Origin of the sequence: Streptomyces sp. NWU339 (assembly GCF_003143855.1) — a bacterium.
Taxonomy (GTDB): domain Bacteria; phylum Actinomycetota; class Actinomycetes; order Streptomycetales; family Streptomycetaceae; genus Streptomyces.
This window is the reverse complement of the sequence record NZ_QFRK01000010.1, coordinates 167,812-224,298: the sequence shown is the minus strand read 5'-3', so window position 1 is coordinate 224,298 and position 56,487 is coordinate 167,812. Positions and strand designations below refer to the sequence as shown.

Annotated in this window: 49 protein-coding genes, 1 tRNA gene and 2 pseudogenes (2 of these 52 cut by a window edge); 25 read left to right on the top strand and 27 right to left on the bottom strand. The window is 72.3% G+C overall.

All coding sequences use genetic code 11. The annotated features are described in order from the left end of the window. Positions 1-758 carry the start of a transposase gene (locus tag DIZ27_RS48440; protein WP_181383536.1) on the bottom strand. It extends 1,096 nt beyond the left edge of the window, so only the first 758 of its 1,854 coding nucleotides appear in the window; the start codon lies at positions 756-758; its stop codon lies beyond the left edge, outside the window. Positions 759-813: 55 nt separating this feature from the next. Continuing rightward, positions 814-1,575: pseudogene (locus tag DIZ27_RS15340) on the bottom strand (IS256 family transposase); the annotation flags it as partial. A gap of 224 nt (positions 1,576-1,799) precedes the next feature. Between DIZ27_RS15340 and DIZ27_RS15335 the strand changes: the two are divergent. Beyond that, positions 1,800-2,519 carry a leucine-rich repeat domain-containing protein gene (locus tag DIZ27_RS15335; protein ID WP_109379012.1) on the top strand — a complete coding sequence of 240 codons (720 nt, stop codon included), beginning with the start codon at positions 1,800-1,802 and terminating at the stop codon, positions 2,517-2,519. A gap of 80 nt (positions 2,520-2,599) precedes the next feature. Here the strand turns inward: DIZ27_RS15335 and DIZ27_RS15330 are convergent, their stop codons facing one another. The 6 genes from DIZ27_RS15330 to DIZ27_RS15305 form a co-directional block, all read right to left on the bottom strand. Next, entirely contained in the window at positions 2,600-3,031 is a 432-nt protein-coding gene (locus tag DIZ27_RS15330; RefSeq protein WP_109378951.1) for a DUF4259 domain-containing protein, read from the bottom strand. A 324-nt stretch (positions 3,032-3,355) separates the two neighbouring features. Next, positions 3,356-3,429: transfer RNA gene (locus tag DIZ27_RS15325), tRNA-Ala, on the bottom strand. 460 nt (positions 3,430-3,889) lie between these two features. Further along, entirely contained in the window at positions 3,890-4,267 is a 378-nt protein-coding gene (locus DIZ27_RS15320; protein WP_109379011.1) for a hypothetical protein, read from the bottom strand. 69 nt (positions 4,268-4,336) lie between these two features. Beyond that, entirely contained in the window at positions 4,337-5,485 is a 1,149-nt protein-coding gene (locus DIZ27_RS15315) for a M48 family metallopeptidase (protein WP_258308380.1), read from the bottom strand. A 260-nt stretch (positions 5,486-5,745) separates the two neighbouring features. Next, a complete protein-coding gene (locus DIZ27_RS15310; RefSeq protein ID WP_109378949.1) occupies positions 5,746-6,009 on the bottom strand; it encodes a DUF397 domain-containing protein in 264 nt (87 codons plus the stop codon). Next, entirely contained in the window at positions 6,006-6,791 is a 786-nt protein-coding gene (locus tag DIZ27_RS15305) for a helix-turn-helix transcriptional regulator (RefSeq protein WP_258308379.1), read from the bottom strand. Before DIZ27_RS15305 ends, DIZ27_RS15310 begins: the two co-directional genes overlap by 4 nt. Positions 6,792-6,927: 136 nt before the next feature. Between DIZ27_RS15305 and DIZ27_RS15300 the strand changes: the two genes are divergently transcribed. Continuing rightward, entirely contained in the window at positions 6,928-7,470 is a 543-nt protein-coding gene (locus tag DIZ27_RS15300; protein WP_181383535.1) for an ATP-binding protein, read from the top strand. Here DIZ27_RS15300 and mmuM read toward each other — a convergent pair. Further along, on the bottom strand, positions 7,370-8,287 hold the full coding sequence (gene mmuM / locus DIZ27_RS15295) for a homocysteine S-methyltransferase (RefSeq protein ID WP_109378946.1): 918 nt from the start codon (positions 8,285-8,287) through the stop codon (positions 7,370-7,372). The two genes, DIZ27_RS15300 and mmuM, sit on opposite strands and share 101 nt — an antisense overlap. A gap of 116 nt (positions 8,288-8,403) precedes the next feature. Between mmuM and DIZ27_RS15290 the strand changes: the two genes are divergently transcribed. The 3 genes from DIZ27_RS15290 to DIZ27_RS15280 all read left to right on the top strand — a co-directional run bounded on the left by DIZ27_RS15290 (position 8,404) and on the right by DIZ27_RS15280 (position 10,644). Continuing rightward, positions 8,404-9,237, top strand: a complete 834-nt coding sequence (locus DIZ27_RS15290) for a class II glutamine amidotransferase (RefSeq protein WP_109378945.1) — start codon at positions 8,404-8,406, stop codon at positions 9,235-9,237. A gap of 109 nt (positions 9,238-9,346) precedes the next feature. Continuing rightward, positions 9,347-10,147: an isocitrate lyase/phosphoenolpyruvate mutase family protein gene (locus tag DIZ27_RS15285; RefSeq protein WP_109378944.1), complete on the top strand. Its 801-nt coding sequence runs from the start codon at positions 9,347-9,349 to the stop codon at positions 10,145-10,147. A 71-nt stretch (positions 10,148-10,218) separates the two neighbouring features. Beyond that, complete coding sequence (locus DIZ27_RS15280; protein WP_109378943.1) at positions 10,219-10,644, top strand: NUDIX hydrolase; 426 nt, start codon at positions 10,219-10,221, stop codon at positions 10,642-10,644. Here the strand turns inward: DIZ27_RS15280 and DIZ27_RS15275 are convergent. From DIZ27_RS15275 to DIZ27_RS15265, 3 genes are all read right to left on the bottom strand, one after another. Further along, entirely contained in the window at positions 10,631-11,380 is a 750-nt protein-coding gene (locus tag DIZ27_RS15275; RefSeq protein ID WP_109378942.1) for a hypothetical protein, read from the bottom strand. The two genes, DIZ27_RS15280 and DIZ27_RS15275, sit on opposite strands and share 14 nt — an antisense overlap. Before the next feature lie 30 nt (positions 11,381-11,410). Then, on the bottom strand, positions 11,411-12,838 hold the full coding sequence (locus DIZ27_RS15270) for a hypothetical protein (protein WP_258308378.1): 1,428 nt from the start codon (positions 12,836-12,838) through the stop codon (positions 11,411-11,413). A gap of 194 nt (positions 12,839-13,032) precedes the next feature. Then, on the bottom strand, positions 13,033-14,289 hold the full coding sequence (locus tag DIZ27_RS15265; RefSeq protein WP_109378941.1) for a D-arabinono-1,4-lactone oxidase: 1,257 nt from the start codon (positions 14,287-14,289) through the stop codon (positions 13,033-13,035). Between the two features lie 186 nt (positions 14,290-14,475). Here DIZ27_RS15265 and DIZ27_RS15260 point away from each other — a divergent pair, with 186 nt between their 5' ends. From DIZ27_RS15260 to DIZ27_RS15240, 5 genes are all read left to right on the top strand, one after another. Next, positions 14,476-15,801 (top strand): radical SAM protein, encoded by a 1,326-nt coding sequence (locus DIZ27_RS15260; protein ID WP_109378940.1) that lies wholly within the window; start codon positions 14,476-14,478, stop codon positions 15,799-15,801. 249 nt (positions 15,802-16,050) lie between these two features. Then, positions 16,051-17,574 (top strand): cellulose-binding domain-containing protein, encoded by a 1,524-nt coding sequence (locus DIZ27_RS15255; RefSeq protein WP_109378939.1) that lies wholly within the window; start codon positions 16,051-16,053, stop codon positions 17,572-17,574. Positions 17,575-17,945: 371 nt separating this feature from the next. Continuing rightward, positions 17,946-19,016 (top strand): ribosome small subunit-dependent GTPase A, encoded by a 1,071-nt coding sequence (gene rsgA / locus DIZ27_RS15250; RefSeq protein ID WP_109378938.1) that lies wholly within the window; start codon positions 17,946-17,948, stop codon positions 19,014-19,016. A gap of 88 nt (positions 19,017-19,104) precedes the next feature. Continuing rightward, entirely contained in the window at positions 19,105-20,508 is a 1,404-nt protein-coding gene (locus DIZ27_RS15245; protein WP_109378937.1) for a bifunctional transcriptional activator/DNA repair enzyme AdaA, read from the top strand. After that, positions 20,505-21,068 carry a methylated-DNA--[protein]-cysteine S-methyltransferase gene (locus DIZ27_RS15240; protein WP_109378936.1) on the top strand — a complete coding sequence of 188 codons (564 nt, stop codon included), beginning with the start codon at positions 20,505-20,507 and terminating at the stop codon, positions 21,066-21,068. Before DIZ27_RS15245 ends, DIZ27_RS15240 begins: the two co-directional genes overlap by 4 nt. 26 nt (positions 21,069-21,094) lie before the next feature. Here the strand turns inward: DIZ27_RS15240 and DIZ27_RS15235 are convergent, their stop codons facing one another. Further along, positions 21,095-21,577: a DUF456 domain-containing protein gene (locus tag DIZ27_RS15235; protein ID WP_109378935.1), complete on the bottom strand. Its 483-nt coding sequence runs from the start codon at positions 21,575-21,577 to the stop codon at positions 21,095-21,097. A 178-nt stretch (positions 21,578-21,755) separates the two neighbouring features. Here DIZ27_RS15235 and DIZ27_RS15230 point away from each other — a divergent pair, with 178 nt between their 5' ends. Then, positions 21,756-22,967: a protein phosphatase 2C domain-containing protein gene (locus DIZ27_RS15230; protein WP_109378934.1), complete on the top strand. Its 1,212-nt coding sequence runs from the start codon at positions 21,756-21,758 to the stop codon at positions 22,965-22,967. A gap of 93 nt (positions 22,968-23,060) precedes the next feature. Further along, positions 23,061-24,803 (top strand): pyruvate dehydrogenase, encoded by a 1,743-nt coding sequence (locus DIZ27_RS15225; protein WP_109378933.1) that lies wholly within the window; start codon positions 23,061-23,063, stop codon positions 24,801-24,803. 7 nt (positions 24,804-24,810) lie between these two features. Here the strand turns inward: DIZ27_RS15225 and DIZ27_RS15220 are convergent, their stop codons facing one another. Beyond that, a complete protein-coding gene (locus DIZ27_RS15220; RefSeq protein WP_109379008.1) occupies positions 24,811-26,163 on the bottom strand; it encodes a helix-turn-helix transcriptional regulator in 1,353 nt (450 codons plus the stop codon). A 290-nt stretch (positions 26,164-26,453) separates the two neighbouring features. Between DIZ27_RS15220 and DIZ27_RS15215 the strand changes: the two genes are divergently transcribed. Beyond that, positions 26,454-27,074: a hypothetical protein gene (locus tag DIZ27_RS15215; RefSeq protein WP_109379009.1), complete on the top strand. Its 621-nt coding sequence runs from the start codon at positions 26,454-26,456 to the stop codon at positions 27,072-27,074. 242 nt (positions 27,075-27,316) lie between these two features. After that, entirely contained in the window at positions 27,317-27,766 is a 450-nt protein-coding gene (locus tag DIZ27_RS15210; protein WP_258308377.1) for an ATP-binding protein, read from the top strand. Between the two features lie 14 nt (positions 27,767-27,780). Here DIZ27_RS15210 and DIZ27_RS15205 read toward each other — a convergent pair whose 3' ends face one another. Both DIZ27_RS15205 and DIZ27_RS15200 read right to left on the bottom strand, forming a co-directional pair. Further along, a complete protein-coding gene (locus tag DIZ27_RS15205) occupies positions 27,781-28,824 on the bottom strand; it encodes a DUF2637 domain-containing protein (RefSeq protein WP_109378931.1) in 1,044 nt (347 codons plus the stop codon). Positions 28,825-29,072: 248 nt separating this feature from the next. Beyond that, on the bottom strand, positions 29,073-29,927 hold the full coding sequence (locus DIZ27_RS15200) for a (2Fe-2S)-binding protein (protein WP_109378930.1): 855 nt from the start codon (positions 29,925-29,927) through the stop codon (positions 29,073-29,075). Between the two features lie 189 nt (positions 29,928-30,116). Here DIZ27_RS15200 and DIZ27_RS15195 point away from each other — a divergent pair, with 189 nt between their 5' ends. Continuing rightward, entirely contained in the window at positions 30,117-30,980 is an 864-nt protein-coding gene (locus DIZ27_RS15195; RefSeq protein ID WP_109378929.1) for a GntR family transcriptional regulator, read from the top strand. 16 nt (positions 30,981-30,996) lie between these two features. Here the strand turns inward: DIZ27_RS15195 and DIZ27_RS15190 are convergent, their stop codons facing one another. After that, on the bottom strand, positions 30,997-31,764 hold the full coding sequence (locus DIZ27_RS15190; protein ID WP_109379007.1) for a hypothetical protein: 768 nt from the start codon (positions 31,762-31,764) through the stop codon (positions 30,997-30,999). 239 nt (positions 31,765-32,003) lie between these two features. Then, the gene (locus DIZ27_RS15185; RefSeq protein WP_109378928.1) at positions 32,004-33,719 is read right to left on the bottom strand and encodes a PucR family transcriptional regulator ligand-binding domain-containing protein; all 1,716 of its coding nucleotides are present in this window, start codon (positions 33,717-33,719) and stop codon (positions 32,004-32,006) included. A 497-nt stretch (positions 33,720-34,216) separates the two neighbouring features. Here DIZ27_RS15185 and DIZ27_RS15180 point away from each other — a divergent pair, with 497 nt between their 5' ends. The 4 genes from DIZ27_RS15180 (at position 34,217) to DIZ27_RS15165 (ending at position 39,383) form a co-directional block, all read left to right on the top strand. Then, a complete protein-coding gene (locus DIZ27_RS15180; protein ID WP_109378927.1) occupies positions 34,217-35,107 on the top strand; it encodes a xanthine dehydrogenase family protein subunit M in 891 nt (296 codons plus the stop codon). Beyond that, positions 35,107-35,712, top strand: a complete 606-nt coding sequence (locus DIZ27_RS15175; RefSeq protein ID WP_109378926.1) for a (2Fe-2S)-binding protein — start codon at positions 35,107-35,109, stop codon at positions 35,710-35,712. The genes DIZ27_RS15180 and DIZ27_RS15175 overlap by 1 nt, the downstream gene beginning before the upstream one ends. Beyond that, positions 35,709-38,132, top strand: a complete 2,424-nt coding sequence (gene pucD / locus DIZ27_RS15170) for a xanthine dehydrogenase subunit D (RefSeq protein ID WP_258308376.1) — start codon at positions 35,709-35,711, stop codon at positions 38,130-38,132. The genes DIZ27_RS15175 and pucD overlap by 4 nt, the downstream gene beginning before the upstream one ends. Before the next feature lie 72 nt (positions 38,133-38,204). After that, positions 38,205-39,383, top strand: coding sequence for an XdhC family protein (locus DIZ27_RS15165; protein WP_109378925.1), 1,179 nt, complete (start codon positions 38,205-38,207; stop codon positions 39,381-39,383). Between the two features lie 42 nt (positions 39,384-39,425). On the opposite strand, the gene DIZ27_RS15160 is transcribed toward DIZ27_RS15165, so the two are convergent. The 4 genes from DIZ27_RS15160 to DIZ27_RS15145 all read right to left on the bottom strand — a co-directional run bounded on the left by DIZ27_RS15160 (position 39,426) and on the right by DIZ27_RS15145 (position 44,344). Next, the gene (locus DIZ27_RS15160) at positions 39,426-39,866 is read right to left on the bottom strand and encodes an Immediate-early protein 2 (protein WP_109378924.1); all 441 of its coding nucleotides are present in this window, start codon (positions 39,864-39,866) and stop codon (positions 39,426-39,428) included. A gap of 81 nt (positions 39,867-39,947) precedes the next feature. After that, a complete protein-coding gene (locus DIZ27_RS15155; protein ID WP_146228948.1) occupies positions 39,948-40,250 on the bottom strand; it encodes a hypothetical protein in 303 nt (100 codons plus the stop codon). A gap of 219 nt (positions 40,251-40,469) precedes the next feature. Continuing rightward, the gene (locus DIZ27_RS15150; protein ID WP_109378922.1) at positions 40,470-41,261 is read right to left on the bottom strand and encodes a trypsin-like serine protease; all 792 of its coding nucleotides are present in this window, start codon (positions 41,259-41,261) and stop codon (positions 40,470-40,472) included. Between the two features lie 206 nt (positions 41,262-41,467). After that, entirely contained in the window at positions 41,468-44,344 is a 2,877-nt protein-coding gene (locus DIZ27_RS15145) for an AAA family ATPase (protein ID WP_109378921.1), read from the bottom strand. Positions 44,345-44,702: 358 nt separating this feature from the next. Here DIZ27_RS15145 and DIZ27_RS15140 point away from each other — a divergent pair, with 358 nt between their 5' ends. From DIZ27_RS15140 to DIZ27_RS15125, 4 genes are all read left to right on the top strand, one after another. Then, a complete protein-coding gene (locus tag DIZ27_RS15140; protein ID WP_109378920.1) occupies positions 44,703-46,373 on the top strand; it encodes an AMP-binding protein in 1,671 nt (556 codons plus the stop codon). 606 nt (positions 46,374-46,979) lie between these two features. Then, positions 46,980-47,345: a hypothetical protein gene (locus tag DIZ27_RS47080; RefSeq protein WP_258308375.1), complete on the top strand. Its 366-nt coding sequence runs from the start codon at positions 46,980-46,982 to the stop codon at positions 47,343-47,345. A 76-nt stretch (positions 47,346-47,421) separates the two neighbouring features. Next, positions 47,422-48,117 (top strand): type 1 glutamine amidotransferase domain-containing protein, encoded by a 696-nt coding sequence (locus DIZ27_RS15130; RefSeq protein ID WP_181383533.1) that lies wholly within the window; start codon positions 47,422-47,424, stop codon positions 48,115-48,117. A 123-nt stretch (positions 48,118-48,240) separates the two neighbouring features. Further along, a complete protein-coding gene (locus DIZ27_RS15125) occupies positions 48,241-48,546 on the top strand; it encodes a muconolactone Delta-isomerase family protein (RefSeq protein WP_109378918.1) in 306 nt (101 codons plus the stop codon). Positions 48,547-48,904: 358 nt separating this feature from the next. On the opposite strand, the gene DIZ27_RS15115 is transcribed toward DIZ27_RS15125, so the two are convergent. After that, a complete protein-coding gene (locus DIZ27_RS15115; RefSeq protein ID WP_109378917.1) occupies positions 48,905-49,471 on the bottom strand; it encodes a GNAT family N-acetyltransferase in 567 nt (188 codons plus the stop codon). 84 nt (positions 49,472-49,555) lie between these two features. Next, positions 49,556-50,256: pseudogene (locus DIZ27_RS15110) on the bottom strand (hypothetical protein). A gap of 264 nt (positions 50,257-50,520) precedes the next feature. Between DIZ27_RS15110 and gcl the strand changes: the two are divergent. Further along, positions 50,521-52,305 carry a glyoxylate carboligase gene (gene gcl, locus DIZ27_RS15105; RefSeq protein WP_109378916.1) on the top strand — a complete coding sequence of 595 codons (1,785 nt, stop codon included), beginning with the start codon at positions 50,521-50,523 and terminating at the stop codon, positions 52,303-52,305. A 246-nt stretch (positions 52,306-52,551) separates the two neighbouring features. On the opposite strand, the gene DIZ27_RS15100 is transcribed toward gcl, so the two are convergent. The 3 genes from DIZ27_RS15100 to DIZ27_RS15090 all read right to left on the bottom strand — a co-directional run bounded on the left by DIZ27_RS15100 (position 52,552) and on the right by DIZ27_RS15090 (position 54,898). Continuing rightward, positions 52,552-52,788 (bottom strand): hypothetical protein, encoded by a 237-nt coding sequence (locus DIZ27_RS15100; RefSeq protein WP_109378915.1) that lies wholly within the window; start codon positions 52,786-52,788, stop codon positions 52,552-52,554. Positions 52,789-53,098: 310 nt separating this feature from the next. Further along, the gene (locus tag DIZ27_RS15095; RefSeq protein ID WP_109378914.1) at positions 53,099-53,992 is read right to left on the bottom strand and encodes a 2-hydroxy-3-oxopropionate reductase; all 894 of its coding nucleotides are present in this window, start codon (positions 53,990-53,992) and stop codon (positions 53,099-53,101) included. A gap of 48 nt (positions 53,993-54,040) precedes the next feature. Further along, a complete protein-coding gene (locus DIZ27_RS15090; RefSeq protein ID WP_109378913.1) occupies positions 54,041-54,898 on the bottom strand; it encodes a TIM barrel protein in 858 nt (285 codons plus the stop codon). Positions 54,899-55,366: 468 nt separating this feature from the next. On the opposite strand from DIZ27_RS15090, the gene ctaD reads away from it, so the two are divergent. After that, positions 55,367-56,487, top strand: partial view of a cytochrome c oxidase subunit I gene (ctaD, locus tag DIZ27_RS15085; protein WP_258308386.1) — the 5' portion only. 571 nt of this gene lie beyond the right edge of the window; the window shows 1,121 of its 1,692 coding nt (coding positions 1-1,121); its start codon is at positions 55,367-55,369; its stop codon lies beyond the right edge, outside the window.

Sequence of the window (56,487 nt, the reverse complement as noted above, 5' to 3'; positions counted from 1 at the left end):
CTCCTGCGGACCCGATCAGCTGCCCGCCCCGCCAGCCGCCCGCCACGCAACAACTCCGCGGTGCGCGCACCCACCTGCTCGGACGCCGTGGCCCGGGCTGCCTCCTCCGCCTCGATCTCCGCGATCCCGCGTCGCAGCCGGGCCAGCCGGTCGGCCCGCCGTGCCAGCCCGGCCGGCAGTTCATCGCCCCGCTCCCGCCCAAACCGTGTGCTCTCCTCGGCATCGGTCCGTTCGGCCTGCTCCAGCAGCTCCCGGGCCTGCTTCGCGAACCACTCACGCCCATGGGTGGCCTGCAGCGAAGCATTGGCCGCGATTTTCGTGCCATCCAACGCCACCTCACCCAGCCGTCCCAGCCCCGCCCGTGCGCACAGCCGCAGCACCTCGGCGAACAGCTCCTCCACCACCCCCAGCCGCTCGGCCCTGAACCGGGCGATGGTGGTGTGGTCCGGCCCGCGCAGCCCGCAGATCACCTTGAAGGCGACGTCGGTGGTGCACAACCGCTCGATCTTCCGCGACGAGCGCACCCCGCCGGCATACGCGTAGATCAGCAGAGCCAGCAGCATCTCCGGGTCGTACGCCTGCCGACCCACCCCGCCCAGCCGGTACGACGAGCGCAACTTCTCCCGGCAGCCGTCCGACAGCGCCGCCACCGCGTCCAGGACGAACCAGGCAAGATGCTCTTCCGGCAGCCACTCCCGCATGTCCGGAGGAAGCAGGAACTGCTGATCGCGCTCCACCACGCGGAAACCCTTGGCCACCCGCCGAGTCTCCCAAATCCCACAAGCCCCAGCAGGCGAAAACGCAACAGGCCCCATTGGCCGTTTTGTGAACCCAGCACCTTTGCTCGCGGGTGGCGGGGAACACCTCCGCCAGGGCCCGCCACAGGCCCATGGCCCCGTCGCCCACGACGAGCTCCGGATCGCGCATGCCGCGCCGCCGGCAGTCCCGCGGCAGGTCCGCCCAGGACTCGGTCGACTCCCGCAGCCCCTCGGCCAGGGCGATCAGCTCCTTGCTGCCGTCCGGGCGCACGCCCATCAGGACCAGGACGCGGGAGTGGGCCTGCCCGAGCCGGACCCTGGGGTGGACGCCGTCGGCCCACACGTACACGTAGTCGACCTCGGCGAGGTCGCGATCCATGAACGCGGCGTGGTCGGCCTGCCACTGCGCCGTCAGCCGGATGACCGTCGCCGGAGAGAGCCCGGCGGAGGAGCCGAGGAACTGCTCCAGGGCGGGCACGAAGTCGCCGGACGACAGTCCGTGCAGGTAGAGCAGCGGCAGCACCTCGCTGATCTTCGGCGACTTGCGGCACCACGGCGGCAGAATCTTCGAGGAGAACCGCTTGCGCTCGCCGGACTGCTCGTCGACGCGCTTGTCGTTCACCCGCGGCGCCTTCACCTCGACCGCGCCGGCCGCGGTGGTGACCTGCCGGGGCTGGTGGTAGCCGTTGCGGACCACGAGCCGACGGCCGGTCTCGTCCCGCTGATCGGCCAACTCGGCGATATACGCGTTGACTTCGGCCTCCAGGGCGGCGGCGAGCATCCTCCTCGCTCCCTCGCGGACGATCTCGTCGATCAGGAAGCCGTTGCGTCGTCGTTGACTACGCTGAGCACGGGCGTGCCTTCCCGGCCGGTGCTGCGAACGCCGGCCTACTCGATGACCATCAGTCGATCACTCGGGAAGGTACGCCCTTCGCGTGCTTCCCGAGTTCGATCCACAGATCTTGAGCATGCCTCTTGCTGCACGGCTTCAATCTCTACGCGAGAATCCCGATCCGGGCCGTCAACGGAAAGGACGAGGCCGTGCAGCCCACCCTCAACCTCTGGCGCCGGCAGCTCGGGGAGGTGCCCGAGTCGGTCTGGCAGCGCACCGAGCTTCGCGTGCTGATCCTGGCAGACAACGGCCTCACGGCCCTCTCGTCGAAGATCGGACAACTGGTCCGTCTGACCACTTTGGACCTCGGCCACAACAAGCTCACGTCGCTTCCCGACGCTCTGGGCGACCTGGTCGAACTCAGCGACTGCCTCTACCTGCACGACAACAATTTGTCCCGACTGCCCGATGCATTGGGCAACTTGACGAAGCTGCGCTACCTCAACGTGGGCGAGAACCTTCTCACCGTCCTGCCCGAAACCGTCGGTCGGATGACGGGACTGATCGAGCTACGAGCCCAGTACAACCGGCTGACCGGATTGCCCGACAGCATCGGCCACCTCCACAAGTTGCGCGAGCTCTGGCTGCGGGGGAACGGACTCAGAACCCTGCCCTCCACGGTGACTGATCTGCATGAACTACGGCACCTGGACCTGCGGGAGAACGACCTCACCGAACTGCCCGAGTCCCTGGCCGGTCTTTCCCGGCTTCGGCAACTCGACCTCCGCAGCAACCACCTCGTCCAGATTCCGGACTGGGTGGTGCGGATGCCCGCCCTGGAGAAGCTGGATCTTCGGTGGAACACCTGCACGCTCCCCCGCCCCGTGCTGACGGGGCTGGAGGAACGCGGGTGCGTCGTCCTGCTGTGAATCGCCGGCAAAGCACTCCAACGCGAAGCTGCCGTCATTTCTCGGGTTCTGGCTCGACTTCTGCGCAGAGTGACGCTCCGTCATGGCTGGACATCGAAGAGAGCGAAAGGAGTTGGCGGCGGGGCGAGTACTGCGCGAAGGCGGGTGAGCATCGTCCGCCATTGCTTCCAGTCTTTCGGATCGACCCAGTTCGAGGCCGGCCCCGCCTCGTCGTCGGCGATGCGGGCGAGGGCTTCGTCAGCGAGCGTCCGAAGGTCGGTGGGAAGCGCGGGCATGGGTGTTTCCGGGCCGTAGGGCGTGTCGACGGGGTCGCCTCCGGGGCATTGCGCCGCGATCAGTGCGGCGGCGGCCACCGCTTCTTCCGCTTCCGCGAGGTGGCCTGTGGCGTCGATCGTCCGGATGAGGACGCCTCGGATCAGGGCTTCGCGTGCATCGGGTTCGGCGTCGTCGAGAGCGTTGGCGAAGTCCGCGGCTGTGTCGTTGTCGAAGGGGCCGGTGTCCCAGGTGCCCATGCTGATCTCCTTGCGTTGCTTCGGCGGGATCCTCGCATCAGGCACCGACAACACGACTATGGGGCGAGCAGGACTCGTTTGCGCAGGCTTCGCCCTTCTGCGAAAGCGAGTTCTGCCGGCGTGATGGCGGGCTCGGTGGGGTCCACTCAGAACTCCGGTCGTGAGTCACGCATGCGGTTGCCGTCTGCACCGCCTCTTACTTCCACTGGTTCGGCCAGTCGGCTTCGGGTGCCCCGGCGGCGCCTGTCGAAGCGACTGGACGAGCGGTTCACGTCCTGATCACCAGAACCAGAACGGCCGGTGGCCGTGACTGCCGGGGTGGGACGGGGCCGACCGGATTCGAACCGGCGTCCTCCCACATGCGGTGAAGGCGCGACGACCCCTGCGCTACGAGCCCCATCCCGCCAGGGATCGTACGAGCTCCCTGCACTCCGCCGCTCTTGAATCGTCGAGACGACGACGGATCACGATGGTGCCCCGCCAGGTGGCGCAGGGGGATCTCCGCGGTCCCTGCGCTGCGGGGCCGGAGACGGGTGCTGTGCCGAAAACCGTGAGCAGTCAGCGGGCATGTGTCACGTAAGCGCTCAAACGAGCGGCATCAGGACAGCAGTGGCCGAAGTGCTCACGACTTCGGGACGGTGGGTCCTCCCCGGGGCGCGGGCGCGCGTCCCGGCATCGCCCGCGTCGAGCCCGCCGGGCAGCACGACCGGTCCCGACCCGCGACGCCGCCTTCAGATCCCTTGCACCATCCGCAGGGACACCATCCGGCCCGGCCATGCGAACCGACAACCTCGCCGTCGCCTACCAGGCCGCACGCTACCTCGCCGCCACCCTCATCCGGGCCCGGCGACAGCCTGCTCAGCGATCGACCACCCAGCGTGCGTCCGCAGGCCAGGATCCCGTGCCGACGATGTGCTCCACAAGCCTGAACGCCTCACCGATGGGCACGGTGTCTTCGTCCGGGTACTCGTCGTGCTGCCCGTTTGAGAGGACGAACCCGTCGCTCGATCCCTCGGCTCCTGGATCCACGGCATGCTCGCCGGGATGGCCCTCTTCTTCGAGCAGCATCACCATCGCCCGCTCGGTGTTCGTCACGACGGCCGACGAGCGTCCTGACGAACTGGTCAGCCACGTCTCCGACTGCCCACTGCCGACCCTCGCCCGAAGCGTCTCCACCACCGCCTCGGACGACACAGCGACGGCGCTGCCGTCATGGATCCCCCAGGACTCGCGCATGAGCACGACGATCTCATGGACGGATCCAAGAGACGATGCCTAATCGTCGAAGCCGTCCCGGATGATCTTTCAGGCCACCGTGCTGCGTGCGTCGGCGAGTTCTGCGGCGATCCGGTGTTCCCGGTCGTCGTCCGCCACCACGGCCGCAGGCACGGGCACACCGGTGAGCAGGCACTCCCGGCGCAGATGGGTCGGCGGATGCGTCGAGTCGACGCTGTGCCCCCTCAGGACGCCGACACGCCGCTGACGCTCGTACTCGTACTCCGGAAGCGAATTGATGCGCGCGGCGAGGTGCTCCCACAGCTCGTCCCCGCGAGCCTCGGCCTGCCTGGTGCCGCGCCGCGAGGCCCGGGCCTTGTTGGTCTCGATCCGCAGGGTGTTGGCGGTCGACTCCGCGACCAGGAGCCGGTCCATGAGCCCCACGGCGGCCTCGGTGGAGCCGGCGCGGGCGGCCACGGAGTCGGCGAGGTACTCGGCACGCTGAGTGGCGCGCAGCGTCAGCTGGTCGAGCAGCATCAGCATGCCCTGGAGCAGTGAGTACGGCACGAGGTAGAGCAGGTTGACGAACATTTCGCCTGGAGACGGGTTCGCGATCGGGGTGAAGTAGTAGCGCCACGTGGTCAGCGAACGGTACGCGGTCGCGACGATCAGCCCGTGGCGAGTGTCCCCGTTGCTGTAGTGGCTCAGCTCATGGCCCAGCAGTGCGATCCGCTCCTGCGGGGTGAGGACCTCCCACAGGGGCAGGCCCAGCATCAGCAGGCGACGACCGCGCACGCCGTAGGTCGTCACGGCGGCATTGACCTCGGCGTCCACCGCGATCACGTCCACACCACGGGTGTCGGCCACGCGGGCGACCTCGTCGATCAGCGCGTACAGCTCGGGTGCCTCCGCACGGTGCAGCAGCGGCGCGTCGTCGGGCAGCCCGGGCAGCCGCGGCCGGAGCGACCACGCAAGCGCCAGGAGGAACAGGCCCAGCACCACCCCGGCACCGCCCCATCCGCTCACGACACACCAGATCCCGCCCGCCAGCAGGGCGAAGGTGATGCCGTGAACGCCGAGCGCGATCGCACAGGCGAAGAGCGCGGGGGCATCCCGCCTCGGACTCAGCGTCCTGCCGGCGGTCACCTCGGCGAGCAGCTTCTCGCCGTGCCGACGGGCCAGGGTGCGCCGTGCCCTCTCCAGCCGCCCCTGCTTCTCCTCGGGCTTTGCCGGATCCACGTTCCAGTCACATGCGGCGCACCAAGTGATGAACCGGCTGTCCCCACGGATCTCGGCCCCGCACTGAGGGCACGGCCGAGTCACTTCTTCTGTGGTGCTGCGCATGAGTGCGCTGTTCCTTCCCCCACAGCCTTCCAGCTTCCCAAGGCTGCCTGTTCATGACATGTCAAAGCTGATCACATGGGCGTGCCCGCGTAAAGCCTCGGGCCCCGGCCGACATTCGACGTCGCCGGGGCCCGCCACGAACTCAACGAGGCCGCTTACGGGCGCGGTCCAGCCGCGGTCAGCTCTCCCCCGGACAGGAACGCGGCCCAGGTCTTCGGGGTGACGGTGAGATGGGAGGCGTCGGGGGTCTTGGAGTCGCGGATGTGGATGGCGGTGGGGTGGGCGGCCACTTCAAGGCACTGCCCGCCTTCGCTGCCGCTGTGGCTCGACTTGCGCCAGGTGTAGGCGACTTCGATGCAGTTGCCGCCCTCGTCGCCGCTGTAGGTCGACTTGAACCACTGGAGTGCGGTGCTGCTCATTTCTCTCCCAGGAGACGGTCCAGCAGATCCCTTGTGTCCTCGGGCGTGAGGGCCTGTGACCGCAGCATCGCACATTTCTGCGTCAGGATCGCCACCTCGTCGGGGTCGGCGATCAGTTGGCTGCCGCGCTGGTTCTCCGTGTAGGCGAGCCGCTGGTGTTCGGGCGTCTCCAGAAGTACGAACGGGCCGTTGAGTCCTGCGTGGCTCGTTCGTTCCAGCGGCAAGACCTGGAGCATGAGGCCCGGTAGTTCGGAGCACTCCCGCAGATGGCAAAGCTGCTCGGTCCAGACTTCCCGACCGCCGATTGGCGCCAGAACTACCGGCTCCCATACTACGAAACAGGTGATGGGTGCGTCCTTGCCGTGCAAGATCCTGTGGCGCTCAAGGCGCGCTGCTACCAGCCGGGCGATCGTGTCTTCGCCGTGGAACGGCACGCGGCTGCGGAAGACCGCCCGTGCGTATGCCTCCGTCTGAAGCAGACCCGGCACCACCTGGTTCTCGTAGGAGGAGATGGCGATGGCCTCCCGCTCCCGGTCCAGGAACTCCTCCGCCCACAGCGGCACCAGATCCACCTCCGGCATATGGGCCAGCGCAGCCGTCAACGCGCCCTTGGTGTCCAGGAGGTCGTCCAGTTGGTCGGCGAGGTCCGGTTTCAGGGGGCGTCTGCCCTGTTCGATGGAGGCGATCTGCTGCTCGCTCACGACGAACTGTTCGCCCAGGGAGCGCTGTGTGTGGCCCGCCGCCTCCCGGAAGGTGGCGAGCAGGGCGCCCACCATCTTCATCGCGGACGCGTTCCTGCGTGACCGGGACCGTGGTCTTGCCGTGGTGCTCATAGGGTCGAACTCCCCACCCGCGCGTGTACGTTCACCGTCGCGCATGCGTACATACGGGACGTACGGGCGCGCGGACTGTTTCATGATGGGTACGGAGCGTGACTCTCGTCCTGTGAATCAGGAAACTTCACCCCTGTCCCAAGCCCAAGCTCCACGTGAGCGGTTCTTCCGGCGGGAGCGCCGGTCCGTGCCGGACGCGCGGACGTTCGCGCGGCGGGTGCTCGCAGAGTGGGGTGCGTGCGGGCGTGAGGACGATGTGCTGCTGTGCGTCAGCGAACTCGCCACCAACGCGCTGGTGCACGGTGTGCCGCCGGGCCGTGGGTTTCTGCTGCGGATGCTGCCGTACGGCGACGGTGGCGTACGGGTCGAGGTGCACGACAGCGGGGGCGGTGTGCCGGCCGTACCGGAGGAGGCGGATGCGCCGGAGCCCGGGGAGGGCGGCCGCGGGCTGCTGCTGGTGGGGGAGCTGGCGGACAAGTGGGGCGTGGGGGAGCGGGACCCGGGGAAGGTCGTGTGGTGCGAGTTCGCTACGGCTCCCGCACCGCACGGGCGATCGCCGCGATCGTCTCCGGCCCCACCCGGCAGCACCCGCCGATCAGCCGTGCCCCGGACTCCCGCCAGTCCGTGACCCGACCGGCCGTGAAGGTCGGCCGGCCGGTCCATGCCCGCGCCCCGGCGTCCCAGGTCTCGCCGCTGTTGGGGTAGACGACGACGGGTTTGCCGGTGACGCGGGCGGCGAGGGCGACGGCGTGGTCGGCGTCCTCGGGGGTGCAGCAGTTGACGCCGACGGCGATCACCTCGTCCGCCCGCGCGGCGAGCGCGAAGGCGTCCGACAGGGGCTGACCCGCGCGGGTGCGGTCACCGGACGCCGAGTACGACAGCCAGGCCGGGACGCCGAGCCCCCGCAGTGCCCGGAGCAGGGCCTTCGCCTCGTCGGTGTCGGGGATCGTCTCCAGGGCGAGCACGTCGGGGCCGGCGGCGGCCAGGGCCTCCATGCGGGGGCGGTGGAAGCGTTCCAGCTCGGACACGGTGAGCCCGTACCGGCCCCGGTACTCGGACCCGTCGGCGAGCATCGCGCCGTACGGGCCTACGGAGGCCGCCACCCGGAGGGTGCGGGGCGTCCGGGCCCGGCGGGCCGCCTCGCGGGCGCACCCGACGCTCAGAGCGAGCAGGCCGGCCGCCTCCTCCCGTCCGATCCCGCGCCGGGCGAAGCCCTCGAAGGTGGCCTGGTAGCTGGCGGTGATCGCCACGTCCGCGCCGGCCTCGAAGTAGGCGAGGTGCGCCTCGGTGACCGTCTCGGGGTCCTCGGCGAGCAGGCGCGCCGACCACAGTTCGTCGCTCAGGTCGTGCCCGGCCGCCGCGAGCTGGTTGGACATGCCGCCGTCGAGGACGACCGTGCCGCCCGCGAGGGCGTCGGTGAGGGCGGGGACGGGGGCGGTGCTCACTTCCCCGACGGTAGTCGAGGCGGCCCCCGGCCTGCCTCGCGGCCTCACAGCGCGCCCCTGCGGCAGGGCTGGGATCCTGAGGGGAGACGACCCCGCGGTCGGGAAGGCGGTGGACGATGTGCCGTTGGCTGGCTTACTCAGGTACCCCCATCCTGCTCGACAGCCTCCTTTACAAGCCGAAGCCCTCGCTGATCGATCAGAGCCTGCACGCCAAGCTGGGCGTCGAGACGACCAACGGTGACGGGTTCGGCGTCGGCTGGTACGGGCCCCGCACCGACACTCCGGCGGTCGTCCGGGAGATCGGCCCGGCCTGGAGCAACCGCAATCTGCGGGAGATCGCCCGCCACGTCCGCTCGCCCCTGTTCTTCGCCCACATCCGGGCCTCGACCGGATCAGCGGTGCAGGAGACCAACTGCCACCCGTTCCGTCACGGCCGCTGGATGTGGATGCACAACGGTGCGATCACGGGTTTCCACCGCATGCGGCGCGACCTCGCCCTGACCGTCGATCCGGAGCTCTTCCTCTCCGTCGAGGGGTCGACGGATTCCGAGTTGATGTTCTACCTGGCACTCACCTTCGGTCTGGAGCAGGATCCGCCCGGCGCGGTCGCGCGGATGGTGGGCCTGGTGGAGCGGGTCGGGCGCGAGCACGGGGTGGAGTACCCGCTGCAGATGACGGTGGCGGTGACCGACGGGCGACGGCTGTGGGCATTCCGCTACTCGACGCAGAGGGCGTCCCGTTCGCTCTTCTACAGCACGCGCGTGGAGACGCTGCGCTCTCTCCACCCGGACGTGGAGTTCCTGCGTGAGGCGTCCGACGAGACCCGCCTCATCGTGTCGGAGCCCCTGGGGGGCCTGCCCGGGATGTGGAACGAGGTCCCCGAGGGCAGGTACGGCGTCGTCCAGCCCGAGGGGGACGAGATGGCTCGCTTCATCCCTCAGCCGGTGTAGGAGCGAGTCCCCGGTGAGGGGGGCGGGTGGCTTCGTCCCGCCGGGCCTGGGCAGCGGGGGCGCGGACGCTTCGGCCGGCACCGAAGCGTCCCGCCCCTAGCGTTGCCCCATGGCCCAGCGGACCTTCGCCGATCTCCACCACGCCGACGAGCCCCTCCTGCTGCCCAACGCCTGGGACCACGCCTCCGCCACCGCTCTCGCCGCCCAGGGGTTCCGGGCGGTCGGCACCACCAGCCTGGCCGTCGCGGCGGCGGCCGGGCTGCCCGACGGTGCGGCGGCGACCCGGGAACAGACCCTGCGACTCGCCCTCACCCTCGGCTCCGAGCCGTTCCACCTGTCCGTGGACGCGGAGGGCGGATTCAGCGACGACCCGGACGAGGTGGCCGGGTTCGCCCGCGAACTGCACGCCGTGGGTGCCGTCGGCATCAACCTGGAGGACGGGCTCGGGCCCGTCGACCGGCACGCCGCGAAGATCGCCGCCGTCCGGGCCGCGGCCCCCGGCCTCTTCGTCAACGCCCGCACCGACACCCACTGGCTCGGCGACGGCGAGGGTGACGGCACGATCCGGCGCCTCGATGCCTACCGACAGGCCGGAGCGCACGGTGTGTTCGTCCCCGGACTCACCGACGCCCGGGAGATCGCCTCCCTGGTACGCCACTTGGGAGACGTTCCCCTCAACATCCTCTACTCGCCCACCGGTCCCTCCGTCCCCCACCTCGCCGACCTCGGCGTACGCCGGATCAGTCTCGGCTCGCTGCTGTACCGGAGGGCGCTGGGTGCGGCGGTGGAGGCGGCGACCGACATCCGGGCGGGCCGCGCACCCGGCGGCCCGACACCCACGTACGAGGAGATCCGGGCACCGAGCCGGGAGGCCGACGGTGCGGCCGACGCCACGGCTTCCTTCGGGTGACCCTGGTACGGTGTCGGCTTTCGCGGGTATCAGAACCCTTGGACTCATCTCCGGCGAAGGACCGAGGAACCATGGACATGGACATCCCCGGCGACAAACGGCTGGCGGCAGCGGTCGTGAGGGACGACGAGGGGCGTGTGCTCCTGGTGCGTCGCAGCGAGACCGAGAGATTCCTTCCCCGGGTGTGGGGCGTACCGTGCGGCAAGCTCGATCCCGGCGAGAGCGCCCGGGACGGCGCGCTGCGCGAGCTGAAGGAGGAGACCGGCCTGCTCGGTGAGATCGTGCGCAAGGTCGGCGAGTCGTCCTTCCTCAGCGAGTACGCGGGGCACGAGGTCAAGAATTGGCAGGAGAACTTCCTGGTCCGTCCGCTGTCCCGGGAGGTCACGCTGCCCAGTCCGGATCAGGACCACGCCTGGCTCCACCCGTCCGAGCTGACCGGTGTCGACATCGACGCCTACAACCTGGACGTCGTACGGCAGGCGCTCACGGACTCCTGAGCAGCTCCGCCAGCGCGCCCAGCGCGTCCAGGTAGGCCGGCACGTTCAGCGGCACCTTCGGCATCGCCGCCGGATGCGGGTCCGCCGCCGTGAACACGTCGGTGTGCCGCCGTCGTCGCCCGCCCGTCTCCAGGAACAGCGTCACCGTCGGCGCGTCCGTGTCGCACCAGGCGCGGTGCAGGGTGTGCGCCGGCAGGGCGTATGTGCTGCCCGCCGCGTACCGGCCCAGATGTGTCAGGCGCAGCCGCGCCGGACCCGCCGGTGCCAGCAGCCAGTCGGCCGACCCCTCGGCCAGCGACTCCTCGAACCGGGTCGTCCTGATCCCGGCGCCGTCCCGCGCCCCGGGCCCCGTCTCGGGCATCTCCTCGTACAGCTCCGTGCACAGGCGCCCTCGTACGACATGGGAGGCCAGCGCCGAGCGGTGGTTGTGGATGTCCTCCCGGCCGGTGCCGTCCGCGCCCGCGTGCCACACGTGTGCGCGCAGCATGTGCAGCGGGCCCGCGTCGACCAGCAGCAGTTTGTCGAAACCGAGGACGTGCCGGTACGACAGCCTGGCGCAGGCCTCCGGATCACCCGCTCCGGAGGCGAGTTCGGTGACCAGCTCCAACAGGACTTCCGGAGCCCCGAGTTCGGCGACGACCGCATGAGCCGCGGCCACCTGGTCCTGTTCGGGCAACGTGCCGTCCAGGGGCCTCGCCAGCAGTCGCCGTGCCGCCGGAACCCGCTGACCGCCCATGCGCTCCGTCCTCCGTCCTCCGGCTCCCGCTCACCGCGCGGGCGCCGTCTCGTCGGGCCGATAGGTCCACACCGCGTGGGCGCGCAGCGCCGTCACACCCTGGTACGTCATCCACATCGGGCGCCGCAGTTCCGTGCTGTCGCCCCGTTCCCAGGACCAGATGCCGTCCTGCTGCCCTGCCCGCACCGACGCCGCCGCGCCGTCCAGCAGCTCCCGCCAGGTGTCCTCCAGGCCGTCCTGCCGGGCCACCTCCAGCGCGCCCGGGGACAGCAGGGCGCGCACGATCCAGGACGCGGTGAAGTGCCGTACGTTCAGCACCTCGTGGTGTGCGGGGTCGTCGGGGCGCGGGCGCCGTACCTCCTCGCGCCGGTACTCCAGGTCCAGGCAGGCGTGGTGCGGCGCGTCGGGGCAGGACAGCAGCCAGCGCACCCCGTCCTCACGGGCGGCCCGCACCGCCGCGCTCTCGCCCAGGACACGGGCCGCGCGGTCGAGGGCGAGCACCGCCTGCGCGGTGTGCACCGGGGACGGCGGCCCGTACGGAGGGTCGATCCGGTAGCCCCAGCAGCGCAGATGGTCCCGGCCCGGATCGCTGATCGACCCGTCGACGAGTGCCTCCCGCAGCACCGGCAGGGCGTCGCAGTCGGGCGCGGCGCGCAGCAGCCCGCGCAGCACCGTCGTCATCACGTGCGTCGACTCGCGGCCGGCCCGGTCGGCCTCACGGGTGAAGGCCGCCGTGCAGAGGTCCACCTCCCGCGCGAGCTGCCCGCCCCGGGTCGAGCCCGCGCGGGCCAGGGCGCCCAGCACCAGCGCGGTGACTTCGGGACGGGCCCGCGCGCCCTGCGACCGGGCCGACCAGCCGCCGTCGGGCAGCCGCAGCCGCCACAGCGTGTCGGCCAGTTCGCCCGGCGTGAGGCGCCCGTCGGGCATGCCCAGGTCGAGCATGATCTGCAGCCCGTACGCCGTACCGACCGAGGTGGGGCGGGACGGGGTGCTCTCGCCCAGGGAGTGCGACCAGCCGACGAGCCGCCCGCGCTCCGGATCGTCGACGGCGGACACCTCGTCGACGAGGGTGTCGTGGGTGGCCGCGAACAGGCGCGGGAGCGGGCCGGGCACCGGGCCGGCGGTGGGCGCGGGAGGCGGCGGGGGCCGCTGGTCCGGAGCCGTGGCGCGGGCCCGTACCAGGGCCGCGGCGAGCCAGGCGGCGAGCGCGGTGCCGAGTCCGCTCACCGACGCGACCAGGTACTTCGCGGCCTCCCCGGCGACGGAGTCGGGCAGCACCTCGAAGAGGAACTGGAACACGGCGTATCCGGCGGCCGCGCAGCCGAACCCGCCCAGCCAGCCCACGAAACGGGTCGGCCGGGAGGCCGCGTCGTCCCCTCCGGCGGGGGCGCGGTCGTCCGGACGGGTGGGGGGCAAGGGGCCGCGGCCGAGCTGCTGTGGGGACAAGGCGCGCTTCATCCCCTCCCGTTGGGCGGCACATGACGTCCGCGATCACGCCATCTTAGAAAAAAGGCTCCGACTCAACGTCCGTACCGCTGTTTTCGCCGTCTCACACCCGGCACCGCCGTCCGATGCGTGACCGTGGCACATACGACCCCATTCCGGCCTCATCTCCGCTTCTCCCGGGGCCAGTTCGCCAGGAAGGGGAGCAGTCAACCGCCCAGGACGCTCCGGACGAACGTGTTGGTGAACTTCCCCGCGGGATCCAGGGACCGGGCCAGGGTCCGGAAGTCGTCCAGGCGCGGGTAGCGGGCGCGCAGGTCGGCCGCCGACGTGGTGAACACCTTCCCCCAGTGCGGTCGCGCCTCGAAGGGAGCCAACGCCTCCTCCAGCCGCCGCACCACGGGCAGCACGGCCGAGGTGTCCTCCACCCAGGTGAAGTGGGCGGCCACGGTGTCCCGGTCGTAGCAGGGGCTGAGCCACTGGTTGTCGGCGGCCACCGTCCGCACCTCGCAGGTCTGCAGCACGGGGTGGACGGCCTTCCGGATCCCGTCGATCGCGTGCAGCATGTCGAGGGCGAACCGGCGCGGCAGCAGATACTCCGACTGCAGCTCCGCCCCGCTGCTCGGGGTGAACTCCGCGCGGAAGTGCGGCAGCCGCTCGTGCCAGGGCCCCGGCACCCCGAACTGTTCCGTGCAGTTCACCGCCGGCATGCCGGGCACGGGGTGCAGTTTCTCGGTCGCGGGCGCGGCCCAGGGGAAGTCCGGCAGCGGCTGGTCCGTACGCCGCTTCACCCACACCTGCCGGAAGCCCGGCGCGCCCCAGTCGGTGAACAGGCTCACGCTGTACGCGGCCGACATCACCTTCTCGAAGGTGGCGGCATCCAGCCCGGTCTGCGGGAGCTCGGTGAACAGATGCTGTTCGACGTCGTAGGAGGGCGTCAGGTCCAGGGTGAGTGCGGTGACCACACCGAGCGCGCCGAGCGAGGTGACCGCCCCGCCGAACCGCGCTTCGTCCCCGCGGTCGATCCGTACCGTCGAGCCGTCCGCCGTGACCAGTTCCACCGTGCGCACGGACGAGGCGAGCGGGCCGTTGCCGACACCGGAGCCGTGCGTGCCGGTGGCGACCGAGCCGGCCACCGAGATGTGCGGGAGCGACGCCATGTTCGCCAGCGCCAGCCCGTGCCGGTGCACCTGCCGGGCCAGCTCGGCGTACCGCACGCCGCCGCCGACCCGGACCGCCTTGGCCGCCGTGTCCACGTCGATCTGCGGGGGCAGCGCGTCGAGGGAGAGCAGGACGCCGTCCGCACCGGCCTCGGCGATCTCGTTGAAGGAGTGCCCGCTGCCCAGGACCCGCACCCGGGAACTCCCGGCGACCAGCGTGCGCAGCGCGTCCAGGGTGTGCGGGCGGTGCAGCTCCTCGGCGGCGTACGTGATGTTGCCGGCCCAGTTGGTCACGGTCCCGGTCATGCGGCCCCTCCCCGAGTCGTCGAGCGTGTCGGGGACATCACATCACCGCGCCGACCGGCCCCGATGCCGGGGGCCGCCGGTCCGTTCGCCGGACCCGGTTGCACACCCGAGGGGGCCGGGGGCATACCGTGAGGAGTCGTACGTCCGAGCCGGGAGTCGTACGTCCGAGCCGGAAGGAGACACGGGATGGGCAGCGGCAGCCGTACCGCGCTGGTCGAGGATCTTATGGAGCGGTTCCCGCATGTGCCGCGCGAGGCCGTCTTCAAGGAGGACCTGCTCCGGGGCGGTGTCGCCTTCGACTCGTCCGCGCTGAGCGACAACGAGAACGGCGAGGTCAAACCGAAGTCGTACTTCATCTTCTCCTTCGACCACGGCACGCTGCCCGAGCTGGGCGAGGCCGCGCTGCGGCGCCCGCCCGAGGAGATCATCCTCACCGGCGGCCCCTACGACCTGCGCCGGACGGTCGTCTCCGTCCGGGTGAACCCGGCCTCCCCGTACCGGGTAGCCGCGAACGAGGACGGCGTGCTCGGCCTCTACCTCGACGGGAAGCGCATCGCCGACGTCGGCGTGCCGCCGATGCCCGAGTACTACCGGCACACCCTCGCCAACGGGAAGTCCGTCATGGAGGTGGCCCCGACCATCCAGTGGGGCTACCTGATCTACCTGACCGTCTTCCGGGTCTGCCAGTACTTCGGTGCCAAGGAGGAGTGCCAGTACTGCGACATCAACCACAACTGGCGCCAGCACAAGGCGGCCGGCCGTCCCTACACCGGGGTCAAGGACGTCGAGGAGGTCCTCGAGGCCCTGGAGATCATCGACCGGTACGACACGGCGAAGGCGTCCACCGCCTACACCCTCACCGGCGGCGCGATCACCAAGACGGTCGCCGGCCGTGACGAGGCCGACTTCTACGGGCACTACGCCAAGGCCATCGAGGAGCGCTTCCCCGGCCGCTGGATCGGCAAGGTCGTCGCCCAGGCGCTGCCCAAGGACGACGTGCAGCGCTTCAAGGACTACGGCGTGCAGATCTACCACCCCAACTACGAGGTGTGGGACCGCCGTCTGTTCGAGCTGTACTGCCCGGGCAAGGAGCGCTACGTCGGCCGCGACGAGTGGCACAGGCGCATCCTGGACTCCGCGGACGTCTTCGGCGCGCGCAACGTCATTCCCAACTTCGTGGCGGGCGTGGAGATGTCCGAGCCGTTCGGCTTCACCACCGTCGACGAGGCCATCGCCTCGACCACCGAGGGCCTGCGCTTCTTCATGTCGCACGGCATCACGCCCCGCTTCACCACCTGGTGCCCCGAGCCGACGACCCCGCTCGGCAAGGCCAACCCGCAGGGGGCGCCGCTGGAGTACCACATCCGGCTGCTCGAGGCGTACCGCGCCACGATGGACGAGTTCGGTCTGGCCTCGCCCCCCGGCTACGGCCCGCCCGGACCCGGCCGTGCGGTGTTCTCCGTGAGCTCCTTCATGGACAGCCTCCCGGAGCAGAAGACCGTCGGGGCGTAAGAACTCCCTGGCCCCTCGAGGGCCCTTGAGCAAGGCCGAGAGGGCCGGAACCGGGACGGTTCCGGCCCTTCTTGCGTATGGTGCCCGGGGGGCGTGCGCGGGCGCGCGTGGGCGCCGTGGCGTGCGAAGTGGAGACAGCGCTTGTCAGTTGTGTCGACAGCGTGAAAAGCTCGTCCATCGCCCCCGCGGTTTTCCCCAACTGCTTTGTCGACGTCACGAGTTGACCTCTTTCGTGGATGCAGGAGACTTATGCCCGACCTGCCGGCCCCCCAGGACGCCACCGAGGCGGCACTGTTCTCCGAGTGCTGGGACGCGGTGCTCTCCTACGCCGACCTGTGCACGGCCGGCTCCACCGCCGCCGCGCAACTGGCGCGCGAGGCGTTCGCCCAGGGCATACGCGAGGTGCGCGAAGCGGAGGCGACCACCGTACGCGCGGCCGGCCGCCGCTCGTCCAGGCTGCCCCGAATACCCCTGCTGCTGACCGCCGTTCGCACCACCGCGGCGGCCTGGGAGGAGAGCGGACAGGGACACCGGCTCGATCCCGACCTGCGGCTGTGGCTCCACTCCGAGAACGCCGCCCGCTTCACCGGCCCGCCGCTGTCGCGCCCGGTCGCCCTGCGCGGGCTGCGCGATCTGCAACAGGCCGACGCCGAACTGCTGTGGCTGGCCGAGGCGGAGTCCCTCCCGCTGCCCCTGGTGGCCCGTCGGCTGGGCCTCGACCCTGACACCGCCGCCGACGAACTCGCCCAGGTCCGCGGCTTCTTCCGGGACCGGTGCCACCGCAACCACCTCGACTCCCCGATGGACGCGGAGTGCCGCAGCTACGCCCGGCTGCTGGACGCCGTCACCCGTTCGCCCGCCGCCGACACCCCCGAAGACCTCTCCAAACACCTCGCCACCTGCGTGCGGTGTGCCGAGGCCGCGGCCTGTCTTCGGCTGCACGACGGCGGGCTGCCCGCCGCCCTCGCCGGCGGGGTCGTCGGCTGGGGCGGCCTGGCCTATCTGGAGCGCCGCCGCCGCGCGGCCGAGGCGCGGCTCGGCCCCGGCCGCCCCGACGGCCCCGGAGCGGGCGGCGACCCGGCCGACGGAACCGGCCGGGCACGCGCCACCCGCAACGGGCTGCTGGCCGCCGCCGTCCTGGTGTCCGCCCTCGCCCTCGCCGTCTCCCTGATGCCGTTCGGCGGCACGGAGGCCGACAGCGCGATCCGTACCGGCGCCGACCCCGGACCGGTGGCCGACCCGGGCCCGTACCCGCCCGCGGCGCCGGCTCCCTCCGCCTCCGTCACCGCCTCCGGCCCTGCCCCCTCCGGCACTTCCCAGCCGCCCTCCGAAGGCGCCCCGGACCCGGCGAAACCCGACCCCGACCCCGAGCCCCAGGGCAGCACCACCGCCACCGCCGAACCCCGAACCGCCGAACCCCGAACCACCGCGCCCCGGACCACCGCGCCCAGTAGGTCGGCCGTCTGCCACGCCGCGTACGACCTGGTCAACCAGTGGCCTGCCGGCTTCCAGGCCACCGTCACCGTCACCACGACGGAGCCTCTCGGCTCCTGGCGCGTGGCCTTCACCTTCGAGGACGGCCAGCGCGTCACCCAGATGTGGGACGCCGACGTCAGCCAGAACGGGTCCCGCGTCACCGCCACCGCCACCGACTACAACAAGACCGTCCCCGCCGGCGGGAGGCTCGCCTTCGGCTTCATCGCCTCCTGGAACGGCACGAACTCCCCGCCCTCCGACGTCACCCTCAACGGCCACTCCTGCACGACCGTGTGACGCGCCCCGGCCCGAAGCCCTGGGCATCCGGGGCGCCCGTCAAATCGGTGGCGCCCGGGTCGGCGGTCTCCTACAGTGAGGGCCGCAGCACACGAGCGGCGCGCGCATGCGCCGTGGTCCGCTGCCGCCGGATCGAGCGAGGGATGGGAGGTGTGACCGATGGCTGTCTTCGTGACGGGCGCTGCCCGCATCCAGGAATCCATCCGTTTCATCTCCGTGGCCACCGGCTGACCTCACCTTTCCGTTCCGCGCGTCTTCGCGCGGCCGCCGGGGCCACCCTCGCGAAGGGTCACCCCTTGAGTTCCACCTCTTCCTTCACCTCCTCCACTTCCTCCAGCTCTTCCGTCTCCCTCTCCGCGTCGAAGTCCTCCGTGCTGGCCGCCTACGGCTGGGACGGGACGTGGGCCGACGCGTTCGCCCCGTACGAGGCCGAAGGGCTGCTGGCCGGACGCGTGGTGCGGGTCGACCGCGGGCAGTGCGACGTGGCCACCGCAGACGGGACCGTACGGGCCGACACCGCGTTCGTCACCCCGCGCGACCCCCTGCGGGTCGTGTGCACCGGGGACTGGGTCGCCGTCGAACCGGAGGGCGGCATCCCGCGCTACGTACGGGCGTACCTGCCGCGGCGCACCGCCTTCGTGCGCTCCAGCTCCTCCGAGCGGTCCGAGGGACAGATCCTCGCCGCCAACGTCGACCACGCCGTCATCGCCGTCTCGCTCGCCGGCGAGCTGGACCTGGCGCGGATCGAACGGTTCCTCGCCCTCGCCTGGGAGTCCGGGGCGCAGCCGGTGGTCGTGCTCACCAAGGCCGACCTGGTGCCGGACGCGGTGACCCGGGCCCATCTGGTCCAGGACGTGGAGACCGCCGCGCCCGGCGTCCCGGTGCTCGCCGTCAGCGCGCAGGACGGTGAAGGGCTGGACGTCCTGGCCGCGGTCGTCTCCGGCGGTACGTCGGTACTGATCGGCGTGTCGGGCGCGGGCAAGTCCACCCTCGCCAACGTGCTCCTCGGCGAGGACGTGATGGACGTCCAGGCGGCCCGGGAGGTCGACGGCAAGGGCCGCCACACCACCACCACCCGCAACCTGCTCGCCCTGCCCGGCGGAGGAGTCCTCATCGACACCCCGGGCCTGCGGGGCGTCGGGCTCTGGGACGCCGGCAGCGGCGTCGGCCAGGTGTTCTCCGAGATCGAGGAACTCGCCGGGGGCTGCCGTTTCCACGACTGCGCGCACGAGAGCGAACCGGAGTGCGCGGTCCTCGAGGCCATCGAGACGGGCGCCCTCCCGGAACGCCGCCTCGAGAGCTACCGCAAGCTGCTGCGGGAGAACCAGCGCATCGTGGCCAAGACCGACGCGCGGCTGCGCGCGGAGATCCGCAAGGAGTGGAAGCGGAGGGGGGCGGTGGGCAAGGCGGCGATGGAGGCGAAGCGGGGCCGCCTGCGCTGACCCGTCGGCGTGCTCCTCGCCGCACCCCGTCTCCCTGTCCGATTTCCGCCAGCCGGACTCCCCCGGCCGGCGGAGACTGGACGGTGTGATGGACGAGGACAGCAGGTACGAGGCGGTGCGCAGCCGGGACGGACGGTTCGACGGGGCGTTCTTCTTCGCCGTCGGGACGACCGGGATCTACTGCCGTCCCAGCTGCCCCGCGGTCACACCGAAACGACGCAACGTGCGGTTCTTCGCGACCGCCGCCGCCGCGCAGGGCGCCGGATTCCGGGCCTGCCGGCGGTGCCGTCCGGACGCCGTCCCCGGCTCCGCCGAGTGGAACGTGCGCGCCGACGTGGTGGGCCGGGCCATGCGGCTGATCGCCGACGGCGTGGTCGACCGCGAGGGCGTCGCCGGACTGGCCGCCCGGCTCGGCTACAGCGCCCGCCAGGTGCAGCGCCAGCTCACCGGCGAACTGGGCGCCGGGCCCGTCGCCCTCGCCCGCGCGCAGCGCGCGCACACCGCGCGCGTGCTGCTGCAGACCACCGGGCTCCCGATCACCGAGATCGTCTTCGCCGCCGGGTTCGCCAGCGTGCGGCAGTTCAACGACACCGTCCGGGCCGTGTACGCCGCGACCCCCACCGCACTGCGCGCCGCCGCACCCGGCCGCGGCCGGGCCGCCCGCCGTACGGCCACCCCCACGGCGGGCATCCCCGTGCGGCTCGCCCACCGCGGCCCGTACCAGCCCCGTCCCGTCTTCGACCTGCTGGAACGCGAGGCGGTCCCGGGCGTCGAGGAGGTCACTGGGATCCCGGGTGCCCGCACCTACCGGCGCACCCTGCGGCTCCCGTACGGCATCGGCGTCACCGCCGTCGACGAACGTCCCGGGACCACGCGCACCGGCTCCGCCGCCCGCCCCGGCGGCTGGCTCGACGCCCGTGTCCACCTGACTGACCTCCGGGACCTGACCACCGCCGTCCAGCGGCTGCGGCGCCTCTTCGACCTGGACGCGGACCCGTACGCCGTGGACGAACGGCTCGGCGCCGACGAGCGGCTCGCCCCGCTGGTCGCCGCCCGGCCCGGACTGCGCTCGCCGGGCACCGCCGACCCGGAGGAACCCGCGGTACGGGCCCTGGTGGGCCGCGAGGAGGCCGCGCGGCTGGTCCAACGGTACGGCAAGAGGCTCGACGCCCCCTACGGGAGCCTCACCCACCTCTTCCCCGAACCGGCCGTCCTCGCCGAGGCCGAACCCGGTGGCACCCTGGGCGCGCTCACCGCCGCCCTCGCGGACGGCACCGTACGCCTCGACCCCGGCGCCGACCGGGACGACGCAGCGGACGCCCTGCGCGCCGTTCCCGGCCTGGACGCCCGTACCATCGCCGAGATCCGCACCCGTGCCCTCGGCGACCCGGACGTGGCCCCGCCCGGTCCGGATCTGCCCGACAGCTGGCGCCCCTGGCGCTCATACGCACTGAACCACCTGCGCGCGGCAGGGGAGTTGGAGTACCGATGACCACGACGAACACGACGAACACGACGAACGCGACGAACACGACGAAGGTGACGACCACGACGTCGAGCACCCCGCACCCGTACTGGACGAGCGTGCCGAGCCCGCTCGGGCCATTGCTCCTCACCGCCGGGCCGGACGGGGAGCTGACCTCGCTCTCGGTGCCCGGTCAGAAGGGCGGTCGCGGTGTGCCGGCGGGCGGGCGGCAGGACCCGGGACCGTTCCGCGCGGCGGAGGAACAACTCGCCGCTTACTTCGCCGGTGAGCTGAGGGATTTCCGGCTGCCCCTGCACACCGCCGGCACCCCCTTCCGGGAGAAGGTCTGGGCCGCACTCGACGACGTCCCCTACGGGGCGACCGTGTCGTACGGCGAGATCGCCGCCCGGATCGGTGCCTCCCGGGCCGCCGTACGGGCCGTCGGCGGCGCGATCGGCGCCAACCCGTTGCTGATCGTGCGCCCCTGCCACCGGGTGATCGGCGCCGACGGGTCGCTGACCGGATACGCGGGCGGCCTGGACCGCAAGGTGCGGCTGCTCACCCACGAAGGGGTGCTTCGCCCGTAGCCGGGCGCCCGTTTCGCCCGGGGTTCTCAGCCCCAGACCACCGCGCCGAGCCACGCCGCCGTGATCAGCTGGCAGGTGAACAGTTCGGTCAGCAGGCTCCAGCCGCCCGCGCGCATCGCCGTACGCGTCGCCGCGACCGCTTCGCCGTGGCGGCCCAGGCGGATCCGCTCGCCGGCGTAGATCCCGGTTACGAAGCCCGGGACGGCGCCCAGCACGGGCACCAGGACGAAGCCGAGGAACGACCCCGCGCCGGCGTACGCCAGAACCCGCCCTTCGATCCCGTCGGCCCGTAGTCGGCGGGGCGACAGCGTCCAGTGGACCACCTGGGAGAGGAGCAGGGCGACGGTCGCCCCGACGAGCACCCACCACGCCACGGGCCGCGGGTCCTTCAGGGCCCACCAGAGGGTCCCGGCCCACACCAGCCACGACCCCGGCACCCCGGGCAGCAGTACTCCGCACAGGCCGAACAGGATCACCAGTCCGGTCAGCAGGAGGTCCCACGCTCCCATCCGTCCAGGGTGCCGGAGGGCGACGAAAGGCGCAGACCAGGTGCGCCGGACCCGCACCGGCCACTCCTGTCGAACGGACGTTCCGGGTGGCGGGTGGCGCACCGTCGCCGCCCGCCACCGGGGACGGATTTCCTGATGCCCCGTTTCCATCGGACCCTCGCGGTGGAGAATTGAGGGTATGAGCGAGCAGGGGGGCGGGTCCGCCGGTCACGAGGACGACTGGTGGGGGCAGTTGTACGACGACGCCGGTGATGACACGGGCTCCGCGGCCGCGGCCGACTCCCTCGACGACCGCTTCGACTCCGCGGCCGGCACGGTGAACGAGCGGCCGACCGCGCCCGCCGCCGAGGCCACGCCCACCCTCGCCGATGTCCCCGCCGACCCCCGTGCACAGCGCCCCGTCCGCCCCGCCGGAGCGCCGCCGGTGCCGCGCGGTCATGTGGGCTCCCGGCTGCCCACCTACGACGCCGAACCCACCGCGCTGCCCGCCGCCGACCCCCACGAACTGGACGACCTGGTCCCGGACACCGTGCTGGACGGCGCCCGGTACGGGGCCTGCACCCTGCGGGCCGCGTCCGTACGGGGCGATTCCGCGCGCCACCGGGGCGAACCGCGGCGGGACGCCCTGCTGACCGCCCGGTTCGGCAGCGGGGACCGGGCGCTGGTGCTGGTGGCGGTCGCGACCGGCGTACGGGCCGCCCCCGGCGCACACCGCGCGGCCGCCGAGGCCTGCCGGTGGATGGGCAAGGCGGTGGGCCTCAGCCATTCCCGTCTCGCCGAGGACATCAGGGCCGCCCGGCGCGGTGAACTCAAGTCCGGACTGCACCGCCTCACCGACCGCACCCTCGGCAGGCTCCGCGCGGGCGCCGCCGAGCAGGGCCTCGCACCCGAGGCGTACGGGGCCACCCTGCGCTGCCTCCTGCTGCCCGCCGACCCCGAATGCCGTACCCGGGTGTTCTTCGGCGTCGGCGCCGGCGGCCTGTTCCGGCTGCGGGACGGCGCGTGGCAGGACATCGAACCGGAGGCCGCCGAGGCCAGGGGAGGGGCCGTGATGGGCTTCGGCTCACCGCCCTCCGAGACCCCCGAGGGCGACCGGCTCACCATGGACCTCGGCATCCCGACGCCCCCGAGCCCGTACGAGCCCGCCCCCGGCCCTCCGCGCGAACCCTTCCGCTTCCGTACCTCCGTAGCCCGTGAGGGTGACACCCTCCTGCTGTGCAGTGCGGGCCTCGCCGATCCGCTGCGCGGCGAGCGAGAACTCCGGTCCCACCTGGCCGAGCGGTGGTCCCGACCCGAACCGCCGGGCCTCGCCGCGTTCCTCGCCGACACCCAGGTACGGGTCAAGGGGTACGCGGACGACCGTACGGCCGTCGCCGTCTGGGAGGCGTGAGCGCGACGGGTGTGAATTCATGGAACCCGGAGGGAGACCCGGAAGCCCACAAGCCCGAGGGATTCACGGACACCGAAGGGGCACCCGAGAGCCATGGCCAAACAGAACGTCGCGGAACAGTTCGTCGACATCCTGACCCGCGCGGGAGTCAAGCGCCTCTACGGCGTCGTCGGCGACAGCCTCAACCCGGTGGTCGACGCCGTGCGCCGCAACTCCGCCATCGACTGGGTCCACGTCCGGCACGAGGAGACCGCGGCCTTCGCCGCCGGTGCCGAGGCCCAGATCACCGGCCGGCTCACCGCCTGCGCCGGCTCCTGCGGGCCCGGCAACCTCCACCTCATCAACGGGCTGTACGACGCCCACCGGTCCATGGCCCCGGTCCTCGCCCTCGCCTCGCACATCCCGTCCAGCGAGATCGGCCTCGGCTACTTCCAGGAGACCCATCCCGACCAGTTGTTCCGCGAGTGCAGCCACTACAGCGAGATGATCTCCAGCCCCCAGCAGATGCCCCGGCTGCTGCACACCGCCATCCAGAACGCGGTGGGCCGCTCCGGAGTCAGCGTCGTCACCCTGCCCGGTGACATCGCCGACCACGCCGCCCCGGAGAAGGCCGCCGAGACCGCCCTGGTCACCTCCCGGCCCACGGTCCGGCCCGGCGACGCCGAGATCGACCGGCTCGTCGACATGATCGACGCGGCCGGGAAGGTCACCCTCTTCTGCGGCGCCGGCACACAGGGCGCGCACGCCGAGGTCATGGAGTTCGCCCAGAAGATCAAGTCCCCGGTCGGGCACGCCCTGCGCGGCAAGGAGTGGATCCAGTACGACAATCCGTACGACGTCGGCATGAGCGGGCTGCTCGGATACGGCGCCGCCTACGAGGCCACCCACGAGTGCGACCTGCTGATCCTGCTCGGCACCGACTTCCCGTACAACGCCTTCCTCCCCGACGACGTGAAGATCGTCCAGGTCGATGTGCGGCCCGAGAACCTCGGCCGCCGCTCGAAACTTGACCTCGCGGTGTGGGGCGACGTGCGGGAGACGCTGCGCTGCCTGACCCCGAGGGTCAAGGCCAAGGACGACCGCAGGTTCCTCGACCGGATGCTGAAGAAGCACGCGGACGCGCTGGAGGGGGTGGTGAAGGCGTACACGCAGAATGTCGAGAAGCACGTGCCGATCCACCCCGAGTACGTGGCCTCCGTGCTGGACGAACTCGCCGAAGACGACGCGGTGTTCACCGTGGACACCGGGATGTGCAACGTCTGGGCGGCCCGCTACGTCTCGCCCAACGGCCGCCGCCGGGTCATCGGTTCCTTCTCCCACGGCTCGATGGCGAACGCGCTGCCGATGGCGATCGGGGCGCAGTTCGTCGACCGGGGCCGACAGGTCGTGTCGATGTCCGGGGACGGCGGATTCACCATGCTCATGGGTGACTTCCTCACCCTCGTCCAGTACGACCTGCCGGTGAAGGTCGTCCTCTTCAACAACTCCTCGCTCAGCATGGTCGAGTTGGAGATGCTGGTCGCCGGGCTGCCCTCGCACGGAACCGCCATGAAGAATCCCGACTTCGCCGCCGTCGCCCGTGCCTGCGGCGCGCACGGGGTGCGGGTGGAGAAGCCGAAGGACCTCGCCGGAGCCCTCAAGTCGGCGTTCAAGCACAAGGGTCCGGCCCTCGTCGACGTCGTCACCGATCCCAACGCGCTGTCCATCCCACCGAAGATCAGCGCCGAGATGGTGACCGGCTTCGCGCTGTCCGCGTCGAAGATGGTGCTGGACGGAGGGGTCGGCCGGATGCTCCAGATGGCGCGCTCCAACCTGCGCAACGTGCCCCGGCCGTGACGGGAGGTCAGCCCATCCGGGGCGCCCAGCGGCGGGCGCCGGTGTCGTACTCGTAGCGGGGCAGACCCTCGATGCCGCTGGTGCGGAACGGACGGCCCCGGTCGTCGATCCGCACGGTGCCGGAGCGGCCGGTGAAGGACCAGTCCAGTTCCAGGTACCAGCTGCAGTCGCAGGTCACGGTCCGGGCGGTGACCTGCAGCACCTCCGGGTCCGTCGCGGAGACCCGGTAGGGCATCCGGACCGCCGGGATCGGCGTACCGGCGTCGTTCCCGGCGACCGCGCGGGCGACGGGCCGGTCCTTGTCCAGGTCCACGTCGAAGTACCGCGGGGTGAGGGCACCGCCGCAGCCCTGGTCCATGGCGTACGCGTTCCCCGGGGCGGGGTCGGTGCGGCCGGTCACCCGGACCCGCAGCGCCGTGAGGACGACGGCCGTGTCGGACGTCCCCTGCACGGACAGCTCCACGATCGTCTCGCCCCCGTGCACCGCCGTCTGCGTCGCCGCCCAGGTACCGGCGTCCTGCGGGGCCGGGGGCGGCGGCACCTCGGCGGGCGGCTTGGCGATGACGTAGTCGTGGCCGCAGCCGAACGCCCAGGCATGCGAGTCGACGGTCCAGGCGAGGGGCGCCCCGGCGGGGGCGGCGGACTTCTCGGGGGTGCGCCCGGCGCCCCCGGGAGCGGCCGGGCCGGACGGCTCGCCCCGCGCTCCGGGGGCGCCGGGGGTGCGCCCCGAGACGGAGGAACCAGAGGAACCAGGAGAACCTGACGCGGGTGGCGACGGGGCGGGGCGGTCCGCTGCCGTGGGTTCCGCGGAGGCGGTCGGTGCCGGGTTCGCGGTGGCGGCCCGGGTGCCGTCGTCGGGGGAGGAGCGGTGGCCGTCCGGCAGCGCGGCCAGTGTTCCCACCGTGGCGAGTGACGCACAGGCGACGGCAAGTGTGCCCGCGACGCGCTTGCGCCGGTACCAGGGCCGGGGGCGGGCGGGCGCGGGCCGAGGGCCGCTCACGGTGCCGGCGTCCGGGGCGGGACGCTCGGTGCCGGTGTCGGTGCCAGTACCGGCGACGGCAGCGTCACCGTCACCGCCGGGCGCCTCCGCCTCCGCCGCCCGAGGCCGTTGTCGTGCCGCGACCGCCAGGAGCCAGCGGCGGTGGAGTTCCAGGCGTTCCCCGCCCGACGCCCCGCACAGGGCGGCGAAACGCTCCACGGGCGCGAAGTCGAGGGGCACCGCCTCTCCGGCGCAGTAGCGGTGCAGAGTCGAGGTGTTCATGCCGAGGCGGCGGGCCAGCGAGCCGTAGCTGCGGTCCGTACGCTCCTTCAGTTCCCGCAGCAGCGCCGCGAACCGCGCCACATCGTCCTGTGCCGACACCGTCACCTCGTACTCGTTGGGCCGAACCGGGCACGGAACGGCATCCCAGGCACCCCATGTACCTGCACGTCAGACGGGCTGGGATGGTTCCATCCCCAGGGACCGGGCGCCGACGCTTGCGCCGGCCTCCCGGGACGGCCGATGCTCTGGGTGTCGTCCCGACGACCACCGGACGGACCACCGCGCCCATGACGGTGGCCGCGGTGCACGACGGCCGGACCAACGGCCGGCCGACACGGCCGCAACACGCCGTACCGCATCCCACCACGCACTCCTCACGGGGGACACCCATGCCCACGCGCACCCGCGCCGCCGCACTCTCCGCACTCACCCTCGCCGCCCTCGCCGCCGTCACGGCACTCACCGGGCCGGCCGGGGCCCTGGAGAACAAGGCCGCCTCACCCAGGTTCCTCGCGGCTTCCGAGCTGCCTCCGCACGCGTGGTCCGAGTGGACCGCGGGACCGGTCACCGACGGCTTCCCGATGGAGCTCGCCTACTGCCTGGGCGAGGGCGTGCCGGCCCACGGCTACCGGCACCGGGTCTTCCACACCGAACTGGACACGGGCGCCGTGCAGGCCACCGTCGTGACCGGCTCGGCCGCCCAGGGCAAGGCACTGGCCGCACTGCTGAACAAGAAGATCCGTTCCTGCGCGGACCGGATCGAGCGAACCGACCCGGAACTCGACGCCGAGGGCCGGTACTACGGCTCGCTGCCGGTCGAGGAGGGCGCGCAGGTGCACGGTCTGCACACCAACGCCTCCTGGGGTGCCACCGACATCCACCTGCTGTCCGTGGGACGGGACGGCAGGACGGTGACCGTCGTGAGCTGGGGGCAGATGGGCGACTTCGACGACGCCCCGGTGGCCGCCTTCAAGAAGACGACGACCACGGCCGTCGACAAGCTGTACTGACGGCGCCCACGACCACCGTGAAGACCGGGGTCGTCCTCTCGCCACGGGGGTCGGGAGGACGACCCCGCACACGTGTGTGGCCGTTGAAGTTCGGCCAATAACCGGCCTTGACCATGCCACATGACTTGGCGCGTGGGTGATGGGGCATGGATTCCCATGGACATGTTCGAGCCGCAGGGGGAATCGACACCGGAACGCGGGCGGGGGCCATGAGAAGGCAGGCACGAGGGGGTGGCCCCGGCATGGCCGGGACGACCCGGGTGACGACCGTGGAGGAGACGGCCGACGGCGACGGGGAGCGGGCCCCGGCGGCACAGCTGAGACGCCGACTGGGACGCGCGGACCTGCGGGCGGTGCCCGAGTCCCGCCACGACCTGCGGCAACTGCTCAGGCACTGGGGCAGACCCGGACAGTCGGAGACGGCCGAGCTGCTCACCACCGAGCTCGTCACCAACGCGCTGGTCCACACCGACCGGGCGGCGGTCCTCACCGCCACCGTCGGACCCCGTGGACTACGGGTCGAGGTACGGGACTTCGTGGACCACGAGCCCCGGCCGCGGGTACCGGACACAGGTGACGGTACGCACGGCCGGGGGCTGGTGCTGGTCGAGTCCCTCGCCGACGCGTGGGGGATCAGGGCGCACGCGGTGGGCAAGGCGGTCTGGTTCGAACTCGACGCGGACGCCGCCTGACGCGCCGCCGCCCGTCAGCCGAACTGCTGCTCCAGGTCCTTGAGCTTGCGCTCCAGGGAGTCCAGGCGCGGCAGTGCCTGGGTGTCGTCCTCCGCGGTGAGGTCGACGGTCACCGGGTCGGAACCGCGGCGTACCGGCTGGAGGGAGGGACGTGCGCGCATCGGCAGGGCCTCCGGCGCCGGTATGACGGGCTCCGCGGAGACCATGTCGTCGGCCCGCTCCACCGTCGGAGCCTCCACCTGGTGGCCGGCGCCCCGGCCCAGCACACCGCGGTGGCCGCGGCTGATCGCCTTCAGCCGCGCCCGCTCCACCCGCTCGTGCTCGCGCCTGCGCCGTCGCGTCTCGTCCTTCTGACGCTGGTCCTCGCGCACCTCCTCGACAGCCTCGTCCAGGCTGCGCACGCCCTCCAGGAGCATCAGCGACCAGGCACGGTACGTCTCACGGGGGGCCCGCAGCCAGCGGACGATACGGATCTGCGGCAACGGGCGCGGCACCAGGCCCTGTTCGCGCAGGGCGGCCCGGCGGGTCTGCTTCAGCGCGCGGTCGAACAGCACGGCCGCCGACAGGGACATACCCGCGAAGAAGTGCGGGGCGCCCGCGTGTCCGAGGCCCCGGGGGGCGTGCACCCAGTTGAACCAGGCCGCGGCGAACGCGAACGTCCACACGAGTATGCGGGAGCCGAGCGCCGCGTCACCGTGGCTCGCCTCGCGTACGGCGAGCACCGAGCAGAACATCGCCGCGCCGTCCAGACCGAAGGGGACGAGGTACTGCCAGCCGCCGGACAGGCCGAGGTTCTGCTCACCGAAGCCGACCAGGCCGTGGAAGGAGAGCGCCGCCGCCACCGCCGCACAGCAGAACAGCAGGACGTAGGAGACGGTGCCGTAGACGGCCTCCTTGCGCCTGCGGCGCTCCTCGCTGCGCTCCCACGAGTCGTCCGCACTCGTGTCCTTGACCGAGGAGCGCTTGCCTCGCGCGAGCACCGCCACCGCCGCCAGCATGCCCAGGAGCAGCACGGCGCCCGGAAGCAGCCAATTCAGCGATATATCGGTCAGTCTCATCTAGGGGTCCCTTGCATTGGGATAGGGCGTAACGCCCGCCATAGTGGCCCAATCCCACCGTCCCTCAGGGGATTTCGGGGCAAGTGGCGGCCATCGAAGCGCGAGGGGACACCCAGGGCGTCGTTCTGCTCGAACTGACGCTTGGGTCGTGAGAGTCGGGTTCGAATGAGACTACCCGTACGAGTGGTTCGATGGAGAGTTCCCGCGGCGAGTGAGGGAATCGTGAATCGCCTGTGACCTTCGCGGCGTCAGCTCGCCCTTGCCAGCTGCCTGGTGACGGCCTTCGCGCCCCCGCAGGTGCGCGGGCAGGTGGCGCAGATGTCCTCGGGGCGCAGGGTGTAGAACATGCAGCAGCTGATCCGGTCCCGGGTGTGCGTCGGTTCGCCCTCCGGCCCGGTCGCCCGGCGGAACCCCGCCGCGCCGACGTACGGCTTGGTCGCGCCGGGCAGCAGCAGTTCCAGCTCCCGCAGGGCCCGCTCCTCCTCGCCGAGCAACTGGCCGATGTACCGCAGGCTCTCCACGACCTCGTCGGTCGCCATGCCCCACAGAGCACGGCCGCGCCGCCGCATCCGCGGGCCGAAGCCCGTCAGGACGGGTTCGAGGTGCTCGGCGACTGCGGTCCGCACCTCGGCCCGCAGCGCCTCCTCGTGCGGAACCACGCGGGCGCCGGGCAGCGAGGCCGCCGGGTCGCCGGGAAGGCAGGCGAAGGTGTCCGGCCGTACGGCCATGCGGCCCACGGCGAGCCCGGCGGCGGTGCGGTCGAAGGAGACGTGCGTCACGGGGTAGCGCGGCACGCGGCGGTGCAGGAACCACGGCACGGTGATCAGCAGGCAGGCGGGCCAGGCGTAGCGGTGCAGGCCGAAACTGGCGACCACGTCCGGGCGGGCCCGCTGCCCGTAGTCCCGCAGTATCTGGCTCTCGTCCCAGGACAGGAAGGCGTCCAGCGCGCTCCCGCCGTCCCCTTCGGCGAGGGCGTCGGCGGCGACCCAGGCGCCGCCCCGGGGAGTCTCCTCGCCGGCGGCGAGTTCCGTGACGGCGAGTGCCGGGAAGACCTCTGCCAGGCGGGCGTACGCGTCCGCGACGGCCGAACCGGGCACTGCCATGGGACCACCCCTTCACGTCTCGTCGAGCCGGACCGATGCCGGCTGACACCGGGCCAATAAAGGTAAGCCTCACCTTACCCAAGATCGCCGGGATGTGAACCGAGGGCCCGGTGCCCTTAAGGTGCTTGACGAGCGAGTGACAAGCCGCCGTAATGACCCCAAGTACCGATACATCCGGAGGAGGACCCGGTGAAGCAGGGCACGAAGGGCTTTGTCGGGGTGGACGACACGGGGACCGGACAGGGCGCCACGGGCAGGGGCAGGGTGCCCGCCCAGCCCGGCGCGGAGGACGCGGACCGGCCACGGAACCGGCCGCGAGGTGAGGGGACCGGCGCCGCCGCACCCGGCAGGGCCGAGGCCGACGGCGTGCGCGGTGAGCACACGCACAGCGAACCGGCCCTTCCCCGGCCCCTGCCCCGACGGTCCGTCCAGCGGTCCTCCGTGCGCGGGCAGATCCTCGCCGCGCTGCGCACCGCCCTGGTGACGGGTGATCTGCGGCCCGGCGCGGTGTACTCCGCGCCGGTGCTGGCCGAGCGGTTCGGGGTCTCCGCGACACCGGTCCGCGAGGCCATGCAGCAACTCACCCTGGAGGGCGCGGTCGAGGTGGTGCCGAACCGGGGGTTCCGGGTCGTGGAGCGGGACGACCGGGAACTGGCCGAACTGACCGAGGTCCGGGCGCTGATCGAGATCCCGGTGGTGCTGCGGCTGTCCCGTACGGTGCCCGCCGAACGCTGGGCCGAACTGCGCCCCCTCGCCGAGGCCACCATCCGCGCCGCCTCCTCCGGCTGCCGTGCCACGTACGCCGAGTCCGACCGCGCCTTCCACCGCGCGGTGCTCGCCCTGGCCGGCAACGAACAGTTGCTCCGGATCGCCGAGGACCTGCACCGCCGCGCCCAGTGGCCCCTGATCGGCTCCGCCCCCGGCGCCCGGGGCGGGGCGGCGCGACTGGTGACCGACGCCCACGAACACACCGCCCTGCTGGATGCGTTGATCGCAGGTGACCCGGACGCGGTGCGGTTGCTGGTGGAGGACCACTTCACCGGGGTGGTCTGAGAACGTCGGGGCGCCACTACGCCGGGGCCGCTCCCGGCGCCGGCGGGGCCAGTTGGCGGGACAGCCAGGTGGGGACACCGCCGAGCAGGCGCAACAGGCGGCGGGCCTCCTCCCGCAGGCGGGACGCCTCCGGGTCGGTCTCCGTGTCGGCGAGGGAGACCAGGGCCGGTGCCGTGCCGACCAGATAACCCAGCTCCTCGCGGATCCGCAGTGATTCGGCGAAGCCGTGCCGTGCCTCCGCCAACTCGCCCTCCCTCAGGGCGAGACCGGCGAGGTGGCGCCAGGTGCCGGAGAGCAGCAGCGGATCGGCGTGCGCGGTGGCGCCCGCGTGGGCGCGGCGGTACGCGGCGCGCGCCGACTGCGGGGACCGGGTCAGATTCTCGGCGATCAACCCGCGCCGGAAGTCCAGCAGCGCCCGCGCCGCGGCCCCCGGAGGGATCAGCGCCGCCGCGCGTCCGAGCGCGGCCCGTGCCTCGTCGGCCCGGTCCCGCACGCCGAACAGGGTGGCGGCGTAGGCCAAGTACCCGCGTTCACAAGCGGCGGCGCCCCGCTCGTCGTCGCTGTCGGCCAGCGCCTCGGCCGTACGCAGCGCGTCCTCGGCCTCCTCCCACCCCGCCTCGGTGTACAGGCACCGCTCCACCAGGAGCGACGCCCGCTGCAGCGCGGTGGCCGGGGTCACCGGCGTGAGCAGGGCGGCGGCGTCGACCCAACAGGCGCGTGAGCGCAGCCGCCATACCGCGGTCTGGAGAGGATCGTCACCAGCGGTCGTTCCGTTACCAGACATGGCGGTATGCGCCACGTTGCCCTCCCCGAGCACGCCTTCGAGCTGTTGAGTGGTGGCCGCATCTCAGCACGAACAACGGGGCCGGGCCAAGAGGGCGGGTGAAGGATTTCACAAAGTCATGGATCAACGGGCACGAACGGCCAACTCCCCGACGGCGCCCGCGAGTCCCCACCGGCGCACGACTCCACCGCACGCCACCCCCGCCCCGGGCGGCCCCGGCCCCCGTCGGCGGTCCGCCCTCAACTCATGCGGAGCGCCAGGAAGAAGTCCAGCTTGTCCTCCAGGCGGGACAGGTCACGGCCCGTCAGCTGCTCGATGCGGCCCACCCGGTACCGCAGGGTGTTGACGTGCAGATGCAGCCGGGAGGCGCAGCGGGTCCAGGAGCCGTCGCAGTCCAGGAAGGCTTCCAGGGTGGGGATCAACTCGGCGCGGTGGCGCCGGTCGTACTCCCGCAGCGGGTCCAGGAGACGGGCGGTGAAGGCCCGCCGTACGTCGTCGGGGACGAAGGGCAGCAGCAGGACGTGCGAGGCCAGCTCGTGGTGGCCGGCCGCGCAGACCCGGCCCGGACGGGCCGCGGCCACGCGCCGCGCGTGCCGCGCCTCCTCCAGGGCCCCGCGCAGCCCCTCCGCCGAGTGCACGGCCGCGCTGACCCCGAGCGTGAGCCGCCCGTCGCCGTCCAGGCCGGCGGTCAGCGGGTCCCGTACGGACTCCAGCAGGGTCTCCGCGAGGAGCCCGCTCTCGGCGGAGCCCTCGTGCTCGCCCGCCACCGCCGGCAGCGGGACGAGCGCGATCGCCTCCTCCCCGGTGTGTGTCACCGCGAGCCGGTCGGACTGCTCGGGCCCCGTCGACGCCGGGTCGACCAGGATCTCCTCGAGCAGCGCCTGCGCCGCCGGACCGCCCTCGACCCCGCCGCCGTCCCAGTCGACGCGGGCCACGACCACCTGCCAGTGCGGCGCGGCCCCGAATCCGGGCAGCAGTACCGGCGCCGCCACCCGCAGCCGGGCCGCGACCTCGGCCGGCGCGGCTCCCGCCTGCACCAGCTCCAGCACCTCGTGCGCGAGCCGGCGGCGCACCGTGCGCGCCGCGTCCCGGCGGTCCCGTTCGACCGCGATCAGCTGGGTGACGCCGTACAGCAGGTCCAGCCGTTCCTCGGCCCAGTCCCCGGCGTCCGCCTCGACCGCCAGCAGCCAGTCCGACAGCACCGTCCCCCGGCCGTCCGGGCCGTCCTGGACCCCGGGGGCGTCCCGCCCGTCCCGCGGGGTCCGCGCGGAGTGCCCGCCGCCGCGCACCGGGAAGAGGCTGTACGTGGTCCGGTCGTCCAGCGTCACCCGGTGCGGTCCGGGTCGGCCGGAGCGGGCGGCCGCCAACTGCTCCGCCGCGAGCCGTGCGCCCACGCCCGCGGGCAGCCCCGGCCCCGCCGCCTTCGAACCGGCGATCAGCCGCCCGGTGGGCGAGAGCACCCATGCCCGCAGGTCCAGGTCGGTGCCGAGCAGATCGAGCACCACGTCCGGGCCGCCGCCCGCCGGGCCCGAGGTCATCATCCGCCGGTGCCGGTCCACCACGGCCGCGAGGTCCCCGGCCCGCTCGCCGGACACCTTCCGCACGACGTGCTCGGTGACGGTCGCGAAGGCCACCGACTCGTGCACCGCGAACAGCGGCAGCCGGTGCCGCGCACAGGCCGCGATCAGGTCGTCCGGGATGTCGCCCAGCTCGGCCTCACCGGCCGCCAGGGCGGCGATCCCCGCCCGCACCATGCGCCGTACGAACGGCTCCGAGTCGGCGGGGTCCCGGCGCCAGGCCAGGCCCGTGAGCACCAGTTCCCCGCCCGAGAGATAGCGGCTGGGGTCCTTGAGGTCGGTGGTCATCACCCCGTGCACGGTGCGGTCCAGCTCGTCCTCGCCGCCGAGCAGCCTGAGACCCAGCGTGTCGGTCTCCAGCAGTGCGCGCAGCCGCATTCTCGTCGCCGCCGTTCCCTTTGTGTCGATGTGTGCGTCGGTATGTGAGTTACGTGCTTTACATGCGTCGATGTGTACGTTGACGCGTGCGTCGATGCCTACGATGGGCCGTGGAGAGAGCTCAGCGGTTTCGGCGCAGCGCCCGGCGGGCGGCCGATCGGTTGCGGTCGGCCGGTTACCAGAAGAGTGCTCTCCATGCCCTCTGGATCCGTTGTTCCTGGAGGAAGACATGGAAATCACTGCGATCGTCGAGGTCGCTGAAGCCGCCGAGGCTCTCCGTTCATATGAATCTACAAGATGACTGCACTGGCCAGCCAACTCCTTCATGGCTTTCGTGACTGACCCGGGTGGAGCAACGGACGGTGTACTGAGGCGCACTCCGGGTGAATCCCCCACGGACGGGCCGGGCCCGCCGGGCACGGATCGGCTCGATCCCGTACGACTCACGGGAGGAACAACTCGACGCGCACGACACGAGACGAAGAAGAGAGTCGGTCATGGACTTCCTTCGCCCAGCCAGCTGGGAGGAGGCGCTCGCCGCGAAGGCCGAGCACCCCACCGCCGTACCGATCGCGGGCGGCACCGATGTGATGGTCGAGATCAACTTCGACCACCGCAGACCCGAGTACCTCATGGACCTCAACCGCATCGCCGACCTCGCCGAGTGGGAGGTCGGCGAGGACACCGTACGGCTCGGCGCCTCCGTCCCGTACTCGAGGATCATGGAGCACCTGCGGGCCGAGCTGCCGGGTCTCGCCCTCGCCTCCCACACGGTCGCCTCCCCGCAGATCCGCAACCGCGGCGGGGTCGGCGGCAACCTCGGCACCGCCTCCCCGGCGGGCGACGCCCACCCGGCGCTGCTCGCCGCCGGTGCCGAGGTCGAGGCCGAGTCGGTGCGCGGGTCCCGCCGCATCCCGATCGACGCCTTCTACACCGGTGTGAAGCGCAACGCGCTGGCGCCGGACGAGCTGATCCGCGCCGTGCACATCAAGAAGGCCGACGGCCCCCAGCAGTTCTCCAAGGTCGGCACCCGCAACGCGATGGTCATCGCCGTGTGCGCGTTCGGCCTGGCCCTGCACCCCGGGACCCGTACGGTCCGCACCGGCATCGGCTCCGCGGCACCCACGCCCGTACGCGCCACGGCCGCCGAGGAGTTCCTGAACGCGGCGCTCGACGAGGGCGGCTTCTGGGACAACGGGAAGATCGTCACACCGTCCGTGGCCAAGCAGTTCGCGGACCTGTGTGCCGCCGCCTGCAACCCGATCGACGACGTCCGGGGCACCGCGAGTTACCGCCGGCACGCCGTCGGCGTCATGGCCCGCCGCACGCTGACCTGGACCTGGGAGTCGTACCGCGGCGCCCGCCGTAGCACCGAGGGAGCCGCGTGATGCGCATCGACTTCACCGTCAACGGACGGCCCCAGCAGGCCGACGACGTGTGGGAGGGCGAGTCCCTGCTGTACGTGCTGCGCGAGCGGCTCGGCCTGCCCGGCTCCAAGAACGCCTGCGAACAGGGCGAGTGCGGCTCCTGCACGGTGCGCCTGGACGGCGTCCCGGTGTGCTCGTGCCTCGTCGCGGCCGGCCAGGCCGAGGGCCGTGACGTCGTCACGGTCGAGGGACTGGCGGACTTCGCCCGGCAGCGTTCCCGCGGTGCCGGTGCCGGACACTGTGCCACTCCCGCGGAAAGCGGCACCTCCTTGAACGAGGCCCACCGGTGGCAGGCGGCCCCGGGCGCCGGCTCGCAGACCGGCGAGGGCACCGAACTCGCCCCGATCCAGCAGGCGTTCATCGATGCCGGCGCCGTCCAGTGCGGCTTCTGCACCCCGGGCCTGATGGTCGCCGCCGACGAGATGCTGGAGCGCAACCCCAGCCCGAGCGACGCGGACATCCGCGAGGCGCTGTCGGGCAACCTGTGCCGCTGCACGGGCTACGAGAAGATCATGGACGCGGTCCGCCTCGCGGCCGCCCGCCAGTCCGAGGGGGCCCGCGCATGACCACCCAGGAGCCCTCCACAGCGCCCGGACCGGCCGGCACCCCCCTCGGCGCGCCCGCCACCCTCACCCAGGGCGCGCGGACCAGGGGCGGCATCGGGGAGTCCACCCTCCGCCCCGACGGCACCCTCAAGGTCACCGGCGAGTTCGCGTACTCCTCCGACATGTGGCACGAGGACATGCTCTGGGGCCAGATCCTGCGCTCCACGGTCGCGCACGCCGAGATCGTGTCGATCGACACCTCCGAGGCCCTCGCGCTGCCGGGCGTGTACGCCGTCATGACACACGACGACCTGCCGACCGAGGTGAAGAACTACGGCCTGGAGATCCAGGACACCCCCGTCCTCGCCCACGGCAAGGTCCGTCACCACGGCGAGCCCGTCGCCATGGTCGCCGCCGACCACCCGGAGACCGCGCGTCGCGCCGCCGCCAGGATCAGGGTCGAGTACCGCGAACTCCCGGTCGTCACCGACGAGGCATCCGCGCTCGCCCCCGACGCGCCCCTCGTCCACGAGAACCGGGAAGACCGCCACTTCGCCCACGTCCCCCACCCCAACATCGTCCACCGCCAGCCGATCGTGCGCGGTGACGTGGCACGGGCCCGCGAGCGGGCGGACGTCGTCGTCGAGGGCGAGTACACCTTCGGCATGCAGGACCAGGCGTTCCTCGGCCCCGAGTCGGGACTCGCCGTCCCCGAGGAGGACGGGGGCGTCCACCTCTACATCGCCACCCAGTGGCTCCACTCCGACCTGCGCCAGATCGCGCCCGTCCTCGGCCTGCCCGAGGACAAGGTACGGATGACCCTGTCCGGCGTCGGAGGCGCGTTCGGGGGCCGCGAGGACCTGTCCATGCAGATCCACGCCTGCCTGCTCGCCCTGCGCACCGGCAAGCCCGTCAAGATCGTCTACAACCGCTTCGAGTCCTTCTTCGGCCACGTCCACCGCCATCCTGCCAAGCTCTTCTACGAGCACGGCGCCACCCGCGACGGCAGACTGACCCATGTGAAGTGCCGCATCGTGCTCGACGGCGGCGCGTACGCCTCCGCCTCCCCGGCCGTGGTCGGCAACGCCACCTCCCTCGGCATCGGCCCCTACCGGGTCGACCACGTCGAGATCGAGGGCCTCGCCCTCTACACCAACAACCCGCCCTGCGGCGCCATGCGCGGCTTCGGCGCGGTCCAGGCGTGCTTCGCCTACGAGGCGCAGATGGACAAGCTGGCGCGGGAACTCGGCATGGACCCGGTGGAGTTCAGACAGCTCAACGCCATGGAGCAGGGCACGGTCATGCCCACCGGGCAGCGGGTCGACTCCCCGGCGCCGGTCGCCGAACTCCTGCGCCGCGTCAAGGCGATGCCGATGCCGCCCGAGCGGCAGTGGGAGAGCAGCGAGGGCGCCGACGTACGCCAGCTGCCGGGCGGCCTGTCCAACACCACCCACGGCGAGGGCGTCGTCCGCGGCGTCGGCTACGCGGTCGGCATCAAGAACGTCGGTTTCTCCGAGGGCTTCGACGACTACTCCACCGCGCGCGTGCGGATGGAGGTGGTCGGCGGGCAGCCCGTGGCCACCGTGCACACCGCGATGGCGGAGGTCGGACAGGGCGGTGTCACCGTCCACGCCCAGATCGCCCGCACCGAGCTCGGTGTCGCCCAGGTGACCATCCACCCGGCCGACACCCGGGTGGGCTCGGCCGGTTCGACCTCCGCCTCCCGGCAGACCTATGTCACCGGAGGCGCCGTGCGCCACGCCTGTGAGCTCGTCCGCGAGCGGGTGCTCGAACTCGGCCGGCGCCGGCTCGGCTCGTACCACCCGGCGTGGGCGACGGCCGAACTCCTGCTGGAGGGCGGCAAGGTCGTCACCGACGGCGGCGAAGTCCTCGCCGAGCTGGTGGACGTCCTCGGCGACGAGGCCGTCGAGGTGGAGGAGGAGTGGCGGCACCGGCCGACCGAACCCTTCGACCTGCGCACCGGCCAGGGCAACGGGCACGTCCAGTACACGTTCGCCGCGCACCGCGCCGTCGTCGAGGTCGACACCGAACTCGGCCTGGTCAAGGTGATCGAACTGGCCTGCGCACAGGACGTCGGAAAGGCGCTCAACCCGCTGTCCGTCATCGGACAGATCCAGGGCGGCACCACCCAGGGCCTGGGCGTGGCGGTCATGGAGGAGATCCTGGTCGACCCGAAGACCGCGAAGGTCCGCAACCCCTCCTTCACCGACTACCTCATCCCCACCATCCTCGACACGCCGACCATCCCCGTCGACGTGCTCGAACTCGCCGACCACCACGCGCCGTACGGGCTGCGCGGCGTCGGCGAGGCCCCGACCCTGTCGTCCACCCCGGCGGTCCTCGCGGCCGTCCGGAACGCGACCGGGCTGGAGCTGAACCGTACGCCGGTACGACCGGAGCACCTGACCGGCACCGCATGACAGACCCTCCGGGCGGCACACGAACGGCCACAGCGCGCGCCGCCCGGAGCACCCGGCTCAGGAGGCCGAGAGATGCTGGACATCGCCGAGGAACTGCACCGGTGGGCCGAGCAGGGCCGCGACTTCGCGGTCGCCACCGTGGTGGCGGTCGTCGGCAGCGGGCCCCGCGGGCCCGGCGCCGCGCTGGCGGTGGACACCGACGGCACGGCGATCGGCTCGGTCTCCGGCGGCTGCGTGGAGGGCGCGGTGTACGCGCTGTGCGAGCAGGCGCTCCGGGACGGCGAAACCGTCCTGGAACGCTTCGGCTACAGCGACGAGGACGCCTTCGCCGCCGGTCTGACCTGCGGCGGCGTCATCGACATCCTGATCACACCGGTACGGGCCGCGGACCCCGTCCGCCCGGCGCTCACCGCCGCGCTCGCCGCCGCCGCGCGAGGCGAGGCGGCGGCCGTGGCGCGGATCGTGAGCGGCCCCGCCGACCTGATGGGCCGCGCGCTCACGGTGTACCCCGACGGCTCGTACGAGGGGGGTTTCGGCGACCGTCCGGGTCTCGACCGCACCGTGGCGTGGGAGGCGGGCGCGTTCCTGGACGCGGGCCGCACCGGCACCCTGGAGATCGGCGCGGAGGGTTCACGCTGCGGCGCCCCGGTGACCCTGCTGGTCGAGTCGTCGGTCCCGCCGCCCCGGATGATCGTCTTCGGCGCGATCGACTTCGCGTCGGCGCTGGTCCGGGCCGGCACGTTCCTCGGCTACCGGGTCACGGTGTGCGACGCGCGCCCCGTGTTCGCCACCCGGGCACGCTTCCCGGACGCCGACGAGATCGTCGTCGAGTGGCCGCACCGGTACCTGGAGCGCACCGACGTCGACGCCCGTACGGTCCTGTGCGTCCTCACCCACGACGCGAAGTTCGACGTCCCCCTGCTCCGGCTCGCCCTGCGCCTCCCGGTCGCCTACGTCGGCGCGATGGGCTCCCGCCGCACCCACCTGGACCGCGAGGCCCGCCTGCGCGAGGCCGGCGTCACCGACCCGGAACTGGCCCGCCTGCGCTCCCCGATCGGCCTCGACCTCGGCGCCCGCACCCCGGAGGAGACGGCCCTGTCCATCGCCGCCGAGATCGTCGCCACCCGTCGGGGCGGCGCCGGCGTCCCCCTCACCGGCGCCCACACCCCGATCCACCACGACGTCGAACCCACGCCGCCCACCGTCGCACCCGCACCCGAGCCCGCGGGCCGGACCGGCTCGGGGGCGTGAGGGTGGTGCCGCCGACGCGGTGATCACCCGCCGCTCCGGCCGTCACGGCTGTCGCAGCAGGGTGTTCACCGCTCGTCCGAACACCTGGCGGGAGACCGACCGCAGCGCGGGGTCGCAGAAGGCGGGGAGGAAGCGGACCCGCAGGTCCTCGCGCCACAGGACGCGGGTGCGTCCGCCCGGCCCCGGACGGACCTCGATCTCCGCCCAGCCCCGGACCACGCGGCCCCGCTTCTCCAGGCGGCACAGGCCCGGGGAACCGGGGCCGGGGGGCCGCCACACCGTCACCTCCATCGGGTCGTCGAAGGAGAGCGGGCCGAGACCCGAGCGGGCGACGACGACCGTGCCCTCACCGGTGGGCGGGGGAGGGGTCACGGTGATCCGGGTGAGGGGGACCGCCGCTCCGTGGCGGTGCCACTCCGTGAGCCGGCGCCAGGTCTCGTCGATCGGGAGGGGCGCCGTGCGCTGGAGCTGGAAGGTGGCCACGGAAGGATCCTAGGGAATCCCGTCCGCCCGGTGGCCCGGGCGGGGAGGGGCTCACCCGACCGGCTCAGCCGGTGCGCGACATCACCGGGGTGCCGGGGCCGGCCGGGTGCGGGAGGCCAGCACCCGACGCATCTCGAACTCCGTGCGTTCGGCCACCTCGCGGGCCTCCGCCACGACGTCACCCCGTTCGCGCACCAGGCTCTCGTAGACCGGGAGGCCTTCGGTTCCCCGGGGGCGGCCGGCGTCGCTCCGAGGGCTCTTGGGGCTCTGGGCGGTCTGGGGGTTCTGCGGGGTCTGTGCGGTTCCACCGTTCTCGGTGGGGTGGGGATTCACTGGGGGCGGCCCTTCGTCGTGGGGTTGTTCCGGGGTGGTGCCCGACTGCATGAAAAAGGGCCGCTTCTCGCGTCCCGTACGGATCAGCGTCCGGTGACCGTCACGGTGTTACACGTCTCGAGGAAATCTCCTGAATGGGCCTTGATGGGGAGGTTCGCCCCCGGGCATGGAAAGGGGGCGTTGCGGGCTGCTCGTGGAAGCTCGCAACGCCCCCTGGCAATCACCTGAGGGGTACTCAGGAACTCGGGTGCCTCACATCGACCCGTGGGGCTACGAGTTGATCTGGGCCGTGACCTCCCCGGAGAAGGTGGTCAACCGGGTGTACACGCCAGGGGATCCGGCCGCCGCGCAGCCGTCGCCCCAAGAGGTGATGCCCGCGAGCCGGCCGCCTATGAGCAGCGGTCCGCCGCTGTCGCCCTGGCAGCTGTCCACGCCGCCGGAGGAGTGGCCGGCGCACACCATGTCGCTCCGGACGAACCGGGAACCGTACGAACTGCCGCAGCTCGCGTCGGACACCGTCGGGACGGTCGCGGTGCGCAACTGGTTGGAGGAGCTGCCGCCCGAGGAGGTGGTGCCCCAGCCCAGGATGCGGGCGGTGGTGCCGGCCGCGTACACCGAGGTGTCCGAGGAGGAGACGTAGCCCGCCGTGGAGTACGGCATCGACGTCGACAGGGTCAGCACCGCGACGTCGTCGCCGCGGGTGACGCTCCGGTAGTCCGGGCTGATCCAGATCCTGCTGACGCGCGCCACCGTACCGTTGGTGCCGTTCAGGTAGGTGCGCCCGCCGACCACGCGCACACTGCCGGTGGTCTCGCCGACCATGCAGTGGGCGGCCGTGACCACCTTCGTGGGCGTGACCAGGGTGCCGCCGCAGAACTGGTTCTGCGAGGCGTCGGTGATCTGCATGACGAACGGGTACGCGGACGTCGTGGTCGTGGTGCCGCCGACGATCGGCTGGGGAGCGGCGGCGGCGGAGGGGGCGGTGAGCAGTGCGGTCGCGGCGGCGGCCGCGGTCGCCGCGACGAGCGCGGCGGCCTTCTTGGCGCGGGTGAGCCCGGACATCGGTCTCCTCGTCGGTTGCCGGTGGGGGGGTCGCACGGGGTGGGGGGTTCAGCACGGGGACCGGGCCACCGGTCTCCATGTGCCCGGCGAGCGGCACGGATTACGCTACGAGCCGGAGCGCGAGCCCCCAATGAGGGAAGCCCCTACGGGAGCCGGACAGGGAAAACCCTCGGTCGCCGGAGCCCCGAACTCCCCATCCGCCCCGGTTACTTCGTACGGCGGCCCGCCGCCAGCCGGACGATGTCCACCCGCGACCGGATGCCCAGTTTCCGGTACACCCGGGTGAGGGTCGCCTCGACGGTCTTCACGCTGATGAACAGTCGGCCGGCGATCTCCCGGTTGGTGGCCCCCTCCATCACCAGTGAGGCGACCTGCCGTTCCATCGAGGCGAGACCGTCCAGCGCGGCCGGGGTCGCCGGGGCGGCGGGCACGGTCTCCGGCACCACCGGACCGGCGGTCACGGCCGCGTCCACCTGGCGCAGCCAGGGCAGGGCGCGGCAGCGCCGGAACAGCCGTGCGGCCTCGTCGTACGGGGCCGGACCCGGGTCCCGGGCACGCAGCCGGGCCAGCGCGAACGCGGCCCGCGCCTCCTCCAGGCCGAAACCCAGCGCGGCGAGTCGGCCCTGCGCCGACGTCAACTGCACCCGGGCGGCCTCGTGTTCGCCACGCGCCGCGCGTACCAGCGCCTCGGCGCGGTCGAGTACGGCCAGCACGCTCAAGCGGTTCAGACGCCGCGCGTGCACCCGTGTGACGTTGATGAGTTCCTGCGCCTCGCCGGGTTCACCGATCCGCACCAGCGCCTCGGCGAGATCGCCGTGCCAGCGGCCCCGCGCCGGGTCGTGGATGCCCATGCCGTGCTCCAACTCCCGCACCCGGCGCAGCGAACGGACCGCGGCCGCGGCGTCCCCGGCGACCAACCGGGCGTAGCCCAGGGCGGCCAGGGCGAGGGAGAGATACAACTGGTCGCCGTCCACCTCGGCGTGGTCCGCGGCCTCCCGGGCCAGTGCGAGCGCCCGGTCCACGTCCCCGCCGGAGGCCTCCGCGAGGGAGGCGAGCATGGCCGAGGCGCTCTCGCCGATCCCGGAGTCACGGGCCAGCCGCAGGCTCTCGCGGGTCAGGTCCAGGGCCCGGCCGCAGTGCCCGGAACGCAGTTCGGTGTCGGCGAGCAGACGCAGGAAGTGCACCTCGCTCTCGACCATGCCGCGCCGCCGGGCCTCCCGCAGCAGTCCGGTGATGCTCCTGCGGGCCTCGGGCAGCTGGTCGCTCATCAGCAGCCAGCGGAACCTGGCCGACGCGGCGCCGTTGTGGTGGCAGGCCACATCGGGGTCCTGGGGTTCCTGCAGGGCCCGCTCGATGGTGGCGGGCGCGTCCGGGTGGCCCATCAGGGTCTCGGTGGAGGACTGGAAGGCGAGCGCCATCAGCTCCGTACGCCGGTCCCCGCCGCGTGCGGCCAGTTCCGCGGCGTGCGCGGTCTCCAGCCGGGCCTTGGCGAAGTCGCCGTCCACCACCACCTCCCGCCAGGCCAGCTGGTAGTGGACCAGGGCGAGCAGCCGCGGGTCGTCGCCGGCGTCCGCCAGCACCTGCGGGTAGACCGCGTCGACCTCGCCGAGCGCCTGCCCGGCCGCCTCGATGACCACCATCCACGCCCGCACCCGCTCCGCGGGCACCGTGGCCCGGGTCAGCACCTCGCGCGCGATGTCCCGGGCGAGATCCACCTCCCCGGCGGTGATGGCGTCCTCGGCGGCCTGCAGCCGCCGCTCGTCCGGACTCGGCACGCTGCGGCCCGGCTCGCCGCCGGCCGACGCCGTGTCCGCCCGCGTGCCGTCGGCCGACGGGTCCGCCGGGGTGTGACGGGCCGCCAGCAGCCCCAGCGAGGCCGCGACCGAGGGCGCCCCCCGGTCCCGGGCCAGCGCGGCGGCCTCGGCGAGCCGGGCCGCCACCTCCGGATCGGTGCCGGTCGTGGCCAGGGCCAGATGCCGGGCCCGCTCGATGGGGTCGGAGGCCGCCGTGGACAGCGCGGCGTGCGCGGCCCGCCGCTCGTGCGCCGGGGCCTCCGCGTACAGCGCGGCCGAGATCAGCGGATGCGCGAAACGCAGGGCCGGCTCCTCCGGGTCCGTCGCCAGCAGCCCCAGCGCGGCGGCCTGGGCCGTCTCCTCCTCGGCGTGGTCCCGGCCGGCCGCGTGCAGCAGCGCCGGCGTGGGGCGGGCGCCGACGCTGGCCACCAGCAGGGTGCGGCGCGCCTCGTCCGACAGCATCTCCAGCCGGCTGAGCACCAGGGCCCGCAGCGAGGTCGGCACCGGCAGCGGCTCACCGGGGCGGGGGCGGGTCGGGCTCTCGGCCAGGGCGCGGCCCAGTTCGAGCGCGAAGAGCGGGTTGCCGCCGCTGGTGCGGTGGATGTCACGGACGGTGGTACGGGACAGGCCCGTGTAGCCGCGGTGGTCGAGCAGCGTGGACACCTGGACACGGGAGAACGGGCCCAGCCGCACCACGCGCGTGTCCGGCGGGCAGGCCCGCAGATGACGGTCGTACTCCTCCAGCCCCTCCGTACGCACCGCGCACAGCATCTGCACGGGGGTGTCGCCGAGGCGCCGCGCGGCGAATCCGAGAAGCTCCGCGCTGGCCGGGTCCAGCCACTGCAGATCGTCGGCGACGACCAGGACGGGCCCCTCGGCGGCGAGCGCCCGCAGGGTGGACAGCACCGCCAGGCGCAGCGCGAGACCGTCCCGTTGGAGGGTCGACTCGCCGCGGCCGGTGAGCGCCGACTCCAGGGCGGTGCGTTGCGCGGCGGGCAGCGCACCGGAGACCCGGTCCAGGACCAGACCGAACAGATCGGCCAGTGCCAGGAACGGGAGGTGGGATTCGGACTCGGTGGCCGAGCAGCGCAACACCGTGGGCGCCGCGCCGGCGTTTTCCGCCGCAAGTGCCCGCAGCACGGTCGACTTTCCTATTCCGGCGGGCCCGTGGAGCAGCACACTGCCCCCTCGGGCGAGCTGTTCGCGCGCCTCGGCGAACGGTTCCTCCCGGCCGATGACCAGGTCGGGGCGGCACCTGGCAGGCTCCTTGAAGTCCCCTCGCACGGTCACCGCTCCCCTCCTGTGTCGTGTCCTGGCCAATATTAGGCAACAGGCCCTTTCATTTCGGAGAGACGGCGTGGTGAGGGAAATAACAGCGTGCCGCGCGGATGAAATCCAAAGCCCCGGGACCCCGGTAATGGCGGCCGTACGAGACCACGGCACACCCCCGGCGGCCACCACGCCCGGCGGGCCGGCGCGCCACCGGGTCCGACCGCGTCGAGTGCTCCCGTCGGGCCGGCCGTCACCTGTTCGCCCCTTCGTCACGGCTTCCGCGTACCCACCCCCCGTTCGGGGGTAGTGGGACCTGCGTCACGGATTACACGACGGGGGAGAGCCACCCGGCGAGGTTCGGCACCGAGGAGGACAGATGACGACGGCGACGGAAGAGTTCCGCAGGGCCCGGGACTTCCTGTTGGAACACCGCGACGACTACGCCACCGCCTACGCGGGGTTCCGCTGGCCGCGCCCCGAGCGGTTCAACTGGGCGCTCGACTGGTTCGACGTGATCGCGGACGGCAACGACCGCACCGCGCTGCACCTCGTCGAGGAGGACGGCGAGCAGACCAGGCTGTCCTTCGCCGAACTGGCCCGCCGCTCCGACCAGGCCGCGAACTGGCTGCGCCAGCAGGGCGTACGCGCCGAGGACCGGGTGCTGGTCATGCTCGGCAACCAGGCCGAACTCTGGGAGACCGCGCTCGCCGCGATGAAACTGCGCGCCGTGGTCATCCCCGCCACCCCGCTGCTCGGCCCCGCCGACCTGCGCGACCGCGTCGACCGGGGCCGCGTCCGGCACGTGATCGCCCGCGCCGCCGACACGGCGAAGTTCGACGAGGTGCCCGGCGACTACACCCGGGTCGCGGTCGGCGCGGGAGCGGGCGACGCCTGGCTGCCGTACGAGGACGCCTACGGCGCCGCCGAGCACTTCGCACCCGACGGGCCCACCCTCGCCGCCGACCCGCTGATGCTGTACTTCACCTCGGGCACCACCGCCCGGCCCAAGCTCGTCGAGCACACCCACACCACGTACCCCATCGGGCACCTGGCCACCATGTACTGGATCGGGCTGAAACCCGGCGACGTGCACCTGAACATCTCCTCACCCGGCTGGGCCAAGCACGCCTGGTCCAACCTCTTCGCCCCGTGGAACGCCGAGGCGACCGTCTTCCTGCACAATTACGCACGCTTCGACGCCGTCCGGCTGATGACCGAGATGGACCGCGCCGGCGTCACCACCTTCTGCGCGCCGCCGACCGTGTGGCGCATGCTCATCCAGGCCGACCTCACCCGGCTGCGCACCCCGCCGCGCGAGGTCGTCGCCGCCGGTGAGCCGCTCAACCCCGAGGTCATCGAGCAGATCCGGCGCGCCTGGAACGTGACGATCCGCGACGGCTTCGGCCAGACCGAGACCGCCGTCCAGGTCTCCAACAGCCCGGGCCAGCCCCTCAAGACGGGCTCCATGGGCCGCCCCAGCCCCGGCTACCGCGTCGCACTCCTCGACCCGGTCTCCGGTGCGCCCGCCGCCGAGGGCGAGATCGCGCTCGACCTGTCGCACCGTCCGGTGGGCCTGATGACCGGCTACCACGGCGACCCCGAGCGCACCGCGGAGGCCATGGCCGGCGGCTACTACCGGACGGGCGACATCGGCGCGCGGGACGAAGAGGGATACATCACGTATGTCGGGCGCGCGGACGACGTCTTCAAGGCGAGTGACTACAAGATCAGTCCGTTCGAGCTGGAGAGCGCCCTGCTGGAGCACGAGGCGGTCGCCGAGGCGGCCGTCGTGCCCGCTCCGGACGAGCTGCGCCTGGCCGTGCCCAAGGCGTACATCGTGCTCGCGGAGGGCAGGCAGCCCGGCCCGGACACCGCGAAGGAGCTCTTCGAGCACTCCCGCAAGGTGCTCGCCCCCTACAAGCGGATCCGCAGGCTGGAGTTCGGCGAGCTGCCCAAGACCGTCTCCGGCAAGATCCGCCGCATCGAGCTGCGCGAGGCCACGGCGGCGGGTTCCGAGGCCGAGTACCGCGAGGAGGACTTCCGGTGACCTCTTCCGCCGCGACCCCGGGCCGCGGAGCGCGTCCGTCGTTCCGCCGTGAGGGAGGGAACGGGGCCAGGCTCCCTGGGGCAGGGCCATGGAGAGGGCGGTGGCGTCGCCACCGGACGACGTATCGCGTCATCCGGGGGTGATCCCGGCGGCCGGGGCCGGTACCGTGCCGTCGACCGGATGCGAGAAGACCTCCGGCCCTGGACAGCAGGGCCGGAGGTCTTCTTCGTCGAGCGCCGGGCAGGCCTTGCACCTGCATTTCCCCGCAGGAAGCGGGGCGTCTTTCCTCGGACCACCGACGCATCACCCGCCACCGGCGAAGTCGGCGGCGTGTACAAGATCCACTCTACCGCAGTCGGAGCAGGCGGTGCACCGCGCGTACGCAGCCCGGCACCGATCTCCCGTTCGTGCCGCATTGCCGTGTTCCATACCGTTTCAGCGGAGGGCGTAGCGATGTACCGCCGTGCCCGCCGTTTCCCCCAGTCGACCACCCCGCAGCGGGCGCCGGGCCGGCGACCGCCGGGAACAACGCTGTTCAGCGGCGTCTACGGGCTCGTTCCGGCCGGTGCGGCCGCCCATGGCCGTGCCCACGTTGTCGCGCATCGGATGTCAGCGGATCGTGGCGGTGTCAGGATCGGGCTGCGCGCGATGCCCGCCGAGCGGCCGGTCGTCGCTGCGGCTGTCCCCACCGCCCTGGTGCTCGACACCTTGCTGCTCGCCGGGTGGGGAGTGCGGGCCGCGCGCAGCGTGGGCCGTGGCTGGGCGACTTCGCTCCGGGCCGGAACCGCCGACATGCTGATCGGCCTGGTGAGCATCGTGGCCAACGCCCTGATCGAGCAGCGGGCGCTGCTTCTCCCGGACCTTGCCGCCTGGCTCTGTTCGGGAGAACGGGCGGACCTTGTCCACGGAGACGGTCAACCACACGTCGCACTGCGAGCCTTGGGTGACGAACCGCTGTCCGCAGGTGCCTGATGGCTTCTGTGCCTAGACTGGCCTTCAGTGCAAATCATCTCAATTTCGCCAAACGGGGCTGAGGAGGTGATGCGTGATGGCGAAGGTGCTTTTCGTGGTCACCGGAGCCACGTACCTGGTCCTGAAGGACGGCACGAGGTACGCCACCGGCTACTGGGCGGAGGAATTCGCGCAGCCGTACAAGGCGATCACGGAGGCAGGCCACGAGGTCGTCGTCGCGACGCCCAACGGCGTGACGCCGACCGTCGACATGATGAGCCTGCGCCCCGCCATGGCCGGCGGTGAGGAGGGAGCGCTCGAACTGGAAGCCATCATCCGTTCCGCGGAGGTCATGCGCCGGCCGATCAAACTCTCGGACGTGCGGCTGCAGGACTACGACGCGGTGTACCTGCCCGGAGGCCACGGCCCGATGCAGGACCTGTCGGTGGACGCCGACGCGGGACGGATACTGACCGAACAACTCGCCTCGGGCAAACCGCTCGCCATCGTGTGCCACGCCCCTGCCTCGATGCTGGCCACCAGGATTCACGGCGAGTCGCCCTTCAAGGGCTACCGGGTCACGGGCTTCACCAATGAAGAGGAAGAGGCTGTCGGACTGGCCGACAAGGCACAGTGGCTGCTCGAGGACGAGCTCAAGGAGAAAGTCGGCGTCGAGTACAGCCGGGGCGAGATGTGGAAGCCGTATGTGGTCGAGGACCGCAACCTGATCACCGGGCAGAACCCCCACTCCGCCGGAGTGCTCGCGGAACGGCTGCTGAAAACCCTCGTGTGAGAGCCCTCATGAGGTGAGGCGGCGTCCGACCTGATCGCGGCTCCGCTCGGGGGAGGCGGATGGCCACCAGCGAACTCGCCCTTCCCGTCGTCCCCGGGACCTTCATCGAACGGAGCAGAACCGATGCAGGAGTTCCTCGTCGAAATCACCACGACGATCCCTGAGGGAACCAGCCAGGACGAGGTCGACCGGCGGAGGGCGGCCGAGGCGGTCCGCGCGGGGGAGCTCTCGACGACCGGCAACCTGGCCCGATTGTGGCGTCCCGTGGGCGAGTTGCGCAGCATCGGGGTCTGGCGGGCCGCGGACGAGAAGGAACTCCGGGAGAAGGTGCTCGGCACACTGCCGCTGCGTCCCTGGATGACTCTCACCGTCACCCCGCTCGAACCCCACCCCAACGACCCCGGGCGGGCCACCGGCGGCACGCGGTGACGGCGGAACTCCCCTGGGCCACGGACCGCCGGGCAGTGGTGCCCGCGTGCCAGGGTGAGGCGCCGCTCCTCACAGGTCCAGGACGACCCCCTCGGTGGGCTGGGGTCAGCAGATGAGGACGTTGCCGTCGGCGGGGGCTCGACCGGGTCGGGAGCGTACCGCACTGCCCCGGACGTGAGAGCGAGTTCGCAGGTGTGGCGGACGCCGGTTCGGCACGACCACCTGACGGGACGTCGCAGGCTCCGGCGAGTTCGAGCAGGGACTCCCGGGCATCGCTCCAGGGGACCTCGAGACCGCTGCGGGCGAAGGCGACCGGGGGACCGGTGCCCGCCCGGCGGGTGGAGCGCGGCCGATCCGGTCAGCACTCTGATCGCGGTGCGGGCAGGCCGTCGGGCGTCCGCCCCGGCTGACGGAGCGTTCGGATGCTTCCGCGCATGCACAGGCGCGGCCACCGGTCGAGGCCGTGCTCGCTCTCCTCGGCGCGGATCCGGCGCAGACCGGGCGTGAGCTCGGCCTCGGTCAGCGTGCGGAAGCCGAGGCGGGTGTAGTACGGGGCGTTCCACGGGACGTCGGCGAACGTGGTCAGTGTCAGGGCGGTCAGGCCCTCCTCCCCGGCCCGTCGCGCGGCGTGGGCGATCAGGGACCGGCCCACGCCGCGGCGTGCGGCGCGCGGGTGGACGGAGACCTGCTCGACATGGAGCGCGGCGTCCACCGGCTCGGCGATCAGGTACGCGGCGGGCCGGTCCCGTGCGTCGGCCGCCACCCAGCAGTACCCCGCCCGACGGTGGTGCTCGAGGGTGTCCAGGGCGGGCGGTTCGTCGTCGGCGATCTCCGTCATGCCCAGGGCACGGAAGGGGGCGCCGGCGGCCCGTTCGACGTCCTGGAGGACGGGCAGCTCGTCGGGGGCGGCGGGGCGGATGCGCATGTGCCGAGTATCGGACGGTGGCGGCGGGCGCGTCGCCGGCTTTTCGGTCCGGTTCGCGGGCGGTGCGGTGTTCCGGGCCGGCTCTCAGGTCAGGGTGGCGTCCAGGGCGTTCACCGGCTGCGGGGTGCCGGTGAGGTCGAGCAGGAACAGCGGGACGCCGAGGCGGTCGGCGCGGTCCCGGGCGTCCGGGGTGTACCCGGCGAGGGAGAAGTGCAGGCACCGGGCGGACTCCGTCATGGCGGTCAGCCACAGGCACTCCACGTCCCGCGGTGTCGCCCGGCGCGCGGACGGGTCGAGGAGGACGACGACGCCCCGGCCGGCCCGATGCCGGAGGGAGGAGGCTGGTCGGCGCGGCGGATGTCCCCGTGGCCGAGCCTCCGCAGATACAGCACGGTGGCGGTGACCGCGTCGCGGACGCTGCGGATCTGCACGGAGCGGAAGGCGGGGTGCGGAGCGGCGCCGGTCTCCCGAGGTCCGAGTGAGGGTGCGGGTGTGGTGCCGGGGCCGGGCGGGGTGCCCGGGTCGGCCAGCGGGATCCGCAGTACGGTTCCGCACGGGCAACCGAGTTCCGGCCGCGGCCACTCGCCGGGCCGTCCGCAGTCCCCGCAGCGCACGGTGACCCAGTCGTCCTGCCAGACGCGGTGGACGACCGGTGCGGGCACCGCGTTCCCGTCCAGCGGCAGGCCGACGGGTGCGCCGCGCACACAGGGGTACGACGGCGCCGCATGACGGTGCGCGCCGCGGCAGGCGGGGCAGCGCACGGACACGAACACGCTCTCGGGCATGGCCCCACCACTTCCGTTCCTGGACGACCTGACCTCGGACCGGCGTCCCCATCGTCCTCCCGCACGCCCGCCCTGTCCGGCGGTTGCCGCTCCCGGAGGGCACTCGTGCCGTCTCTTGACGCCCTCGTGCCGCTCTCTTGACGACCTTCGCCCACCCTGCCTACATTCATTCCAGATAGCAGAAGTTACTTTCCGAAATACGGAAGAAGCGCACCGCGGGGCGCGACGGGAGTGCGAATCCGACAGTCGAAGCAGGAGTACTCCATGGCCCGAATGACCGCTGCCCGCGCGGCAGTCGAAATCCTCAAGCGCGAGGGCGTCACCGACGCGTTCGGTGTCCCCGGCGCGGCGATCAACCCCTTCTACGCGGCGCTCAAGGCCTCCGGCGGCATCACCCACACCCTCGCCCGCCATGTCGAGGGCGCCTCGCACATGGCCGAGGGCTACACCCGTACCCGAGCGGGCAACATCGGGGTCTGCGTCGGGACCTCCGGTCCGGCCGGCACCGACATGATCACCGGCCTGTACTCCGCGACCGGCGACTCCGTTCCGATCCTGTGCGTCACCGGCCAGGCCCCGACCGCGGTGCTCCACAAGGAGGACTTCCAGGCCGTCGACATCGCCGCCATCGCGAGGCCGGTCACCAAGATGGCGGTGACCGTCCTGGAGGCCGCGCAGGTCCCCGGTGTCTTCCAGCAGGCATTCCACCTCATGCGCTCCGGCCGGCCGGGCCCGGTCCTCATCGACCTGCCGATCGACGTGCAGCGCACGGAGATCGAGTTCGACCCGGGGACGTACGAGCCGCTCCCCGTCCACAAGCCCGCCGCGAGCCGCGCCCAGATCGAGAAGGCGCTCGGCATGCTGAACGCCGCCGAGCGCCCCCTGATCGTCGCGGGCGGCGGCATCCTCAATGCCGACGCCGCCGAACTCCTCGTGCAGTTCGCCGAGTTGACCGGTACGCCGGTCGTGCCGACCCTGATGGGCTGGGGCGTCCTCCCCGACGACCACGAACTGAACGCCGGTATGGTCGGCCTGCAGACCTCGCACCGCTACGGCAACGCGACCTTCCTGGAGTCCGACTTCGTCCTCGGCATCGGCAACCGCTGGGCCAACCGCCACACCGGCAGGCTCGACGTCTACACGGCCGGCCGGACCTTCGTCCACGTCGACATCGACCCCACCCAGATCGGCCGGATCTTCGCTCCCGACTACGGCATCGCCTCCGACGCGCGCGCCGCGCTGGAGCTGTTCGTCCGGGTCGCGAAGGAACTCAGCGCCGAGGGAGGGCTGCCCGACCGTTCCGCCTGGGCGGCCGCGGCACAGGAGAAGCGGGCCACGCTCCAGCGCCGTACGCACTTCGACGATGTCCCGATCAAGCCGCAGCGCGTCTACGAGGAGATGAACAGGGCCTTCGGCCCGGAGACGCGGTACGTCTCGACGATCGGCCTCTCACAGATCGCCGGCGCCCAGATGCTGCACGTCCACCGGCCCCGGCACTGGATCAACTGCGGCCAGGCCGGCCCCCTCGGCTGGACCGTCCCGGCGGCACTGGGCGTGGCCAAGGCCGACCCCGGTGCACAGGTCGTCGCCCTGTCCGGCGACTACGACTTCCAGTTCATGCTGGAAGAGCTGGCCGTCGGGGCGCAGCACAAGATCCCCTACGTACATGTCCTGCTGAACAACTCCTACTTGGGTCTCATCCGTCAGGCGCAGCGGGCGTTTGACATCGACTTCCAGGTCAACCTGGAGTTCGAGAACGTCAACGCGCCCGAACTGGGCGTCTACGGCGTCGACCACGTACGGGTCGCCGAGGGCCTCGGCTGCAAGGCGATCCGGGTGACCGAACCCGGCGGACTGGGCCCGGCGCTGGAGGAGGCCAAGAAGCTCGCCGCGGAGTTCAGGGTCCCGGTGGTCGTCGAGGCGATCCTGGAGCGCGTCACCGACATCTCCATGTCGACCACCAACGACATAAGCGAGGTCGTCGAGTTCGAGGACATCGCGACGGAGCCGTGGCACGCCCCGACGTCGATCAGGACGCTGAAGGTCTGACGGGCGTCGTACGGCGTCGGCGAACATCGGCGCTGTCGCTGTCGCTGCCGTAGCCCGGGGCTTCCCCTGAGCGGGGCCCGCCGCCCCCGTGCCGGCGGGCCCCGTGTACGGGGTATGTGCCCGTCGGTGGGGGTGCTCGAAGCCTCCCGGGCCCGGTTCAGAGGTTCATTTGAGAGTGCCGTAGCCGGGCTACGGCCGCTGCCGTAGAACCGGTGGACCGGGAACGGCCGTACGTCCCCGCCCCGCTCAGGCCTCGTGGTGCTCCGACAGGCCCGGCCAGTCGTCGGGGCCGCCGCCCTGCCACTCGATGAGGTCGGCCTCCTCGACGTCGGTGACGTAGAGGTCCGCCAGCCGCAGGATCTCGCCGACGTCGTCGACGTGCGAGGCGACGCCCAGCGTCTCGTCGCCCGAGGTGACCCGCCGCGAACCGTCCAGGGCCGGCGCATGGACCACGATGTGCGGTTGCTCCGTGGGAGGTGCCATGCCCCCAGGCTCCTGCCCGCCGGGCGGATCCGCACCCCGGACGCCGGGAGGCGGGGCCGTCCGGCGGCGCGAGGCCGGGCGCGACGGTGTGTTCGCGCCGCCGGACGGGGTCGGTGGGCCGGGCTCGGGACCGCGGCGGGTGCGACGGCACCGGGTGCCCCTCCGCTCAGGTCGAAGGAGGTGCCCCGGCGGCCTTCACCACCGCACTGGCTCGCGCGCCGCCGCGGCGCCCTCGCCCGCCCGCGGGGAGACCCCGCGGGCCGCGCGTACGGCCTCGCCCCCCGTCGGCGGCCGTACGCGGGTCGGACGGTCAGACCTGGGCGCCGGACAGCCGCTCCACCGCGCGCAGCAGCGCGGAGTGGTCCAGGCCGCCGTCGCCCTGCGCGCGCAGGCTCGCGACCAGTTGCGCGACCACCGCGCCGACGGGCAGGGCCGCCCCGACGGCGCGGGCGGCGTCGGTGACGATGCCCATGTCCTTGTGGTGCAGATCGATGCGGAAGCCGGGCGCGAAGTCACGGGCGAGGAAGTTGTCCTTCTTGCGGGTCAGCACGGTGGAGCCCGCGAGACCGCCGTTCAGGACGTCCAGCGCGGCCGCCAGGTCCACGCCGGACTTCTCCAGGAAGACCACGGCCTCGGCACACGCCTGGATGTTGACGGCGACGATCAGCTGGTTGGCGGCCTTCACGGTCTGGCCGGAGCCGTGCGGTCCGCACCGCACGACCGTCCTGCCGAGTACGTCGAAGAGCGGCTTCGCCCGGTCGAAGTCGGCCTGTTCACCGCCGACCATGATGGACAGCACCGCCTCGACGGCGCCCGCCTCGCCGCCGGACACCGGGGCGTCGAGCACCCGGATGCCCTTGTCCCTCGCGGCGGCGGCCAGGTCGACCGAGGTCTGCGGGGTGATCGAGGACATGTCGATCAGCAGGGCACCGGGCCGGGCGTTCTCCAGGATGCCGTCGGGTCCGTAGGCGACCGCCTCCACCTGGGGAGAGGCGGGCACCATGGTGATGATCACGTCCGCGTCACGGACCGCCTCGGCGACGGAGGCGGCGGCGGTGCCGCCCGCGGCGGCCAACCGCTCCAGCTTCTCCTGTTCCAGGGTGTGACCGGTGACGTGGTAGCCCGCCTTGATCAGGTTCTCGGACATGGGGGAGCCCATGATGCCGAGGCCGATCCAGGAGACCTTGGGAAGGGCGGTGCTCATGCGGGGGTGCCTCTCTTTCGCTCTGCGGTGTCTGCGGGCGTCCACTGCTCAGCGGGGGGCGCGGGCCTCGGCCGGCAGCCAGTCGAAGGCCTCGGCGCTCGGCCGGTCGCCGGGCTTGTACTCCAGGCCGACCCAGCCCGCGTAACCCGCCTTCCGCAGCCGTCCGAGGAGGTCCGCCAGCGGGAGCGAGCCGGTGCCGGGGGCACCGCGGCCGGGGTTGTCGGCGATCTGCACATGGCCGGTCCGCGCGGCGTACCGCTCGATCACCGCCGGCAGGTCCTCGCCGTTCCTGGACAGGTGGTACAGGTCCATCAGGAACCGGGCGTTGCCCAGCCCCGTGGCCGCGTTCACCTGGTCGACGACCTGCACCGCCGCCGGCGCCGACACCAGCGGGTACCGCGGCGACTCGGGCCGGTTCAGTGCCTCGACCAACAGGATCGCGCCGATCCGGTGGGCAGCGCGGGCGGCGAGGGCGAGGTTCTCCAGGGCGAGCGCGTCCTGCTCGGCGGGATCCACGCCGTCGACGCGGTTGCCGTACAGCGCGTTGAGGGCCGTGCAGCCGAGGGACTCGGCGAAGCCCGCGGCGACCTCGACGTTGGCGCGGAACCGCTCCGACTCCTCGCCCGGGACGGACAGGGCGCCGCGGTCCGGGCCGGGGAGCTGCCCGGCGTAGAAGTTCAGGCCCGTGAGCCGGACGCCCGCGTCCTCGATCGCCTTGTGCAGACCGTCCAGTTCGGACCGCTCCGGTGTGGGCGAGTCGGCCCAGGGCCACCACAGCTCGACCGCGGTGAAACCGGCCGCGGCGGCGGCCGCGGGGCGCTCCAGGAGCGGGAGTTCGGTGAAGAGGATCGACAGGTTGACGTCGAAGCGCTGCTCTGCGGCCGTACTCCACTCGGCACCTGGCATCGGACCGTGCTCCCTTCCTCTCGATTCATATTTCGTATTGCGGAATCTTCTTTCTGCTTACTGGAAGATTGCCCGCGGGTCTCGAGGCTGTCAAGAGGGGGGCGCGCGAGGTCACGCGCAGGCGTCGGGCGCACCGGCTCGGGGAGGGGGCGATGAACGTCATGTGAAGCGGACGCCTGGCCGGGACGGCGAGAAATCCGCAAGGCTCCCCGCAGCGGGATCGGGGCGCGGGGACGGCAGTCCGACGCCGACCCCCGGCCGCTGGGCGCATCAGGGCCGTTGGGCCCTCCCCTCGGGACCCGGTATGGACTGTTCGGCCCTGTCCGACCCCGGTACCCCGGAAAGGATCATGTGGCAGCGGCCGGGAGGCGTCGCGTCCGCTCCGGTCGACCCGGCCTCTCCCGGCTCGTCGACGACGTGTACGGACATGAGCGGAAGGGCGGGGCGCCGACGGTGGACGAGGGGCAGATGCAAGAGGTAAAGGCCGCGGAGGGGCACGACGTGGTTTCCGGCACGGGGGCGCCCGGGCATCCCCGGGGGATCGCGCCCGGGACCGCGCGCCCGTCGTGGGTGGAGTGGCTGACGACCACCGACCACAAGAAGATCGGGACGCTCTACCTGGTCTCCGCGTTCGTGTTCTTCGTCGTCGGCGGTGTGATGGCGCTGGTGATGCGGGCGGAGCTGGCCCGGCCCGGTCTGCAGATCATGTCGAACGAGCAGTTCAACCAGGCGTTCACGATGCACGGTTCGATCATGCTGCTGATGTTCGCGATGCCGTTGTTCACCGGGTTCGCGAACTGGATCATGCCGTTGCAGATCGGCGCACCGGACGTGGCCTTCCCCCGGCTGAACATGCTCGCCTACTGGCTGTTCTTCCTCGGTTCGTCGATCGCGGCGAGCGGCTTCCTCACCCCGGACGGCGCCGCCGGCTTCGGCTGGTTCCTGTACGCCCCGCTGTCCGACGCCGTCTACTCGCCGGGCGTGGGAGCCGACCTGTGGATCATGGGCGTGGCGTTGTCCGGCTTCGGCTCGATCCTGGGCGCGGTCAACTTCATCACCACCATCATCTGCATGCGCGCGCCGGGCATGACCATGTTCCGCCTGCCGATCTTCACCTGGAACGTGCTCCTCACCAGCGTGCTGGTCCTCATGGTGTTCCCGGTCCTGGCGGCGGCGCTGTTCGCCCTGGAGTACGACCGCAGGTTCGGCGGCCACATCTTCGACGCGGCGAACGGCGGGGCGCTGCTGTGGCAGCACCTGTTCTGGTTCTTCGGCCACCCCGAGGTCTACATCCTGGCCCTGCCGTTCTTCGGCATCGTCTCCGAGGTGATCCCGGTCTTCTCCCGCAAGCCGATGTTCGGCTACATGGGGCTGATCGGCGCGACGATCGCCATCGCGGGTCTGTCGTTGACCGTCTGGGCGCACCACATGTACACCACGGGCGGAGTGCTGCTGCCGTTCTTCTCCTTCATGACCTTCCTGATCGCCATCCCGACCGGAGTGAAGTTCTTCAACTGGATCGGCACGATGTGGAAGGGCAGCCTGTCGTTCGAGACGCCCATGCTCTGGACCGCGGGCTTCCTCGTCAC

Bases quoted from the DNA above. Each gene is read 5' to 3' on its own strand.
- DIZ27_RS15330 (WP_109378951.1), bottom strand. From the start codon at position 3,031: ATGGGCACCTGGGACACCGGCCCCTTCGACAACGACACAGCCGCGGAC.
- DIZ27_RS15320 (WP_109379011.1), bottom strand. From the start codon at position 4,267: ATGCGCGAGTCCTGGGGGATCCATGACGGCAGCGCCGTCGCTGTGTCG.
- DIZ27_RS15310 (WP_109378949.1), bottom strand. From the start codon at position 6,009: ATGAGCAGCACCGCACTCCAGTGGTTCAAGTCGACCTACAGCGGCGAC.
- DIZ27_RS15305 (WP_258308379.1), bottom strand. From the start codon at position 6,791: ATGAAGATGGTGGGCGCCCTGCTCGCCACCTTCCGGGAGGCGGCGGGC.
- DIZ27_RS15300 (WP_181383535.1), top strand. From the start codon at position 6,928: ATGGGTACGGAGCGTGACTCTCGTCCTGTGAATCAGGAAACTTCACCC.
- DIZ27_RS15290 (WP_109378945.1), top strand. From the start codon at position 8,404: ATGTGCCGTTGGCTGGCTTACTCAGGTACCCCCATCCTGCTCGACAGC.
- DIZ27_RS15285 (WP_109378944.1), top strand. From the start codon at position 9,347: ATGGCCCAGCGGACCTTCGCCGATCTCCACCACGCCGACGAGCCCCTC.
- DIZ27_RS15280 (WP_109378943.1), top strand. From the start codon at position 10,219: ATGGACATGGACATCCCCGGCGACAAACGGCTGGCGGCAGCGGTCGTG.
- DIZ27_RS15275 (WP_109378942.1), bottom strand. From the start codon at position 11,380: ATGGGCGGTCAGCGGGTTCCGGCGGCACGGCGACTGCTGGCGAGGCCC.
- DIZ27_RS15270 (WP_258308378.1), bottom strand. From the start codon at position 12,838: ATGAAGCGCGCCTTGTCCCCACAGCAGCTCGGCCGCGGCCCCTTGCCC.
- DIZ27_RS15265 (WP_109378941.1), bottom strand. From the start codon at position 14,289: ATGACCGGGACCGTGACCAACTGGGCCGGCAACATCACGTACGCCGCC.
- DIZ27_RS15260 (WP_109378940.1), top strand. From the start codon at position 14,476: ATGGGCAGCGGCAGCCGTACCGCGCTGGTCGAGGATCTTATGGAGCGG.
- DIZ27_RS15255 (WP_109378939.1), top strand. From the start codon at position 16,051: ATGCCCGACCTGCCGGCCCCCCAGGACGCCACCGAGGCGGCACTGTTC.
- DIZ27_RS15245 (WP_109378937.1), top strand. From the start codon at position 19,105: ATGGACGAGGACAGCAGGTACGAGGCGGTGCGCAGCCGGGACGGACGG.
- DIZ27_RS15240 (WP_109378936.1), top strand. From the start codon at position 20,505: ATGACCACGACGAACACGACGAACACGACGAACGCGACGAACACGACG.
- DIZ27_RS15235 (WP_109378935.1), bottom strand. From the start codon at position 21,577: ATGGGAGCGTGGGACCTCCTGCTGACCGGACTGGTGATCCTGTTCGGC.
- DIZ27_RS15230 (WP_109378934.1), top strand. From the start codon at position 21,756: ATGAGCGAGCAGGGGGGCGGGTCCGCCGGTCACGAGGACGACTGGTGG.
- DIZ27_RS15225 (WP_109378933.1), top strand. From the start codon at position 23,061: ATGGCCAAACAGAACGTCGCGGAACAGTTCGTCGACATCCTGACCCGC.
- DIZ27_RS15215 (WP_109379009.1), top strand. From the start codon at position 26,454: ATGCCCACGCGCACCCGCGCCGCCGCACTCTCCGCACTCACCCTCGCC.
- DIZ27_RS15210 (WP_258308377.1), top strand. From the start codon at position 27,317: ATGGCCGGGACGACCCGGGTGACGACCGTGGAGGAGACGGCCGACGGC.
- DIZ27_RS15205 (WP_109378931.1), bottom strand. From the start codon at position 28,824: ATGAGACTGACCGATATATCGCTGAATTGGCTGCTTCCGGGCGCCGTG.
- DIZ27_RS15200 (WP_109378930.1), bottom strand. From the start codon at position 29,927: ATGGCAGTGCCCGGTTCGGCCGTCGCGGACGCGTACGCCCGCCTGGCA.
- DIZ27_RS15190 (WP_109379007.1), bottom strand. From the start codon at position 31,764: ATGTCTGGTAACGGAACGACCGCTGGTGACGATCCTCTCCAGACCGCG.
- DIZ27_RS15185 (WP_109378928.1), bottom strand. From the start codon at position 33,719: ATGCGGCTGCGCGCACTGCTGGAGACCGACACGCTGGGTCTCAGGCTG.
- DIZ27_RS15180 (WP_109378927.1), top strand. From the start codon at position 34,217: ATGGACTTCCTTCGCCCAGCCAGCTGGGAGGAGGCGCTCGCCGCGAAG.
- DIZ27_RS15175 (WP_109378926.1), top strand. From the start codon at position 35,107: ATGCGCATCGACTTCACCGTCAACGGACGGCCCCAGCAGGCCGACGAC.
- pucD (WP_258308376.1), top strand. From the start codon at position 35,709: ATGACCACCCAGGAGCCCTCCACAGCGCCCGGACCGGCCGGCACCCCC.
- DIZ27_RS15165 (WP_109378925.1), top strand. From the start codon at position 38,205: ATGCTGGACATCGCCGAGGAACTGCACCGGTGGGCCGAGCAGGGCCGC.
- DIZ27_RS15155 (WP_146228948.1), bottom strand. From the start codon at position 40,250: ATGCAGTCGGGCACCACCCCGGAACAACCCCACGACGAAGGGCCGCCC.
- DIZ27_RS15150 (WP_109378922.1), bottom strand. From the start codon at position 41,261: ATGTCCGGGCTCACCCGCGCCAAGAAGGCCGCCGCGCTCGTCGCGGCG.
- DIZ27_RS15140 (WP_109378920.1), top strand. From the start codon at position 44,703: ATGACGACGGCGACGGAAGAGTTCCGCAGGGCCCGGGACTTCCTGTTG.
- DIZ27_RS47080 (WP_258308375.1), top strand. From the start codon at position 46,980: ATGTCAGCGGATCGTGGCGGTGTCAGGATCGGGCTGCGCGCGATGCCC.
- DIZ27_RS15130 (WP_181383533.1), top strand. From the start codon at position 47,422: ATGGCGAAGGTGCTTTTCGTGGTCACCGGAGCCACGTACCTGGTCCTG.
- DIZ27_RS15125 (WP_109378918.1), top strand. From the start codon at position 48,241: ATGCAGGAGTTCCTCGTCGAAATCACCACGACGATCCCTGAGGGAACC.
- DIZ27_RS15115 (WP_109378917.1), bottom strand. From the start codon at position 49,471: ATGCGCATCCGCCCCGCCGCCCCCGACGAGCTGCCCGTCCTCCAGGAC.
- gcl (WP_109378916.1), top strand. From the start codon at position 50,521: ATGGCCCGAATGACCGCTGCCCGCGCGGCAGTCGAAATCCTCAAGCGC.
- DIZ27_RS15100 (WP_109378915.1), bottom strand. From the start codon at position 52,788: ATGGCACCTCCCACGGAGCAACCGCACATCGTGGTCCATGCGCCGGCC.
- DIZ27_RS15095 (WP_109378914.1), bottom strand. From the start codon at position 53,992: ATGAGCACCGCCCTTCCCAAGGTCTCCTGGATCGGCCTCGGCATCATG.
- DIZ27_RS15090 (WP_109378913.1), bottom strand. From the start codon at position 54,898: ATGCCAGGTGCCGAGTGGAGTACGGCCGCAGAGCAGCGCTTCGACGTC.